Origin of the sequence: Bifidobacterium margollesii (assembly GCF_002860355.1) — a bacterium.
Taxonomy (GTDB): Bacteria; Actinomycetota; Actinomycetes; order Actinomycetales; family Bifidobacteriaceae; genus Galliscardovia; species Galliscardovia margollesii.
In genome coordinates this window covers 57,672-114,930 of record NZ_NMWU01000021.1, presented here as the reverse complement: position 1 = coordinate 114,930, position 57,259 = coordinate 57,672, and the positions used below count along the sequence as shown (strand labels likewise).

The window sequence follows — 57,259 nt, the reverse complement described above, 5'->3', positions numbered from 1 at the left end:
GAGGATCGGTGAATGCGTCCAATGCCACGCAGCTTATGCAGGAGGGGCTGGATATCGACGGATTCCTGGTGGGGGGAGCGTCGTTGGACGCCGACGAGTTCGCCACCATTGCCAGACTCACCGACAAGGCGGCTTCGGCGCGACGGTGAAGTCGCTCGGTTTTCCGGGCTATGAGGTAATCTTACTCAAGATCGATTTTCGGAGGTAACAAGTGACTATCGTCAAGATCATTCTTGAAATCATCGTGGTGATTGCCAGTGTGTTGCTCACACTGCTCATCCTGATGCACAAAGGCAAGGGTGGCGGTCTTTCCGACATGTTTGGCGGTGGTCTGACGGCGAATGCCGGCACCTCCGGCGTGGCGGAGAAGAACCTCAACCGGCTTACGGTGATCGTGGCGCTGATCTGGGTGGCCATCATCATCGCCCTCGGTCTGATGACCAAGTACGGCATTGGATGATTTTTCCCGTCGCCGTACGATATAGGATTTGAACCCGCGGATGTTCGCCACCCGCGGGTTTTGTTTTGCGAACGGAACAACTGTGAATCAGAAATCGGAGCATGTTCATGAATCATATGGCTGGTAGCGCCGCCGGTGCACTCGATCTGGTGGTCGTCGATCTTGACGGCACGCTGCTGCATGATGGCGAAACGTTCGAGCAACGCTACCTGACGCAGTATTCCATTGATGCGGCAAACCGGCTGCGTGATGCGGGCGTGCGTTTCGCGGTTTCCACTGCCCGACCGGTCAGCACGGCAAAACCTTTGATCGATCGTCTTCCGGTGGACGCCTGCGTTTATCTCAACGGCGCGCTCATAGATTTCGCTCCTCGAAAATCCGATTACGCGTTGCTGACCAGCGGCAGGGTGCCCGATGACGGTCACTTGCTGAGAATCGGGTTCTCCTCGCAGCGTGCATGTGAGATCTGCCGTCTGCTGCTGGACGAGTTCCCTGATCTACGGCTTGGCATAGTCATGAACGACGTTCGATACACCAATTTCGACGTCAGCGTGTTCTGGCGAACTCAGACATGGAGGATGACGGATTTCCATGATGTACCAATGGGCGTGGCTGACAAGATCATCATCTTTCCGGAGCCTGGACAATGTCGGCGGCTTCGTGAGCTGATTCCTCCGGATTTCGACGTCAGCATCAGCGAAGGTGTGATGTGGATGCTGATGAATCCTCTGGCCAACAAGGAACATGCGTTGAACCTGTTGGCTGAACACATGCGGATACCGTTGAATCGAACCGCGGCGTTCGGTGATGATCTCATCGACATTGCCATGTTGCAGGCGGCCGGTCGGGGAGTGGCCGTGGCAAATGCCAATCCGAAAGTCATCGATGTGGCCGATGAAATCTGTCCTGCCAACAACGATGATGGTGTGGCCAAATGGTTCAACGCGTATCTATCGTAGTTTGAATCCTCAAGGAATAAGGTTTTGAACCTCTGCTGATCCGGTGCTGGGGACTGGATCAGCAGAGGTCTTTTTATGCTGTATCGCAATATTCCGCAGCTTTGATGTAATCTAAAGCTATCATTTATTGATCACAACGCAACCAGTCAATTTTGGATAGGCTATCTGTTGTTGATCGGTGCTATGACGTCATTGTCGATCGGTTGGATTCGGTAAGAATTTCTATTCATCGAATGAGCTTAAGAAACAACGCTGAACTTCGTTCTTACGGAATTGAACTACGTATCAGGGTTTACTGTGAACTTTGTAGTATGATCTGTATCGGCTGTGAAATTGAACTCGGAAAAGTCAGGGGAGCCGACGATGAGTACGGAAATATTCGCTGCGAGATTGAACCAAGCCATGGCCCTTCGCCGCATGAAACAGGTCGATTTCGTTCACGCCGCCGCGGTTCATGGTGTGAAGCTCGGCAAAAGTCATATCAGTCAATACGTCAGTGGGAAGACGATGCCCAGAACCGATCTTCTGAACTTTCTGGCATCAACGTTGAACGTCGATCCTCAGTGGCTGATGGGCGAAGACGCTCCTATGAACGCTTCCGCAGACGTTTCCTCGACATCGTCGGAGGGCGGTCCCGCCTCCACATCCTCCAGCACTTCCATCCCCACCATGCCCCGTCAGAATCCAGCACAGAAACCGAAGGTAACCACAATGCGCACATTCGCGAAATCCACGAAACTCGACAATGTCCTCTACGATGTCAGGGGGCCGGTGGTCGACGAGGCTCTTCGTATGGAGGATGCCGGCATCCATGTTCTTAAACTGAACATCGGCAATCCAGCGCCGTTCGGATTCCGTACCCCGGACGAGGTCATCTACGATATGCGTCAGCAGCTCACCGATTGCGAGGGATATTCGCCATCCAAGGGCCTGTTCTCCGCGCGTAAGGCGATTATGCAGTACGCCCAGCTAAAGAACATCCCCAACGTCTCCATCGGAGACATCTACACCGGCAACGGTGTCAGCGAGCTGATCAATCTGAGCATGTCCGCCCTGCTTGACAACGGCGACGAGGTTCTGGTCCCCGCTCCCGACTACCCGCTGTGGACGGCCTGCGTGAATCTGGCCGGAGGCACCGCCGTACACTATCTGTGCGACGAGCAGTCCGACTGGTACCCGGATATGGACGACATCCGCAGCAAGATCACTGACCGCACCAAAGCCATCGTCATCATCAATCCGAACAACCCCACCGGTGCTCTTTACCCTCGAGAAGTGCTGGAACAGATCGTCGAGATTGCGCGCGAGCATCAGCTCATCATCTTCTCCGATGAGATCTACGATCGTCTGGTCATGGATGGCGAACAGCACATCTCCATCGCGTCCTTGGCGCCCGACCTGTTCTGCGTGACCTACAGCGGTCTGTCGAAATCCCATATGATCGCCGGATACCGCATCGGATGGATGGTGCTTAGCGGCAACAAAAGCATCGCCAAGGACTACATCGAGGGCATCAACATGCTGTCGAACATGCGTATGTGCTCGAACGTGCCGGGGCAGTCGGTCGTGCAGACGGCCCTTGGCGGTCATCAGAGCGTCAACGACTATATTGTTCCCGGTGGCCGCATCTACGAGCAGCGGGAGTTCATCTACAACGCGCTGAAGGACATTCCCGGTATCAGTGTGGTGAAGCCGAAAGCCGCGTTCTACATCTTCCCGAAGATTGATGTCAAGAAGTTCAACATCGAGGACGATGAGAAGTTCGCGCTGGACCTGCTGCACGACAAGAAGATCCTGATCGTGCGGGGCGGAGGGTTCAATTGGCCGTTCCCCGATCATTTCCGTGTCGTTTACCTACCCCGTATCGAGGTGCTTAAGGACGCGACGGCCAAGCTCACCGATTTCCTGAGCTACTATCACCAGAACTGATCGCGGACGTCGGCATCGATGCGAGGCTGCGTTCGATCTGTGATGGTTCGGATCGCTCAGAACGTAAGACGCATCTGATGCCAGACCGCATTGCCGTGCGTTGAGGAGGAGATGCCTTCATCCACGTATCCGAATCGGGAGTAGAATCCGACGAGCCTGTTCTTGCACGTAAGCACAAGTCCACGGCGTCCGGCTACTCGGGTGTCGTCGATCACCCGTCGCATCAGACGGCTTGCGTACCCTTGATGCTGGAAGTCGGGGGCCGTGTCGACGCCGAAGATCATCTGCCAGGCTCCGTGGGGATCATGCTGAGAGGCATCCTCGTACATGTCGTCGGTGAGATCGCGCCGATCGGTGGCGAATCCGTTGATGAACGCGGCGATGTCGTATCGGCCATCGTTCGTGATGTTGCCGTCGGTCAGAGTCGGCACGCAAAGCAGCCAGAAGCACTCCGGATAGGAGTCGATACGCTCTCTGATCGTCTCGACTCCCGCCGCTTCCGCCTTGGGGAAGCAAAGCCGCTCGATATCCGACAACTCTGCAACGTCCTCGATGGTCGCATGTCTGATCAATGGTTCGGTCATGATCACTCCTCCGTGACTTGGGTTCGTGGTTCGTCGGCTATCTGACGGCCGGCGTCCCCGTCGATCTACGTATCAGTGAATCGGCTACGCCGCAGACCATACCCATCATGGCTGGTGTCATCCATCCAAGCTGGTAGTTTTGCAACGGCAGCAGATTCAACAGTGCATCCAACCATGGTATCGATCCTCCGAACACGACGACTAGCGAGGAAATGCAGCCGGTAAACGACGGAATCGCCACAAGCGTTACCGTCCAAACATATATGCGGGAGAACCTTGAGCCGAGTATGCGGTGGGTGAGTGCGAGCAACACCAGCACGATCGCTATCGGATACAATGCCGACAGTACCGGTACCGACACCTTGATGATCAAGCTCAGCCCGGCATTCGACACGATGAAGCTGAACACGGTGAACAGCATCTGCCATGTACGATAACCGATCCTACGCCCCGCAACGACCGGGAATTTCATATGGAAATACGAGGCACAGGTGCAGATCAATCCGGTGCAGACGTTCAGGCATGCGATGACGAACACCAGACCGAGGAATATGGTGCCTTCCGTACCGAACATCGCCGTCGTCAGATTGGTGAGCACCGTGGCTCCGGTATCCGTCTTCGGATCTATCCGGCTGATCGAACCGGACACCATGCCCACGTAGCTTAAAGCACCGTAGATGACGATCAGCAGCACGCCGGTTCCCAGACCTGCATATGCGGTTTCCATTTGGACCTGACGTTCGTCATCGATGTTCTGCTCGCGGATGTTCGCGGAGATCACGATGCCGAAATACAGTGCGGCGAGCAGATCCATTGTCTGGTATCCGTCGAGAAAACCACGCGCCATTTGATCCGTTTCATAGTCTCCCATTGGAGTGGATGGTGTGCCGACACCATGAACGAGACACACGATGAACAGTACGGCGATGAATATGAGCAGCAGCGGACCCATGAACCGGCCCAGTACCTTCGAGAGCTTCTCGGGATGCTGGGCGAACAGAAACGACAGGGAGAAGAAGATCAGGGAATAGAGCAGCTGTGAGAATCGTACCGTATCCGTCGGTATCAGGGGGACGACCATCATTTCGAACGATGTGGTCGCCGTGCGGGGGATCGCGAAACAGGGACCGATGGTGAGGATGATGGCCATGCCCAACAGCAATGCGAATCCGGGGGAGACCCGTTTGGTGAGACCATCGAATCCGCCTGAAAAGGTGACCGCCATCACGCCCAGTATCGGTAGGCCCACCGCCGATACGATGAAGCCGATGGCCGCGGGCATGGTGCTACCGCCGGCCTGAGCTCCTACGAACGGTGGAAAGATCAGGTTGCCGGCGCCGAAGAACATCGAAAAGAATGTGAATGTCATGACCAGACGCTGACGTGCCTTGAATTTCCTCACTGGTGGACCTCTCTTCCGTGAATGACCTCCCTACTGTAGCAAGGCGGAGAGCCGGTCATCATCGTCATTGATCAGGTGTCGGGACCATAGCGTCATCATGGTTGGGTAAATCCGTGTCGTGAAAGGGTGGAACAATACCACACGGCACGCCGATAACAGAATCAGGCAGCTACATCGATATTCCCGGATTAGCGATTTTATTGGCTAACTGCTGTTGCGTTAGCCCACGCTTAAGCCTTAAATCCCTAAGACTCATAATTTTTCCCACCTCTCACTAAAAAATGTTCAGTGGGTCCGATTGTACTAACAAGGAGCGGCTGGACACCGAAGTGCCTAGCCGTGATGGTCAGCCTACGAACAGGCGGGGTTGTCCGTCGAACAGTACGACGACACGACGCCCAACGAGTCGTATCTCAAGAGTATGCACGTTGCCGCACGCACCCTTGAACTGGAGACCTATCAGTACATGTTGCCGCTTACGTGGTTTCATGATAATATCTCCCTGTAGTTGAATTGGAGCCGCAAGCAATCGCAAGAACGCTTGCGGCTTATTACTATCACTCATCGCCCATAGACAATTCCATGCCGGACATATGGGCACCTTGACGACTCGCCACGGCACGTACCAGTCGGATCATATGAGGTTGTATGCCGACCGATCTAAACCGTGGTCATCCGAAGGGGTTTCGGCTCGTTCCTCAAGAGAACCTACAATGATTGGCAACACTGTAATGCTGCCGATAATAAGGGGAAAACAGCATCGCATAATCCGTCTGCGGAGCGTGCGAGGAAGTTTGGGAAAGAGGTTTGTCATGCCATCTGTTTCGCATCGTGCCCTGAAGGCGCTGTATCCCAGTGTTCGGGAGATGTTCGAGCTTGCGGCGGGGGAGCCGGAGGCGATTTCATTCGCCATAGGAGAGCCTGGCTTCGACACTCCGCGTACGATGATCGACGCCGCATACCGGGCCGCCGTTCATGGAGACACCCATTACACGCCCAATCGCGGTACGTCGTCTCTTCGAAAGGCGTGGTGCGAATATCGTCTGGCGCAGGACGGAACCGACTATGATCCGGCAACCGAGATCATCATCACCACAGGCGGAATGGAAGCCATATATCTAGCGTTGATCGCCACGCTGGACATGGGGGATGACATTCTGGTTCCCGATCCGGGATATGCGAACTATTTCGGTCAGGCGCAGATGGTTCAGGCGAACGTGGTGCCGGTACCGTTGTTCGAAAGTCACGGATTCCGTATGCAGGCGAGGGATGTGGAGGCGGCGGTGACGCCGAAAACCCGTGCCCTGCTGCTGAACTCTCCATCGAATCCCACGGGAGCGATCATCGATCCCAATGAGCTGGCGGACATCGCGGAAGTCGCGGTGCGGCATGATCTATGGGTGATCAGCGACGAGGTGTATCGGGCATTCGTCTACGACGACGATGTCCGATGCCTGTCCATCGCATCGATGCCGGGCATGAGGAATCGAACCATCGTCGTGGACTCCTTCTCCAAGACCTTCGCCATGACCGGATGGCGCATAGGATGCGCGTTTGGCCCGAAACCAATCGTCGACCGTATGTCGGTGATGCAGGAAAACGTCGTTTCATGCGTGCCCGGCGCATTGCAGACCGGTGCTGTCACCGCTCTCGACGGGGCGTCGAACATCCTTGTCACGATGAAGAACGCTTACAGGAGAAATCGCGATATGGTGGTCCGGGCCGTGGCGGACATGCCGATGGTGACCTGCAATGTTCCGGATGGTGCGTTCTATATTCTCATCAATGTGTCCGCCACAGGGATGGACGATCATGAGTTTGCCGTACGACTGCTGCATGAGGCCAAGGTGGTGGTCACGCCGGCTTCAGGATTCGGCTCCCGCGGCAGGGGATATGTGAGACTGTCCTATGTCGGCACTCCGGAGGATACCGCCGAAGGACTCAGACGCATGAGGACATGGCTGAACCGATTGGCATGAAAAAGCCGTGGGATATCCTGGCCGGAAGACGGTCGGATACCCCACGGCTAACGCCGGAGAGGCGGATCCGCACACGGATCATGCACGAGGTATGCCGTTATAGTGCGGGATCATCCAATGGGGTGGTACCTCAGGCGTTCACGCGGTCGATGCCGGCCTGAACGTCGGACAGCACGGAATCCCAGGACTTGATGAAGGCGGCGACACCGTCAGCCTCAAGCTTGTCGGTGACGGCCTTGAAGTCGATACCCAGATCGGCGAGCTTGGCCATGATGGCGTGGCTCTCCTCGTAGGTGCCGGCGATGGTCGGAGCGCCGTTGCCGTGGTCGGCGAGAGCGTTCAGGGTCTTCTCCGGCATGGTGTTGACGATGTGCGGGGCGACCAGCTCATCGACGTACTTGCAATCGGAGTAGGCCGGGTTCTTGGTGCCGGTGGAGGCCCACAGCGGACGCTGCTTCTTGGCGCCCTTGGCTTCGAGGGCGGCCCAGCGGGGATCCTCGGCGAACTTCTTCTCGAACAGCTCGTAAGCCAGACGGGCGTTGGCCACGGCGGCCTTGCCTTCGAGAGCCTTGGCCTCGTCGGAGCCGTTGGCTTCCAGCAGCTTGTCGACGGCGGTGTCCACGCGGGACACGAAGAAGGAGCCGACGGAGCCGATATGCTTCAGGTCGTGGCCGTTCGCGTCGGCCTGGGCAATGCCCTCGATGAAGGCGTCGATGACCTGCTCGTAGCGCTCCAGCGAGAAGATCAGGGTAACGTTCACGGAGATGCCCTTGGCCAGCGTGGCGGTGATGGCCGGCAGACCTTCGAGGGTGGCCGGGATCTTGATCATGGCGTTGGGGCGGTTGACCTTCTCCCACAGCTCCACGGCCTGCTTCTCGGTGTTCTCGGTGTCATGGGCCAGACGGGGATCGACCTCGATGGAGACGCGACCATCAACGAAATCGGTCTTCTCGGCGACCTCGCGGAAGATATCGGTGGCGTTGCGCACGTCGGTGGTGGTGAGCTCGCGGATGGCGGTCTCCACATCGACCTTGCCGAGCTCCTTGAGCTGGGCGTCGTACGGACCGACCTGGCTGAGGGCCTTCTGGAAGATGGACGGGTTGGTGGTCACACCGACGACGTTCTTGTCGGCGATGAGCTCCTGCAGGTTGCCGGACTCGATACGGGTGCGGGACAGGTCGTCCAGCCAGATGGAAACGCCGGAATCGGACGTACGCTGAGTTGCAGCAGTCATATGTAATCTCCTTGTTGTTGTTATCCCCGGTTCTCCAAAACAATCGGAGAACCGGAAAATCCTACTGTTCGTTTGTCTGTTTGGGCTTGGAAACGAGAACCGGACTCAGGCCTGGGTCTCGGCGATCGAAGCCTTGGCGGCCTCGACAACGTGCTCGGCGGTGATGCCCAGATCGATCAGGTTCTGCGCACCGTTGCCCTGCAGGCCGAACTGCTCGATGGAGACGGGCTTGCCGTAGGAGCCGAGGTACTTGTACCACGGCATCGCCACACCGGCCTCGACGGAGACGCGGGCCTTGACGGCGGCCGGCAGCACGGCCTCCTTGTACTCGGCGTCCTGTTCCTCGAACCACTCGAAGGACGGCACGGAGACCACGCGGGCCTTGATGCCTTCCTCGGCCAGAGTCTTTGCCGCCTTGAGGGCGAGCTGGACCTCGGAGCCGGAGCCCATGAGGATCACATCCGGAGTGCCTTCGGCGTCGGCCAGCACATAGGCGCCCTTCTTCACGCCGTCCTTGGCCTTGGCCGCGGTTTCGGCGAGCACCGGAAGACCCTGACGGGACAGCACCATGGCGGTGGGCAGGGTGTTCTTCTTCTCGAAGAAGTAGCGATAGGCTTCGGCGGTTTCGAAGGCGTCGGCCGGGCGGACGACCTCGAGCTGGGGGATGGCGCGGAAGGAAGCGAGATGCTCGACCGGCTGGTGGGTCGGGCCGTCCTCGCCCACGGCCACGGAGTCGTGGGTCCACACATACAGGTTCGGGATCTCCATGAGGGCGGCCAGACGAACGGCGGAGCGCTCGTAGTCGGAGAACATGAAGAAGGTGCCTCCGAACGGACGGGTGTGGGAGCCGAGCAGGATGCCGTTGGTGATGCAGCCCATGGCGAATTCGCGCACGCCGAAGTGCAGCTGGCGGCCGAACTCGTTGCAGACGGGCCACTGAGCGGTGGCGCACTCCTCGGGGGCGAAGGTGGCCGCACCCTTGAGGTCGGTCTTGTTGGAGCCGCCGAGATCGGCGGAGCCGCCCCACAGTTCGGGCATGACTGCCGCGATGGCGTTGAGCACGGAGCCTGAGGCGCCACGGGTGGCGACGTTCTTGCCGACTTCGAAGGTGGCCTCGAGGTCGTCGAGGGCCTTGTCGAAGCCTTCGGGCAGTTCGCCGGCCTTCAGACGGTCGTACAGGGCCGCCTTGTCCGGGTTGGCCTTGCGCCAGGCTTCGTACTTCTCGTCCCATGCGGCGTGGGCGGCCAGACCGCGTTCGGCCACCTTGCGGGCGTGGGCGAGCGCCTCTTCGTCGACCTGGAAGCTCTGCTCGGGGTCGTATCCGAGCAGCTTCTTCAGGCCGGCGACGGCCTCGGCGCCCAGCTTGGAGCCGTGCGAGGAGGGGTCGTTGGTCTTGCCCGGGGTCGGCCAGGCGATCAGGGAGTGGACCTTGATGAGCTTCGGCTGATCGGGAGCGGCCTTCTCGGCCTTGGCGATGACGTCGGCCAGACCTTCGATGTCCTCCTTGTAGGAACCGTCGGGCTGGATGAAGCTGAATTCGTCGGTATACCAGCCGTAGGCCTGGAAGCGCTTGAGCACGTCCTCCGCCAGCACCAGGTTGGTGTCGCCTTCGATCTGGATGCGGTTGGCGTCGAAGATCACGGTCAGGTTGCCGAGCTTCTGGTTCGCGGCCAGGGCAGCGGCTTCGCCGGAGATGCCCTCTTCGATGTCGCCTTCGCCGCAGATGGCCCAGATCTTGTGATAGAAGGGGGAGTCTTCCTTCGGGGTCTCGGGATCGAGCAGACCGCGCTGGAAACGTTCGCCGTAAGCGAAGCCGATGGCGGAGGCGAAGCCCTGTCCCAGCGGACCGGTGGTCATTTCGATGCCGGGGGTCAGGCCGTATTCGGGGTGGCCCGGAGTGCGGGTGTCGGCGCCGCCGCGGAAGTGCTTGAGATCGTCCAGAGTCAGCCCATAGCCGGAGAAGTACAGCTGAACGTACTGCGTGAGGGAGGCGTGGCCGCCGGAAAGGATGAAGCGATCACGACCTTCCCAGTTGGGATCGTTCGGATCATGCTTGATGAAATGCTGGTACAGCGTGTAGGCGATGGGAGCCAACGAGACCGGGGAACCGGGGTGGCCGCTTCCGGCGTTCTCGACCGCATCGGCCGAAAGGACCTTGGCCATCTTGATGGCGCGCTCGTCCAGTTCAGTCTCCTTGAATTCGGTCATGAATCAACTTTCCTTCCAATCGGACGGATCCGATGCGCACGTTCTAGCCGAGAAGCGTTCCGCTTTGGCTAGAACGTGCGCATCGGCTTCATTTGCTCTTTCATGCTAACCCGGCACGAAGACTTCACGGCACATTTCCTTACGCTGTTTGTTTGAAAAGTGTTCACGCTTGTTTATTTTTGTTCGATTAAGCCTTGGGTTAGCACTCTTCTGTGTCGAGTGCTAAAAAAGAAGGAAGCATGATGATCATTGCGATGTCATCGATGTTAGGGCTTCGCAATGTAGTGGACATGTCGCGACACGCGGCAAGAGACATCCAAGGAGGCTGACGTGACGAACGAGCGACGCATGTTGGTGCTCCGCGCCGTCATCGAGGACTATATCCGTACTCAGGAACCGGTGGGGTCCGGCGCCCTGACACGGGGGCACCGGCTCGGAGTGAGCTCGGCGACGGTCCGCAACGATATGGCGGCGCTGGAGGATGAAGGGTATCTGATCCAGCCCCACACCTCCGCAGGACGCATACCCACTGAGAAGGGATACCGGTATTTCGTGGACAAGCTCGCTACGGTGGTGCCGCTTTCCAAGGCGCAGCGTCGCGGTATCAGGTCGTTTCTTTCCGGATCGGTGAGTCTGGACGACACGTTACGGCGATCCGCGCAACTGCTTGCACAGATCACTGGTCAGGTGGCGGTGGTGGCTTCTCCGTCTTTGGCCAGATCCGCTCTTCGTCACATCGAACTGGTACCGGTCTCCACTGTCAGCGTGCTGATGGTGGTCATCACCGACACCGGGCGGGTGGAACAGCGTACCATCATCGTGGCCGACAGGCCGTCCGATGTCGAAATCGCCGGCATCGGATCGCGTATCAATGCGAACAGCATGGGCAAATCGCTCAGAAGAGCGGCGTGTGACGTGCAGTCCTCGGCTCAGGATGAGCCTGCCGGCACATCCCGGGCGCTGATCGAGGCGGCGTCCCGTGTGCTTGACGAAATGGCCACTCAGGAGAGGACCAGCAACCTCTACATGGCGGGCACGGCCCAACTGGCGCACGGCCAATCGGCGGATATGAGCGTCATAGCCCCGCTGTTCGACGCGCTGGAGGAGCAGGTGGTGCTGATGAAGCTGATGACCACGTTGAGCGAGGTGACGCAATGCCACGGCGTAGGCATCGCCATCGGCTCCGAAACCCATACCCCCGGCCTGCTCAACGCTTCGGTCGTCACATCGGGATACGGCCAGTCAACCGCGGGCGATGACGGGGATCACGAGGGCGGTGCATCCGCTTCGGGAAGCGAACCGGTGGCATTCGTCGGTTCCATCGGCCCGACCCATATGGATTATGCGACCACGATATCCGCGGTAAGGGCCGTGGCCAGATACCTCACCGAAGTCATCGCCAACGAGGAGGATCCGCATGCCGATGATGAAGCCCAGTAGTGGTTGAGCAGCCTTGCGGTCGGTCCGGACCGTCTCTTATGGCACAATATTCGACTGGAGACGGCATGCATCCACGGCACCGCGGACACCGCGGGAATCGGGGATCGGACGGAACGCTACGACAACACATCGAACACGCAATACAGGAACACACACACGGGAAAGATTGATCAGTGGCTGATTATTACGAAGTATTGGGCGTCGACAGGAACGCCAGCGAAGAGGAGATCAAGAAGGCCTATCGCAAGATGAGCCGCAAATATCATCCCGATATCGCCGGTCCCGAATTCGAGGACAAGTTCAAGGAGGTGAATTCCGCCTACGAGGTGCTTTCCGATACGGAAAAACGTCGTATGTACGATCAGGGAGTGGATCCCAACAATCCCAATGCCGGAGGATTCTCCGGCTCGGCGGGATTCGATATGGGCGACATCTTCGGCCAGTTCTTCGGTCAGGGATTCGGTGCTTCCCAAGGACCGGTTCCGCGCACGCAGCCGGGACGGGATTCGCTCGCCAACGTTACCATTGATCTGAAGACGGCCATTTTCGGCGGAACCGCTCATGTGGACATTCGCACCATGGCGTTGTGCCCTGACTGCAAGGGCAGCGGCAGCGCGGGAGGAGCCCCGACCACTTGCCCCGATTGCCAGGGTCGAGGATTCGTGCAGAAAGTGGTGCGCACCATGATCGGCCAGATGATGTCGTCCGCGCCCTGCGAGCGATGCGAAGGTCACGGCACCATCATCGAGAACCCCTGCCCGAGCTGCATGGGACACGGCCGGGTGCGGAGCAAGCGCAACGTCGGCGTTTCGATTCCGGCAGGCATCCACGACGACACCCGTCTGCGACTGGCCTCACAGGGCGAAGTGGGGGAGTGCGGCGGCACGGCCGGCGACCTCTACATTGACGTTCGCGTCGAACCGGACAAGACATTCGTGCGTGACGGCGACGATCTGCACTGCTGGATCGAAGTGCCCATGAGCTGGGCCGTGCTCGGTCATGATTTCGAACTCGACACCTTCGACGGCAAGCGATCCATCGACATTCCCGCCGGCACCCAGCAGGACGACACCGTGACGGTCGACGGGCTCGGTGTCACCAAGCTTCGGTCCACCAAGGGAGAACGCGGCGACATCATCGCCCACATCGTGGTGCATATTCCGACCAAGCTTACCGATGATGAGCGTGACCTGATCGAGCGGTTCGCAGCCCAGCACGACAACGGGGCCGCGCATAAGGTCGCATCGCAGTCCCGGCCGGGGAAGTCCACTGGTAAGCCAAAGGGCTTCTTCGGCAAGCTCAAGGACGCACTGAGCTGATCGTGCGCTGAAGGTGGGTGTTTCCCGCTGCATGGGAAACACCCACCTGAGGTGGCGAGCAGAACTGTTCCCGACGAACATCACACAGTCCCACAGTCCGGACGGCGGCACCGGGATGACGGCTCCGGCCGTCATCCAAGCAGTGAACGACACATTGAACGGAATTCGTTTACGTAGCCGCCTCCGAAGAACACGCAATGGCCCGCGATCGGATACAGCTGCCACAGCGTATACCGTTCCTCGTATCCGCTTTTCAGCGGGTGCACCGATTGATAGCCGTCCATGATCTGGCCGAGATACGACATGCCGAACAGATGCAGCATCGCCAGATCCTCCTCGCGATGCCCTCCGTGCGCTGCGGGGTCGATCAGCACGGCTTCGGTGGATCCGGAATCGTTCGTCCACATCACATTGCCGCTCCAGAGATCGCCGTGAATGCGAGCTGGCTTGTCCTTGACCGCGCCTCCCAGCAATTCCGGAAGCGCGTCGACCACCTCACCGATCATTTCCAGGTCTCGATGATCCAGTTCGTGACGCTCGATTCCCAGACGCACCATAGGCAGCAGTCTGCCCTCAGTGAAATACGTGATCGGATCCGTCCACTCGCCGGTCGCCATCGGCACCGGGTCCTGAAGTGGGCCGAAATAGCATGTGCCGTGATATCCGTCCGGTGCGGAACCGAAATACGGCGCTCCGAAATCATGCATATGCGCCAATGCCGCGCCGAAGGCGTAGGCGGCTTTCGGCGTGGGGGAAGCGGAAGCGATCCGCTCAATATCCAGATAGTCGTTCGACCAGTCCATCACACCGGCCACACGGGGGCCTCCCGAGGCGTGCGCCTGAGCCAGCCATTGCAATCCGCGTCCCTCGCATTCGAAGAAACCCTCAGGCGCCCAACGACGACTTTTGCGATATACGGTCATGGTAAAACTCCTTCCATTGCAGTTCATTGTGGGCATTCTGCGAGACATCCACGCGTCTGAGCATCGAATTAGAGGGCTGACGGTATGGTTTTCCACGTACCTTTGATGATTGAAAGAGTGACAACGAGGGGACATGAATTTCTTCCAAGCTATTTTCCTGGGGCTGGTGCAGGCTTTGACCGAATATCTGCCGGTGTCGTCCAGCGCCCATATCCGTATCGTCGGTGATCTCATGATCGGTTCCGATCCCGGGGCCGCCTTCACCGCGATCATCCAGATCGGCACCGAGCTTGCGGTGCTGCTCTACTTCCGACGTGACATCATCCGAATTCTCGGAGCGTGGTTCGGATCCCTCTTCGGCAAGGAAGGCAAGGATCTCAAGAGCCGTCTCGGCGCGCACAATCCCGATACCCAGATGGGCTGGTATATCATCATCGGTACCATGCCGATCCTCATCGCCGGTGTGCTGCTGAAGAACGTGATCGAAACGACGCTGCGTAATCTGTGGATCACCGTGACGGTGCTGGCCCTGTTCGGCGTGCTGCTGTGGATCTTCGATGCCAAGAAGCCGCAGATCAAGACGATGAATCGCATGACCGCGAAGGACGCCATCATCTTCGGCATCGGTCAGATGCTCGCCTTGATTCCGGGCGTCTCGCGTTCCGGTGGCACCATCACCTTCGGACGAGCCATGGGCTACACTCGCGAGGCCGCCGTACGGGTCGCGTTTCTGATGGCCATCCCCGCCGTGTTCGGTGCGGGCATTCTTGAATCGGTTTCCGCGGTCAAGGACGTCAGCGCCTGCGCGGTCGCCAACGATCCCGCATCCGAAGCCTGCCTCGGTGCAGGCATGTTCCCCGGTTGGGGTCCGACGATCGCAGCCACGCTCGTATCCTTCTTCGTGGGCTATATCGTCATCATCGGCTTCCTGAAGTTCGTCTCCACATTTTCCTACAAGGCTTTCGCCATCTATCGAATCGGCCTGGCCGTGGTGGTGGCCATTCTGCTGCTCACCGGCGTGCTTCCGGCCATTGATCCCTCGGCCGTCGCAGGGGCATAGAACGTAGTAGGGGCATAGAACAACAGGCGAATACAGTCTCGCCCTCCAGGGAAGGACGCTATCGTATACGATAGCGTCCTTCCCTGGGCCGAAAATCGGGGGCTGTGACATCGGATCGATACGATGTCACAGCCCCCGATTTCATGTTCCGATGACTTGGTTCGGGCAGTCTGATCTGCCGTAGGCTCAGTCTTCCGGTGCGGCGGGATGATCGAAGGATCGAAGAAATTCCTCGGTCTCCTCTACCAGCTGTTTCGCATGCGGTGCTGAAACATCGGCATCGCTATCGCCGTGCTCGTCCATCAGATGCTCCAGATGATGGACGTAGTCGGAAAGATCGTCATTGCATCGGACCAGCATATCCGCCTGCAATCTCCACTTCTCGGTTGCCGCAGCGAGATCGCCTTCCTCCAGTGCCAGATCCATGATCGAGGAAAGCTCATTGAGCAAACGAAGCGTGCCCGCAGGGCATTCATCCCCTCCCAGATACTGCGGAATCGAAATCCACAGGGATTCCGCTTCGAACCCATCCTCTGCCGCCTGATAATTCAGCACCGTCGGAATACCGATCGGTCCGCAATAGGAGTCCTCGGCGGCGTCGTCGTCATCTCCGCAGGAATGGCTCAACGGCAGAGCTCGGGTATGCGTGCACTCGGCGAACATCGATCCCAACGTGATGACGTTCGTCACATCGCATTCATCGGCGAAGCGCAACGCCCTTTGACAGAAATCCGACCAATGGAAGTTCGGCTCGGGGCCCATCGCCACGTAGAACGTGTTGTCCGGGTCGGCCTTCACCTCGTAGAACGTGGTCTCGGGCCACACGATACGGCGATGCCCCTGGACGTTGCACAGCATGGGTCTTGACGACTGATAGTCATAATACGAATCGCAGCAGATATGACCGATCTCCCGTGACTCATACGTGTCCAGCAGATGGCGGATCGTGTCGGTGGCCGCCTGACAGGCGTCGTTCCATCCTCCGAACGCGACGATCATGAACCGCCTTTTGCTCATACTCTCTTTCATGGTTTCCACACTACCGGCTTGGTGATCACGGTAAGGGGCTGTTAGCCCAACGAGAACTCTGCGAGATCGGTGAATGGCCATCTGTACGACACGCCGATTTGCCAGACCTGTGTGCTCTCGCTATATTAGTTACTCGTGCTTGCCGCTCCGATGAAAATCGTTGCGAAACACATGCGGACATAGCTTAGTTGGTAAAGCGCGACCTTGCCAAGGTCGAGACCGCGGGTTCGAGTCCCGTTGTCCGCTCTAAGGTCCGAAGAGTTAATTTGAACCTTTACGGTGGGTTAGCCAAGCGGTTAGGCAGCGGCCTGCAAAGCCGTATAGACGAGTTCGACTCTCGTACCCACCTCGACTCATTACAGAGTATTCAACCGGGCGGTTGGCGCAGAGGTAGCGCACTTCCCTGACACGGAAGGGGTCACAAGTTCGAATCTTGTATCGCCCACGATCGCGGAGTCACCTTCGCCTTCGATAATTTGATATCCGAAGCAATTCGGGCGATTGGCGCAGCGGCTAGCGCACTTCGTTCACACCGAAGGGGTCGCAGGTTCGATTCCTGCATCGCCCACTTGATGGTTCCGATCATCATTGCGGACATAGCTTAGTTGGTAAAGCGCGACCTTGCCAAGGTCGAGACCGCGGGTTCGAGTCCCGTTGTCCGCTCCATATCGCAATATTCCAGATCATGGGATTCCAAATCACGAGACCTTGAATCGTTAAGCCGCCCGACAGATTCGGGCGTTTTTTTTTGTTATCGGATCCGTGCTCCCATGCGCTGTATCCTCCATGATTCATGATCCGGAAATGTTATTCGAATCACGTTTCCCGGTCCGGGCCCCGCCAATGGTCGATCTTGTCTTCGTCAACGCTTACTCTTGCTACGTCAAGTTCAGTCCAGGCCTGCACATTAGTAACGCGGACCCCCGATAGCAAAGGACAACACCATGGCGCAAGCTACCATCTCCATTACGGTCAACGACGAAACGAAGGAGGTGGAAGCAACCACCACCGGCGTCGAGCTGTTCGCCGACGACAGGAACATCATCGCCGTTCGTCTCAATGGCGAGCCCCGAGATCTGTACACGCCGCTTCATGATGGCGACAAGGTCGAGCCCATCGCTCTGGACAGCGAGGACGGTCTGGCCATCATGCGTCACTCCGCCACCCATGTGATGGCTCAGGCGGTGCAGCAGATTCGCCCTGATGCCAAGCTGGGCATCGGACCGGTGATCAAGAACGGCTTCTACTACGATTTCGATGTGGACGAACCGTTCACTCCGGCCGATCTCAAGGACATCGAGAAGCGCATGCAGCGCATCATCAAGTCCTCCCAGACCTTCCGCCGCCGTGTGGTCACCGAGCAGGAGGCCCTTGAGGAGGAGAAGGATCAGCCCTACAAGATCGAGCTGATCAAGGACAAGGAGGCCCACCTCGACCCGGAGGCGGCCACCGAGGTGAGCGAATCCGAGCTGAGCTTCTACGACAACGTGGACCGTGACGGCAACGTGGTGTGGAAGGACCTGTGCCGCGGACCGCACCTGCCCAACACCCGCTTCATCAAGGCGTTCAAGCTGGAGCGCAGCGCCGCCGCCTACTGGCGCGGCAGCGAGAAGAATCCGATGCTGCAGCGCATCTACGGCGTGGCGTTCTTCACCAAGGAGGACCTCAAGGAGTATCAGGCCAAGCTGGAGGAGGCCGCCAAGCGCGACCACCGCAAGCTCGGTCAGGAAATGGATCTCTTCTCCTTCCCCGATGAGATCGGTCCCGGTCTTGCCGTGTTCCATCCGAAGGGTGCGGCGATCATCAACGCCATGGAGGACTACTCCCGCGAACAGCACCGCAAGCATCACTACAGCTTCGTGCAGACCCCGCACATCACCAAGGGCGGACTGTACGAGACCTCCGGCCACCTGCAGTGGTACAAGGACGGCATGTACCCGCCGATGCGCCTCGACGAGGAACGTGACGAAAACGGCAACATCACCAAACAGGGATTCGACTACTATCTCAAGCCGATGAACTGCCCGATGCACAACCTGATCTTCAAGTCCCGCCAGCGTTCCTACAAGGAACTGCCGCTTCGTCTTTTCGAGTTCGGCACCGTATACCGCTACGAGAAGTCCGGCGAGGTTCACGGACTGACCCGCGTGCGCGGTCTGACCCAGGATGATTCCCACATCTACTGCACCCGTGAACAGATGAAGGATGAGCTCAAGAGCCTGCTGAACTTCGTCCTTGGACTCCTCAAGGACTTCGGTCTCAACGACTTCTACCTCGAGCTGTCCACCAAGGACGAGCACAAGTTCGTCGGTTCCGACGAGATCTGGGAGGAGGCCACCAACACGCTGGCCGAGGTCGCCAAGGAATCCGGTTTGGAACTGGTGGCCGATCCGGGCGGTGCGGCCTTCTACGGGCCGAAGATCTCCGTGCAGGCTCGGGACGCCATCGGTCGTACCTGGCAGGTCTCCACGATTCAGCTCGACTTCAACCTGCCCGAACGATTCAAGCTTGAATACATCGCGGCGGACGGCACGCATCAGCGTCCGGTGATGATCCACCGCGCGCTGTTCGGATCCATCGAACGGTTCTTCGCCATTCTGCTCGAGCACTATGCCGGCGCATTCCCGGCATGGCTCGCTCCCGTGCAGGTGACCGGCATTCCCGTGGCCGACGAGTTCGCCCCGCATCTGGAGCAGTTCATCCATGATCTCGAAGACAGCATGGTCCGCTGCGAGATCGACTCGTCGGACGACCGTTTCGGCAAGAAGATTCGCAACGCGTCCAAGTCGAAGGTTCCGTTCATCCTCATCGTCGGTGAGGAGGACATGAACAACGATGCCGTGAGCTTCCGCTTCCGGGACGGTAGCCAGCTCAACGGCATTCCGGTGGACGAGGCGAAGGCGAAGATCCTCAAGGCGATCAGCAGCCGTGCGCAGATCAACTCCGCGGACGATTTCAAGACCGCTACGGACTGATGTCGTCATACCTGCATAAAATCGCTATGTTTAACAATCCGATTCTTTAGGAGAGTCATGTCAGGACATTCCAAGTGGGCGACCACCAAGCACAAGAAGGCGGCCATTGACGCCAAGCGTGGCAAGCTCTTCGCCAAGCTCATCAAGAACATCGAGATCGCGGCCCGTCAGGGCGGCGGAGACCCGGATGGAAACCCGGCTCTGTACGATGCCATCTACAAGGCCAAGAAGAACTCGATGCCGGCCGATAACATCAAGCGTGCCGTCAAGCGCGGCTCCGGCGAGGAGGCTGGCGGTGCCAACTACGAGGACATCGTCTACGAAGGCTACGCTCCCGGTGGCGTCGGCCTGATCATCGAATGCCTCACCGACAACCGCAATCGCGCGGCCGCCGATGTGCGTTCCACCCTGTCCAAAGGCGGCGGTTCGCTCGCCGAGAACGGTTCCGTGAGCTTCAACTTCGAGCGTAAGGGCGTGATCGTTGTTCCGTCCGAAGGCATCGATTTCGATAACCTGTTCGAGGTCGCCGCCGAGAACGGCGCCGAAGACGTGGTCGAGGAGGGTGACGTCTTCACCGTCTACACCGGTTCCTCCGATCTGATCGCCGTTCGCAAGGCCCTGCAGGAAGCCAAGATCGATTACGATTCGGCCGAACTCGAAATGGTGCCGACCAACAAGATCGATCTGGATCTTGACGGTGCCCGCAAGGTGTCGAAGCTCATCGACAACCTCGACGATCTGGACGATGTGCAGAACATCTACAGCACATGGAACCAGACCCCGGAGATCATGGAGCAGTTGGACGCCGAGGAATAGTCCTCGCCTTCGACGAACGATTCCATGATTATTCTTGGAGTTGACCCCGGTTTGACCCGTTGCGGCGTCGGGGTCGTGGAAGCCGGCGCATTCCGCCGGCTTTCCTTTATTCATGTTGATGTGGTGCGTTCCGATCCGCACGAGTCGCAGGATCTGCGCCTGCTGAGAATCTACAACGGGCTGTGCGCCAAGTTGGATGAGTTCTCCCCGGACGCGGTCTCCATCGAACGTGTGTTCGCGCAGTCCAATCGCAATACCGTGCTCGGTACCGCGCAGGCGGCCGGACTTGCCATGCTCGCCGCCGCGCAGCGCACCATTCCCGTGGCATTGCATACGCCGACCGAAGCGAAGCTCGCCATCACCGGCAACGGTCAGGCCGAAAAGATTCAGGTGGAGCGCATGGTGACCAGAATCCTCAACCTCAACACGTTGCCAAAGCCAGCCGACGCCGCTGATGCTCTGGCACTGGCGATCTGCCATGCTCTGCGACCTTCCGGTGCATTGCAGGGCGGAGAGCGCGAGCAGCATCTCACGCCGGCGCAGCGTCAGTGGGCGGAAGCCACGCGTAAGGCCTCGCATGTTCGTGGTGTACGCCGGGGCATGTAAGATATCGAACACATGTTCGGATATGATTCCGAGCGTGATATCCATCGTATGGACGAATAATCGCTGAGGAGTCGACATGATCGCCAGTCTCAACGGCACGGTATCGGCCGTGACCAAGGATTCCGCCATCATCGACGTGCATGGTGTGGGGTATGAGGTACGTATGCCCGGCTCGGAGCTGGCCGATATGCATGTCGGTCAGCAAGCCATGGTGTTCACGAAGCTTAATGTGTCGCAGGATGCCATAGCGCTGTATGGGTTCAAAACGAAGACGGCCAAGGACCTCTTCCTCAGTCTGCAGAAGGTCAGTGGCATAGGTCCCAAGGTGGCGTTATCCGTCGTCTCCACATTGGGCACCACACAGCTGCTCAGCGCGGTGGCCAACGGCGATGCCGCGGCTCTCGCCAAATCTCCCGGTCTGGGCAGGAAAGGTGCGCAGAAGATCATTCTGGAGCTCAAGGGGAGTATCAACCTTGACGAGCTCGAAAACGCCGAGACGCCTGCCGTGCAGCAGGATGAGGGCGTCGACCAACTGGTGGAGGCACTCATCTCCCTGGGATGGCAGCAGCGGGATGCCCTGTATGCAGTAAAGCGTGTGCTCAAGGAACGTGATCATCAGGGATCCGTCACCGCGGATGAGGTGCCGGAGCTGTTGAAGGTCACGTTGGCTTCCATGGATAGGGGACGTTGATGAATCTGCATGAATCCGAAGGCGCCGTGCAGAATGGTGTCGTGCAAAGCAATGCGGACGCCAGGGAGGAATCCCTGCGCATGGTTTCCGCGTCGCCGATCAACGGAGAGCCTGTCAGTGACGAGGAACTCCGCCCTTCCGGCCTTGACGAGTTCATCGGCCAGCCTAGACTCAAGGCACAGATGAAGCTGTTCCTCAATGCGGCGATCAAACGCGGCGTGGCTCCTGACCACATTCTTCTGGCTGGTCCGCCTGGTCTGGGCAAGACCACGCTGGCCATGATCGTAGCCCACGAACTGGAAAGCCCCATTCGCATTACGTCCGGCCCCGCCATCCAGCATGCCGGGGATCTTGCCTCGATACTGAGCTCTCTGGAGGAGGGCGAGGTACTGTTCATCGATGAGATCCATCGACTGCCCAGGCCGGCCGAGGAACTGCTGTACATCGCCATGGAGGATTTCCGTGTGGATGTCGTGGTGGGCAAAGGTCCGGGAGCCTCCTCGATCCCTCTGACGTTGCCTCGGTTCACCGTGGTGGGCGCCACCACTCGCGAGGGGATGCTTCCCTCTCCTCTGCGTGCAAGATTCGGTTTCACTGCGCATCTGGATTTCTATCCACGCGACGAGATGCGACGGTTGATCATCAGATCCGCCAAGGTGCTGGCGGTGGGCATAGACGAGGACGCAGCGGATCAGCTGGCCCGTCGGTCCCGCGGTACACCCCGAATAGCCAATCGTCTGCTCAGGCGTGTAAGGGACTGGGCGGTGGTGCATGATCTCGATCATGTCGATATCGATGCCGTCACTCAGGCGTTGGATCTCTACCAGATCGATACGGAGGGTCTGGATCGTCTTGACATGGCAGTGCTCAAAGCCATCTGCGGCAGCTTCGGCGGAGGGCCGGTTGGATTGAACAATCTTTCCGCCATGGTGGGAGAGGAGTCCGAAACCGTGGAGACCGTATGCGAACCGTATCTGGTTCGGGAGGGCTTCATGGTCCGTACGCCGAAAGGCAGAGTCGCGACGCTCAAGGCGTGGCGTCATCTGAATATGCGGCCGCCGGAAGGAGCCGAACCGTCATTCTGATGGCTGGTATCGTCTGATGGTCGTCGGTGCTGGCTGATGGCTGATACCAGCCGTTAATGCAACGTCCTGATACCAGCCGATCGGAAGCCGACGATGGTGCGGAATATGGACTTTTGACGGGCTTTGTCATCACACTGTTCTAGCCTGAACTGGTCGGTTCCGTCGAGCGATACACGAGCGTTCGGAACGTAGCAAACTCGCTGTAAGGAGAATCTTCGCAACATGGATCAAAACATGATGTTTCTTGTCCTCATCGTCGTCGTGATGGTCGGCATGATGTGGTGGCAGTCCCGTAAGGCCAAGCAGCAGCAGGGCAAGACTCAGGACTTCCGTTCCAATCTGAAGCCCGGTGATCAGGTGGCGACGTTCTCCGGTCTCATCGGAACGGTGGAATCCGTGGATCTCGACATCGATCAGATCGTCATCAACTCCGAGGGCACGCTGAGCCGCTGGCGCATTCAGGCCGTCACCGAACCTCCGGTCGTGCCGAACTATGTGAGCGACGAGGAGTTCGCGAAGCAGCAGGAGGAGGAGAAGGACCAGGAGGAGCAGACCGCCGAACCGAACGACGTTACCGAAACGGTAAACGCCGAAACGGTGGAGACTGCCGGGAACGACGCCGATCAGACCCCGCGTGAGGAAGAGCAGTCCGAGGGGGAGAACCCTGAGAACAGCTCCGAGAACTCCGAAAACAAGGAATCCTCCGCCAAGTAACATTCAATGCAGGAACCTGCCGTATGGTGGTTCCTGCATTCTTATGTCGTATGCGTCGGGGCCGCAATGGCTTCGGCGCTGTTTATAGTCAATGTCAACGCATCAGCAGAGGTAATGAACATGGCTTCGGATATCTCCATCAACAGTCTTTCTCTCGTCGGTCAGGAAGATGCCGACTATCTGGTATCGCTGATCAGAACGACTCCCGGATTCCCCAAGGAAGGCATCAATTTCAGGGATTTCATGCCGGTACTCGCTGATCCACGTGGGCTTTCCATCCTCATCGATGCGTTGGTCAAGGCGCTGCCTGTATCCATCGACGAATTCGATGCCGTAGCCGGGATGGAATCCCGCGGGTTTTTGATCGGGGTCCCTCTGGCGCTGCGTTTGGGCAAAGGCTTCATCGCGGTGCGCAAAGCCGGTAAATTGCCGCCGCCCACCAAAAAAGTGGAATATGCCCTGGAATACGGAACCGCCGCCATCGAAGTCGAGGACGATGCGATCAAACCGGGTGCGCGAGTGCTGATCGTGGACGATCTGATCGCCACAGGTGGAACTGCGAGCGCGGCCAGAACGCTGATCGAGGAGCACGGCGCCACGGTGGCCGGCTACAGTTTCGTCATGGAGCTTACCGGTATTCCCACGCCTTCGGAGCTCTCCGCGTATAAGCGCTCCTCGCTGGTGACCATGCCGGCCTGACCGCGATCACCGGCTTGGCCGTGATTCAACAAACCGTAATAACCATCGAAAGGAAACAAGGGGAACAGTTCAGATGGATCTGTATGAATATCAGGCGCGCGAGCTTCTTGAGGAGGCCGGTATCCCGACTCCCCGCGCCATTTACGCGCAGAATTCCCATGATGTGGCGGAAGCCGCCAAGCGTATCGGCTTCCCATGCGTCATCAAGGCCCAGGTCAAGATCGGACATCGAGGACAGGCCGGTGGGGTGAAGATCGCGCGCAATCTCGACGAGGCCATTCTCATTTCAGAGCAGCTGTTCCCCATGACCATCCACGGTCATAAGGTCAACGGTGTCCTGGTCGCCGAAGCGAAGAACATCATCCATGAATACTATGTCTCCATTTCCGTGGACCGCACGTCCCGCGACTACGATGTATTGGCCACGGCCAATGGCGGCACCGAGGTGGAGGAGCTCGCCAAGTCTCATCCCGAATCGGTCAAGCGGCTTCACATCGGACCTCTCGACGATTTCGACATCGAAGCGGCTCGTGACATGGCGTCCCAGATCGGGTTCTACCATGCCGACGGAGAACAGGCCGCCGAGATCCTGCTGAAGATGTGGCAGGCCTTCCATACCAACGACGCCACACTGGTGGAGATCAATCCTCTGGCGAAGATCGGCGACCCGGACGACGAGGACAGCAAGTCGTTGTGCGCCCTGGATGCCAAGATCTCCCTTGACGGCAATGCCGCCTATCGGCACGACGGCTGGACTCGCTTCGTCGATCCCAATGAGGGCGATCCGCTGGAGAATCAGGCCAAGGCCCTCGGATTGCATTACGTGCATCTCGATGGCGAAGTCGGCATCATCGGCAATGGCGCCGGCCTGGTCATGAGCTCCCTTGACGCCGTTGCAGGAGCCGGCAAGCGGCTTGGCTCCGACGTCAAGCCGGCCAATTTCCTCGACATTGGCGGCGGCGCATCCGCGTCGGTCATGGCGGAGAGTCTGGAGATCGTTCTTTCCGACAGCAAGGTCCGATCGGTGTTCATCAACGTGTACGGTGGTATCACCTCCTGCGAGGAGGTCGCCAATGGCATCCTCGAGGCCATCGACAAGATGAACAACATCCGTCCGATCGTGGTGCGTTTCGACGGCAACAAGGCAGAGGAAGGGCTGCGGATTCTTTCACAGGCAGGCAATTCGCAGATTCAGGTCGCCGATACCATGGAGCAGGCTGCAGAGCAGGCGGCTCGTTTGGCGGACGACGCGAAGAACAGGGGAGAGGCACGATGACGCTTTTCGTACAGGATGGAACGCCGGTCATTGTTCAGGGCATGACCGGACATCAGGGCATGACCCATACCGAGCGAATGCTCAATGCGGGCACGAGGATCGTCGGCGGTGTCAATCCACGCAAGGCAGGCACCGAGGTTGCGTTTGCCCTGTCGGATGGTACCAACGCCAACATCCCGGTCTACGCCAACTGCTCCGAGGCCAGGGAAGCCACCGGGGCAAAGGCCAGCGTGGTGTTTGTGCCGCCGCGATTCGCCAAAAGCGCGATGGTCGAAGCCATCGAGGCGGGCATCGAACTCATCGTCGTCATCACCGAAGGCGTACCTGTTTCCGACACCGCCTATTGCGTGGCTCTTGCCCGCAGGAAAGGCGTTCGCATCATCGGGCCGAACTGCCCCGGATTGGCCACGTTCGGTGAACGCGAAGGGTCGAAGGGCGTCAATCTCGGCATCATTCCCGATGGCATCGTCAAGCGTGGTCCCCTGGGACTGGTTTCCAAGTCCGGTACGCTGACCTATCAGCTGATGGGCGAGCTTTCCGACATCGGTTTCACCGCTGCACTGGGTGCCGGCGGCGACCCGATCGTCGGCACCACGCTGCTGGAAGCCGTTCAGGCATACAACGACGATGACAACACCAAGGCCGTGGTGATGATCGGTGAGATCGGCGGTGGCGCCGAACAGGAAGTGGCCCAGTGGGCCAGCAAGCATATGTCCAAGCCGTTGGTGGCCTACATCGCCGGCTTCACCGCTCCCGAAGGCAAGCAGATGGGTCATGCAGGTGCCATCGTATCGGGAGGCAAGGGCACCGCCAAGGAGAAGAAGGAGGCGCTGGAAGCGGTCGGCATTCGTGTGGGACAGACTCCGGGGCAGACCGCGCAGATCGTGCGTGAGATTCTGACATCCAACGCTATCCGATGAATCCAAGGCTCAGACCATTCCTCGTCGGGATCGGTTCTTCTCTTCTCTCCATCGGACTGTACGGCATTGCCTTGAGCTGCTATAACGCGCTGATGCTGCTGCTCATTTCGATGGAGGAGGGAGGACAGGGCCTCACCGATTTCTCCATGCCGCTTACCAAGGCGGTGATGCTGTATTCACAGGGCGTTGGGTTGCAGTATCCGCCGTTGACGCTCACCGTGATTCCTCTTGGCCTCACCGTGCTGCTTATTGTGCTGATTCGCGCATGTTCGTTGAGGCTTGGCTGCTCATGGCAGGGGTACGTCGGTGGGCTTGCCGCATGGCTGGCGGTTCATGCATGGATTGCGTCGACATCGTCGGTGGGCACGCTTGATTCGATGGGCGTCATCGAACTGAAGACCTCGATCGTTTTCAGCATCGGCTATCTGCTGGCATTCCTTCCTGAAACCGGGCTGTCTGGGATGCGCAGGGATGCCGTGTCTCGCCTTGATCAGTCGTTCAGACGAACGTTGCGGCTGGGCGTCATCGCATTCGTACTGACGATCGCCTTCCTTGTTCTGGTCTCCCTGATCACTGTGGTCTCATGGGCTGTTCTGGGGTGGAACGACATGATCGACATGTTCCCGGCCATCGGCATGGGACATGGATCCGCCGTCATGACCACGATCGCCTACCTGATCTGGCTTCCGAATCTCATGCTGTGGGCGTTGTCCTGGGTATGCGGCGGCGCCTTCTCCATTGGCACCTCGGCCGTGTTCTCCCTATGGTCCGGAACAGGCTACGATCTGCCTTCGGTTCCTCTGTTCGCTTTGCTTCCCGCTCCCGTGGACGGGGAGGCCACGCGCATTTCGCTGATGCTGCTTCCCGGCGTACTTACGTTCATCATCGGAACGTGGATGATGCTTTCCGCCAAGCGCTTCGCCGTGCTGAGACGTGATGAGGACGAGGATCCGACCAGACTGGTTTCAAGCCGCATGCTCCATCGTTTCGCCCACCCGGCCATCGCCTTCTGCGCCGCGAGCGTGTTCATCGCCATCGTCATACCTCTGCTGATGTCGCTGTCCAACGGATCGCTCGGTACCGGAAGACTCTCCCATATCGGTGTGGACGTCGCTGCATCCACTCGTGCGATCGCCAGGCCATGCGCTTTGGGATTTCTTGCGGCATGGATGATTCCCCTCATCTTCGTGTGCGGCAGATGCGGTATCGCGGCGTTGCTTTCACGTCGGACCGGAGGAAACACCGACAGTGTCGGAAACAGCAGCCTACGACCCGCCGTCGATGACATGGATAACCGTGATGACATAGACCACGCTGCGGAGACCGATTCATCCTCGGCGATGAACGATCCCGCCTCTGAACACAACAGGATCGGTGCATCGAACGATGCCGACCTGCCATCTCGATCACCGCGTGTCCCCCGTACCGCGCAATCCTCTGCACCCTTTACAGTAGACAACAGATCTCTTCGCACCGAAAAGCCGAAACGCGCCCGCATGGTGGCTTCGGGAGGAAGTGCCGAGAATCCGACAACCAAGGAGGACAAGTAATGTCAAACACCACACGTCCCATCAAACGTGCGCTGGTGTCCGTGTACCACAAGGAAGGCATCGAAGTGCTGGCCAAGGCGTTCGTCGCCGCTGGCACCGAAGTCGTCTCCACCGGATCCACCGCCGCCAGACTGGCCGAGCTGGGCGTCAACGTCATCGAGGTCCAGAAGGTCACCGGCTTTCCGGAAAGCCTCGACGGACGTGTGAAGACCCTTGATCCTCACATCCACGCAGGCATTCTGGCTGATATGACCAATCCCGATCATGTTGAGCAGCTCAGGGAGCTGGGCATCAAGCCGTTCGATCTCGTGGTCGTGAACCTGTACCCCTTTGCGGATACTGTGCGCTCCGGCGCCAATGAGGCCGACGCCATCGAGAAAATCGACATCGGCGGTCCCTCCATGGTACGTGGAGCGGCCAAGAACAGTGCGACGGTGGCCATCATCACCGATCCCAAGGATTACGAGCTGGTCGCCCGACGTGTACAGGATGGTACGGGATTCACGCTTGAGGAGCGTCGCTATCTGGCCGCCAAGGCCTTTGCTCATACCGCGGCCTACGATGCCACCATCATCGAGTGGGCGAGTCGTCAGTGGCCCAAGCCCGCAAGCCTGACCGCGGAACCCGATGCCGATGACGCTGAAAGCGTGATCGACGAGAAGCTATTCCCCGCCACGCTTACCGAAACCTGGGATCGCACTCATGTGCTGCGTTACGGCGAGAATCCCCATCAGCAGGCGGCACTCTATCTGGATCCGCTGAATCGGAACGGATTCGCCCACGCCGAGCAGCTGGGTGGCAAGCCGATGAGCTACAACAACTATGTTGACGCCGATGCAGCGTGGCGCGCCGTATGGGATTTCGCTCCGCAGATCGCCGTGGCCGTCGTCAAGCACAATAATCCCTGCGGACTGGCACTGGGCTCGACCGTGGCTGAAGCCCACAGGAAGGCTCATGCCTGCGATCCGATGAGCGCCTACGGTGGTGTGATTGCCGCCAATTCCACGGTGACTTTGGAAATGGCGGAAGGAGTGCGACCGATCTTCACCGAGGTCATCGTGGCACCCGATTACGAACCTGAGGCGTTGGAGCTTCTGAAGACCAAGAAGAAGAATCTGCGCATCCTCAAAGTGTCCGAACCGCCGAAGAACGCTCGTCAGATCCGTCAGATCGATGGCGGTCTGCTGGTGCAGTCCACTGATCTGATCAACGCCGTCGGCGACGATCCTGATGCATGGAAGCTTGTTTCCGGTGAGCCCGCCGATGAGGAGACGATCAAGGATCTTGTCTTCGCGTGGCGAGCCATCCGCTGCGTGAAGTCCAACGCCATCCTCGTCGCTCACGACCGGGCCACGGTGGGCATCGGCATGGGACAGGTCAACCGCGTGGATTCCTGTAATCTCGCCGTGGAAAGGGCCAACACGCTGGCCGATGGGGCAAATCGTACGAAGGGCGCGGTCGCGGCTTCCGACGCATTCTTCCCGTTTGCCGACGGTGCCCAGATCCTGATCGATGCCGGTGTGAAGGCGATCGTGCAGCCTGGAGGATCCATCCGTGACGGTGAAGTGTTCGAAGCCGCGAAGAAGGCCGGTGTCACGATGTATGTGACCGGCACCCGTCACTTCTTCCACTGATCGTCGGCCGCATCGATTTCAGGACTGAAGTGGGAATGTCGACAACGCACCAAACGCATCGTAGGCCACACCGCACCTCACGACACCCTTATGTGTCGGAGGCTCACGAAGGTCAGCCCGCCTTCGAGTGGGGCGTGGCCTGCGCGGTCGTCATCAGCGGGGTTCTGGCGGTTATCGGTCAGATGCTTTGGGCGGTGTTGCTGTTGGCGCTGACCGCTCTGGTCACGGCCTCGTTGCGACTCGTACTGAAGACGAAGAGTCCGTGGAAGATCCGCTCGGTGGGTTTCGACTGCTTTTTCGGGTTTTCCCTCGGAATCGGGTTGATCGCCGCATATCTGGTACTCATACTGTTCTGAAGCTGAATATGCTTGGGGCCCGTACCGTTCAGGTTACGGGCCCCAAGCATTATCCGTCGCATTCGGACTCGACGGTCGGTCAATCCTTCACCGTCGTTCCCTCCGGTGCAGACTCGCCATTGGTTCCGTTGCTGTTTTCGAAATCGGCGTCCACATAGGTTTCTTCCTGCTCGGTTCGGATGGCTTCCGCAGTCGTACCATTGCCGTCCGCGTCAACGGATTCGGCTTTCTGCCGCATGGTGTCGGACAACAGCATGACCAACGCCACAACCGCGCCGGCCAGCAATGGGCAGACCCAGAACACCCATAGCTGCTGCAACGGTTCCACGGTCAGACCCTTGCCCTGGGCGAACAGTGCGATGCCGGTGGACCGTACCGGATTCAAACCGGCCCCGGTGATGGGGAAAGTGATGGCGGAGGCTACACCGTAAGCCATACCGGTGACCGCGGCATGATGATCGGTTGCGGAACCATCCTTGTTCAGAGTGGACATGGCGGCCGCCACTACCAGCAGGCCCATGGCGACCTCCATGACGATGGCCATCGTCATGCTGAAGCTGACGCCCGCCTGACTAAGCATGCTGTTGGACGGCGATCCCTCGCCGAATCCATTGACGGCCGAAGCCAGCCACACCTTGACTTCCACGTTTTCGGAGGTAGGCAGAATTGCGGTGAGCAGGGCTCCCGCGACAATGCCGCCCAGCAGTTGGGCGACCAGATACGCCAAGGCGTCGATCCAACCGATCCGTGAAGTCAATGCCGCGGCAAGTGTGACGGCGGGATTGAAGTGGCCTCCGGAGAAGCGTGCGAACACTGCGGTTGCCGTTCCATAGGCGAGTGCAGCGACGACGGCCACGAATACCGCATTGGCTCCGTACAGCACGGTACCGTAGGTACTCGCGGCGAACAATGCGAAGCAAACGAAGAAGCTTCCGGCGAATTCGGCGCCAGCGCGTCTCACCGTCTCCGTGACGTTCGTTCCGGTGAATGCCTTCGAATCGACGGCGGACCCGTTGTTGGCGGGCGATGCAGCGTTCCCATCGTTCTGATCGGCCTTCACCTCGGCATTCACGACCTCGGCATTCACGGTGTCGGTTCCGTCTACGCCGGACTTTGCGGCAGACTGGGCGGGAATATTCGGTTCGGACATGATTTCCCTTCTGGTTGATCTGACAAACGCCTCACATAGTACCAGTGGTACATACCCCGCGTTATAGTGGAAAATCGTGGTTTCCTTTGAATTCGCTTGGAAACCTCATTAGATATGCAAAACATTCCGGCCACGTTGGGAGAACGATGCCAAATCAGAATGCCACATCTCACAAGTCCGACTCCTTCGATTCCTCCAATGAGGGGATCCGTCTTCAGAAGGTGCTTGCGCAGGCGGGATTCGGGTCCCGTCGAAAGTGCGAGCAGATCATCACCGAAGGTCGAGTCGAAGTCGACGGCGAACTGACCACCGAACTGGGTACCCGTGTGGATCCCAAGCGACAGAAGATCATGGTGGATGGTTCCCGTATTCATTTCAACGATCATCACATCACCCTGGCGTTGAACAAGCCCCGCAGGGTGCTTTCCGCCATGGATGATCCGAAGGGGCGCTGGACGCTTCGCGACATCATCGGCGATAAATACGAGCGAGTCTTCCACATGGGCCGACTCGACTATGATTCCGAGGGCCTGATCCTCATGACGAACGACGGAGAGCTTTCCCAGCACGTCATGCACCCGAAGTACGAGGTGGAGAAGACCTATATCGCCACCGTCGAGGGCAAGATGGGCGGAGGCGTGTGCCGACGTCTTGTGAGGACAGGCGTGAAGCTCGATGACGGATGGGTGAAGCTCGACCGTTGCTCCATTCTTGACCAGAATCGCGAATACACGATGGTGAAGGTCGTGCTGCATTCCGGCCGCAATCGCATCGTGCGTCGCATCTTCGGTTCGATCGGTTTCCCGGTCAAGCGTCTCGTCCGCACGCAGATCGGTCCGATCAAACTCGGCGAGCTCAAGCCGGGCTCATACCGCGTGCTTTCCTCGGTCGAACTCAAGTCCTTGGAGAAGGAGGTCGGACTGTGATTCGCGTCGCCATCGACGGTCCTGCCGGGGTGGGCAAATCAACTACCTCGAAGGCGTTGGCCGGTTATTTCGGTTACGCCTACCTCGACACCGGTGCCATGTATCGCGCCTGCACCTGGTGGTGTCTGAACCGGGGGGTCGATCTGGATGCCGAGCATCCCGACGCCGATCTCATCACCGCCGCGGTGGGGGAGTTCTTCACGGAGGATCATTTCGACATCTCGGTTGATCCGGAACACCCCGATGTGCTGTCGGATGGTGTGAGCATTGCGGATCAGATCCGTTCCGCTGAGGTGTCGTCGCATGTTTCCGTCGTATCGTCCATCATGCCGGTCCGACATCTGCTGATCGCCGCACAGCGTGCGTTCATCGCTCGCGAGTCCGATGCGGACTCGTTCTCGAAGGGCGCCGGGATCGTGGCGGAGGGTCGCGACATCACTACGGTGGTGGCTCCCGACGCCGAAGTTCGAGTGCTGCTGACCGCTCGGGAGGAGGTTCGCGCGGCAAGACGCGCCGGCCAGACCTCCCTCGTCACGGCGAATGGAACCGTGGGAAAGGTCGGTGCGGATGACGTGGCGGCCAGGGACAAGGCTGATTCCAAGGTGACCAGCTTCCTCACCGCGGCCGAGGGCGTGACCACCGTCGATAATTCGGATATGGATTTCGAGCAGACCCTCGACACGCTTATCGCTCTGGTAGAACAAGCCGAAGAGGAGCAGACGTATCGGGAGTACGTCGCGAATCTGAGCGAATACGAGCTGGACGATGAGGACGAGAATCTGCTGCATGGAGCCTTCGATGATCGTTCCAAGGCCTCCGCCAGCCGTGAGGTGGGCGTGCTGGCGGTGGTCGGGCGGCCGAACGTGGGTAAATCCACGTTGGTCAACCGTATTCTCGGCCGCCGGGCGGCCGTCGTCGAGAACACGCCTGGTGTGACGCGGGATCGTGTGAGCTACGACGCCGAATGGGCGGGCACTGATTTCAAGCTTGTGGATACGGGCGGCTGGGAGGCCGACGTCGAAGGAATCGAATCCTCGATCGCCAATCAGGCCGAAATCGCGGTTCGTCTCGCCGACGCGGTGATCCTGGTGGTGGACGGAACGGTCGGGCTTACCGCCAGCGACGAACGCATCGTGCGAATGCTCAGAGCGTCCGGCAAGCCGGTCACCCTTGCGGTGAACAAGGTGGATTCACAGGCCGACGAGTACCTCACCGCCGAATTCTGGAAGCTTGGCATGGGAGAGCCGTTCGGCGTTTCCGCCATGCACGGTCGTGGCGTGGGCGATCTGCTCGACGAGGCGCTGGACAAGCTGAAGCGTACCGAGAAGACGTCCGGTCTGCTTACGCCCTCCGATCTGCGCCGTGTGGCGCTGGTGGGGCGGCCGAACGTGGGCAAGTCGTCGTTGCTGAACCGCTTGGCTGGTGAGGAACGTGCCGTGGTCAATGATCTGGCCGGCACGACTCGTGATCCGGTGGATGAGGTCGTGTCGGTGGATGGGGAGGATTGGCTGTTCATCGACACGGCGGGCATCAAGCGACGCCTGCACAAGCTTTCCGGCGCGGAATACTATTCCTCGCTGCGTACGCAGGCGGCCTTGGAACGTTCCGAGCTGGCGCTGGTGCTGTTCGATGTGTCCCAGCCGATCTCCGATCAGGATCTCAAGGTGATGAGTCAGGCCGTGGACGCCGGACGAGCCATCGTACTGGTGTTCAACAAGTGGGATCTGCTCGACGATTTCGGACGTCAGCGTCTTGAGCGTCTCTGGATCACGGAATTCGACCGCGTCACCTGGGCGCAGCGCGTGAACCTTTCCGCAAAAACCGGTTGGCATACCAACCGGCTTTCCAAGGCCATGCATACGGCACTGGAATCTTGGGACAAGCGTATTCCCACCGGTAAGCTCAACTCTTTCCTCGGGCAGCTGCAGGCCGCGCATCCCCACCCGCTGCGCGGTGGCAAGCAGCCGCGTATCCTGTTCGCCACGCAGGCGTCGAACCGTCCTCCGCGCTTCGTGGTCTTCGCCACGGGCTTTCTGGAGCACGGATATCGTCGTTACATCGAGCGAAGCCTGCGCGAGGAGTTCGGATTCGAAGGATCCCCGATCCAGATCTCCGTCAAGGTTCGGGAGAAGAAGCGTCGCAAGTAGTGGAGCCTCCCTTCTGGCCGACGGTTTGAAGGCAGAGAGAGGATGATCGGGCGCACGCATCAGGTGGTGGAAGAGTTCGCATACGCTTCCGCCACCTGTTTTCATTGCATTAACCCGGAAAGGACATGAATTCCTCATCCGACGGTTCGCCATCATTTCGGGTGAACGATCTGAAGACAAAGAAGCGGTTGCCGATGGACGAACAACAGGTAAAACACCGAAAAAGAACGTTCCAATTGAATGGTTGGTGGCCTTACCCCCTTATTTCTTATACAATGATTTTTCGTTGTTGCATCCGTACATAAGCAAGGGGAGCCACCTGTGTCCAAGGATCCGTTCGAACAGTCCGCGGTCAAAATGCGCGAACACGGTATGAGCGAAATCGCGATTTCCCAATTTGAGCGTCTGTATCGAACCTGGCAGGCCGATCAGTCGGAATGGATCAGGGAGGATGATGTGGAACCTCTCACCGACATTCCCGCCGTACGGGACATCTACCACACCATCGATCACGACAAGGCTATGGATGCCTTCGGCAAGACAGCGTTTCTCAAGCTCAACGGAGGGCTGGGCACTTCGATGGGCCTCGCCGGCCCCAAGTCCCTGCTGCCCGTGCGCCGCCACAAGGCCAAGCGCATGCGCTTCCTCGACATCATTCTCGGTCAGGTGATCACCGCCCGCGTGCGTGAGCAGGTTCCGTTGCCGCTGACACTGATGAACTCCTTCCGCACGTCGAAGGAATCCATGTCCGTGCTCAGGCATAATCGTCGGTTCCATCAGGAGGACATTCCCACCGAGATCATCCAGCACGTCGAGCCCAAGATCGACATGGAGACCGGCCTGCCGGTCTCGTTCCCCACCGATACCGAGCTGGAATGGTGCCCTCCGGGACATGGTGACGTATTCGCCACCCTATGGGAATCCGGATTGCTTGATCATCTGCTGGAGCACGGCATCGAATATCTGTTCATTTCGAATTCGGACAATCTCGGTGCACGTCCTTCGACCACGCTGGCCGGAGCATTCGCCCAGTCGGGTTCCTCGTTCATGGTGGAGGTGGCGCGTCGTACCCCGGCCGATCGCAAGGGTGGCCACATCGTGCGTGACCGGCACACCGGTCATCTCACCCTTCGCGAGATGACACAGGTGCATCCCGACGACAAGGCGTCCGCCACCGACATCGCCAAACATCCCTATTTCAATACCAACAACATCTGGGTGAGGGTGCGCGATCTTCGTGACAGGCTTTCCGAAACCAACGGTGTGCTTGATCTGCCGGTGATCCGCAATCGAAAGACCGTGGACCCCACCGATCCCTCCACCGAGAAGGTCATTCAGCTGGAAACCGCCATGGGCGCCGCGATCTCCTTGTTCGACGGCGCATCCTGCATCGAAGTGGATCGTCCTCGATTCCTGCCGGTGAAGACCACCAACGATCTGTTCATCATGCGGTCCGACCGTTTCCATCTCACCGATTCATATGAGATGGAGGATGGCAACTACATCTTCCCGCAGGTCGAGCTTGATCCGCGCTACTACAAGTACATCGCTGATTTCGATGAACGATTCCCCTACGGGGTGCCGTCTCTGGCCGCGGCGAATTCGTTTACGGTCAAGGGGGATTGGACCTTCGGACAGAACGTGAAGTGCTTCGCGGACGCCGTCTTGGAAGACAACGGCGAGCCTTCGTATGTGCCGAACGGCGAATTCGTCGGTCCTGCCGGAGTCGAACCGGATGACTGGCTGTGAGATGAATGATCCGGGGACGAAAAATCGTCCCCTAGGGAAATTTTTTATGAAAACACTGTTTTCTTGAAGATTTACCCGTAAAATGACTAGAGGCTGAAAAAGCCAACAATCAAAAGCAAGTTTACTGAGACGTGAGGACAAATGGCTGAGGGAGCTTCAAACGGTAGGCGCCGTTTCTCCGATAAATGGGGCAAGCACGAACTGGATGTTTTGGCTGTTCTTTCTTCGGCGTTCCCTCAATGGCTTACCTCACGTCAAATCGCCCAGCGAGTGAAGGCATACGCCGATTCTTATGGGGAGCTGGCTGATCAGGCGGCAAAGGCGGCCTTCGCCAAACAGTTCCAAAGGGATCGTGCCAAGTTGGCGGCCATGGGCATAGCCATCGAATCCCGGCAACCGGAGTACTCTTCGAAGTCCGAAGGACAGGATTTCGCTTCGTACCGACTGCAGCTGGGTGACGAGCCCCGCATCCGCATGCGGTTCGAGCAGGAGGATCTCCCCGTATTGGCCGCCGCCAATTACCTTGCCCAGTCCATTTCGATCTCATCGGCCTCCCAACGGCTTGAGCAGGAGAACACCAAGGTCTCCCGTACCGCGCCGCGAGTCCCGCAGATGCCCGTTCCGGGACTTGGCCTCGATTCCATCGCGCCGGGGTTGGGTACGCAGACCATTCCCGATGCATTGGTGAAGGTGATCGATTCTCGTCGGTTCGCCGCTACCGTCGACGTGGACGGCGAACATATCAATGTGGCTTATACCGATTCGGATGATCTGGCGATGTTCGTGTTGGAGCATCCCGGTTCGTCGATCATCAGCCCGCAGGAGGCAGCCGACGCCTTCAATCGTCGTCTTAACGCGGCAACGCATTTCGGCTCGGCCGATCATCCCGAGGAGGCATTCAAGGCCCATCGCGAATACATCGCAGCCACAGAACATGCCGCCGACGTGGAGGACTCCAAAGGCAAGTCCAAAGCACGCAAGGCATTGAGTGCATCCTTCCAGACCGGCTCCGAAGTGGATCGCCGTCTGCGTCTGATGCTGTTCCTCTCCGCGCACATCGGCGAGGAATTTCCCATGACCGATCTTGCCGAACGATTCATCGGTCACAGTGAGACCGATGATGAATTGCGCAAGTCCGTGGCCGTCATCCGCAAGGACATCGGCACACTCACCACGGTTTCCGACGATGGTGAGATGGCGGGTAGCCAGTTCTTCGACATCGATTGGTCGCTGCTGGAATCCGAAGGCATCATCAGCGCCACCAATTCGCTTGGACTGGAGCGTCTCGCCGGCATATCCCCGCAGTATCTGAGTCTGCTCACCGCATCGGTGAGCTATCTGGCGCACTCCCCGTTGCTGCCTGCCGAATCGCGCAAGCAGGCGCAATCGCTGTATGGTCGGCTTCGCGAGCATACGGAACCGGGGGAGACCCCGTGGCTGAGTCTGACCGGCTACGAGCTTGAGCCTCCGTGCTTTCAGGCGGTCACCGATGCGATCCACTCCAAGTCGCTTCTGGACATCGAATACACCGACGGTGCCGGTCGCACCCGCGAGAAGGTGGTCGCTCCGGCCAAGATCTTCGTGGATGAAGGTGTGTACTATGCCGCCGTATGGAACGGCATCGATGACCCTGCAATCTGTTCGGGGCGTTCGAAAACCGACGTCCGGCGTCGGCATGGTGACTGGCAGATGCTTCGTCTGGCCCGCATCGGCCGTGCCGAGATCGTCAAACCTCAGGAATCGTTCACCATTCCCGATGTGCCGATCTCGGAATTGCGTCAATGGAGCTTCGATAACGGTACACTGGCCGCTTTCATCACCGACAGGCCGGGACTGTCCTTCATCGATTCGTTGCCGGATGCACGGGTGGAACCGTCCGGGGAAGGGGAGATCGTCCATCTCACCGTCTCTTCGGATTCATGGTTCGTGGCGTTCTGCATCGCCCACGCTCGTCACATCGTGGCGGTGTCTCCTGGGACTCTGCGCACGATGATCGTAGCCCGCGCCAAGCGGGAGCTCAGCCTCGGAGACGGGGGAACCCATACTGGTCGGAGCCGGTAGGGTAGAAGGCGGGATCGATTCATCCGAACGTAATCCCGCTCGAAACCAATGCATAAACGAACGATATGCCGCACACGCACAGCGAGGAGGATGCAATGCCGGGATGGATATGGATCGTACTGGTGGCGTTCCTCCTCGTGACGCTGATCGTCGGCGGCGTCTACGTGATCAGACATGCGATCTCGGCGATGCATGTCATCGGGAGAACCGGGGATGACGTTTCCAGTCGGCTTTCACGTCTCGAAGCGGATGATCATCGGCAACGGAACGAACCGCCGATGTTCACACGCCCGCTGGCGGAAGCCGCCGATAGATATGCACGGACGCAGGCGCATATCATGGAGCACCGGGATCACGTCCGTAACCGTCATGTGGCCATATGGAAGCGATGGAAGACCTTCAATGACCTTGATCGATAGACGACACGTCATCGCGGTCGTCACCAATCCCTCATCCGACAACGGCAAGGGACGTTCCTCCGGCCGTGAAGCTGTGGAACGTTTGCGTGACCGCGGTGTGGGACTGGGATTTTCGGTGGCCGACCTCACCGGAACGAACCGTGAGCATTCGCTGTCGAATATCCGCGGGGCACTGGACCGGATCGATGCGCTGGTGGTCGTCGGCGGAGACGGCATGGTATCGCTGGGAGTCAATGCGGTGGCGGACTGCGATGTTCCACTCGGCATTGTCGCTTGTGGCTCCGGCAATGATTTCGCCCGGAGTCTTGGTCTGCCCATAGGCAGGATACGAACGAGCACGGAATCCATACTCGCGGCGTTGACGTACGATTCCTCTATCGGACTCGATCTGGGGCATGTGCGATCCAGCGATGACGACGGTGTTCGCATCAACACCTTCTTCGCAGGCATGCTCAATTGTTCCATCGATGCGGCGATCAACGACCGTGCCAATCATTCACGACTGCCGTTCGGCATGCTTCGGTATCTGGAGGCCGGAATATGGGAGGCCTCCCACGTTCGGGACTACGGATACCACGTCGATGTCCGTACCGATCTGGGTACGGACATCTCCTTCGATCTTGTTACTCCGCTGATCGCGATCGCGAACGCACGATATATCGGCAGCGGTATCGAGGCGTCTCCGGATTCGGATCTTTCCGACGGTCTGCTGGAGATGATATGGGCTAAATGGCATCCTGGTTCGTTACAGGCGTTGAGCATCCTTTCCAAGGCGTATTTCGGCAGACATACCACCGCACCGCTGATCGGATACCAGCGCATTCGCGATATCACATTGGCCTTCGGCGCTTACGGAGAGGAACCGCCCGTACTGATGGCGGACGGCGAGAAGATCGGTCGACTGCCGGTGCATGTCGAAGCCCATCACAAGGCGTTGAGACTGCTGGTCCCACCACGGATCGGTGGACGGCTTCGTGAACGTCAGAGGCATGCTCGGAACGAAACGCTCGATATCCGTTAGGGAGGAAGACACATGGCCAGACATCATCGTCGTAAAGCGTCGGTGGACCCCCGACAGTCGCCGTCATCCGATCCGTCGAGTCCCGCGGCTCGGTATCGGGCGTTCCGCGATCGTCAGCGCAAGGCGACAAGCGCGGCAGGACGGTTCGCCGAGACACTGGATTTTCCTCTGGATGACTTTCAGATGCGAGCCATCGAGGCTTTGGAGGCCGACAACAATGTTCTTGTGGCCGCACCGACGGGTGCGGGCAAGACGGTGATCGCCGACTTCGCCGTTTTTCTGGCGCAGGAGCGTAACGTCAAGGCGTTCTATACCACGCCCATCAAGGCGCTGAGCAACCAGAAGTATCATGATCTGGTTGACGTCTACGGTTCCGAACGCGTCGGGCTGCTCACCGGAGACACCTCGATCAATGCCGAGGCCGACATCGTGGTGATGACCACCGAGGTCCTTCGCAACATGCTGTACGAGGACTCCTCGACCTTGACCGCACTGCGGTACGTGGTGCTCGACGAGGTCCATTATCTCGCCGATCGTTTTCGAGGGCCGGTGTGGGAGGAGGTGATCATCCACCTTTCCAAGCGGGTGAAGATCGTCGGGCTGTCGGCCACCGTGTCCAATGTGGAGGATTTTTCCGCGTGGATGGAGTCGGCTCATGGTCGTACGTCCTTGGTGGTTTCCGAACGGCGTCCGGTGCCGCTTGAACAGCATGTGCTGCTTCAGGAGGATGAGCATCACGAACCGGAGATCTACGATCTGTATCGATCCGCGGAAAGCACTCAGCTCAATCCGACGCTCACGACGCGAATCCGGGAACTGGATCATAGAGCGGCCAGAAGGGTCAAAGGACGTCATGACGATGGTCGTGGCCATTCAGGCAAAGGCAGGGGAGACCGACGCGACGAGCATGCGAATCGGTATCTTCCGCGACGATGGGCCGTGGTCGACGAGCTCAATTATCTCGACATGCTGCCCGGAATCTTCTTCATCTTCTCCCGCAACGGATGCGACATGGCAGTGCAGCAATGCATCAATGCCGGACTGGAACTCACCACGATGGAGGAATCCCAGCGGATCCGGACCATCGTGGATGAGATGGTGGAGGGGCAGCTTACCAAGGACGAGCTCAGGACCCTGCAGTTTTCGAAGTTCCGGTTTGCGCTCGAAGAGGGATTCGCGCCGCATCATGCCGGCATGATCGCACTGTTCCGTCAGATTGTCGAACGGCTATTCGAGGAGAGTCTGGTCAAGATGGTGTTCGCCACCGAAACCTTGGCGCTCGGCATCAACATGCCGGCTCGATGCGTGGTGGTGGAAAAACTGGAGAAGTATGACGGCACCGGTCATGTGCCGCTCACGCCGGGGGAATTCACCCAGCTCACTGGTCGTGCCGGACGTCGAGGCATCGACACCATTGGCCATGCCGTGGTGGTGGATCATCGTGGTTTCGAGCCTCAGACGGTGGCGGCCCTATCGTCCAAGCGAGTGTATCCGCTGCATTCCAGCTTCCGGCCGACCTTCAACATGGCCGTGAACCTGCTCAACACCAGCGACTATCGCACGTCGCGCGTCACCCTCGACCATTCGTTCGCCCAATGGGAGGCGAACGAGTCCGCTGAAACATTGGAGTCTCGTATCGACACGCTGACTCAAGCCATTGAAGGATACGAGCAGGCCTTCGAATGTGATCAGGGCGATTTTCGGGAGTTCATGACCATCCGCATGCAGTTGACGGATCTGGAACGGGGTGCGAGACGCGAGCTCAAGCATCGCAACTTCCCTTCGGGACAGGCTCGCAAGCAGGCGTTCCTTGACCTTGATCGGCGTATCGCTCAGCTGCGCGAAGCCGATCGGGAGCATCCGTGCCGCCAATGCGCCGATCTTGCCCAGCATATGCGGTGGGGTCATCGGTGGATGCGCGAGACCCGCGAATTGGAACGGGTCCGTGGTCGATATGCTTCGCGTACGGGCTCCGTCGCCCGACGGTTCGACACCATCTGCTCGATTCTGGAAAACATGGGGTATCTCAATGCCGTGGTCGATGGCAGTGAGTCGAAACGGCCTCGCGACTACACGTTGACGACACGGGGTCAGTTGCTTCGACGGCTGTACAGCGAACAGGATCTGGTATTGGCGCAGTGTCTGCTTGAGGGTGTCGCCGACGATCTCAAACCCGCCGAGATGGCGGGACTGCTCAGCGCCTTCGTCTATGAGTCGAGGCGGGGTAATTCCGGTGAGCCACGACGATATCCCGGCGGTCCTGAGGGATCGGTGGCCAAGGCGGCGATGGCTATTCGGCAGGTATGGTCCCGCATCAACGCCACCTGCGAGGATCTCGGCCTGGATCCACTGCCGCAGCTGGATTTCGGGATGGTGGACATCGCTTATGAGTGGGCTAGGGGAGGGTCGCTTTCCGATGTGTTGCGTGATACTGAAATGACGGGTGGCGATTTCGTCCGCACCTGCAAGCGGCTGACCGATGTGCTCGGTCAGGTTGCGCAGACAGGTCCGTATCTGCCTGTGGATGGGGAGGACGTGGCCGCAACGGCGAGTCTGGCCGCGGCACGGATCAACCGTGGCATCGTCGCCTATTCCGGGGTCGACTGATCTGTCCTCTACTGGACTATCTGAGGAATAAACGTCAGGTCAAAGCTGTTCTGTACCGTAGATACGGTTTGAATGCATAATCGAGGAGGAATCATATGGCTGAACGCAGTCTTCGCGGCATGAGCATCGGAGCGAAGTCTCTGGAGTCGGATGACAACGTGGATTTTGCGGCGCGAACCGATGTGGCCTATGTCTGCCCCAAGGGTCATCGCACGATTCTTCCTCTTGCCGAGGGTGCGGAAATTCCTGAGGAGTGGGAATGCCGCTGTGGACAGACCGCGCATCGTGAAGGCTCCGATGACAGTGAAGCCAATGAGATCACCAAGCCTACTCGCACGCATTGGGACATGCTGCTTGAGCGTCGTAGTGAGGAGGAGCTCAAGGAGCTGCTCGACAAGCGTCTCAAGATGCATCGTGAAGGCTGGATTCCCGACTACGAGTGATTCAGATGAACAATATGTGAACCGTGCGTGCCCGGCCTGCGTGGCCGGGCATAATTGTTATTCGGTATCGCGCATGAACGTGTATGAACAGGGCGGTAGCCTGCAGATCGCACATTATACAAGGGGAGAGGAGCACAGCGTTGGCACAGCATCCGAAGAAGGTCGTACTGCTTGATCTTGATGGAACGCTCACCAAGTCGGATCCGGGCATCATCGCCTCCGTCACCATGGCTTTCAAGGAACTCGGGCATCCCGTGCCGGACGATGAGGAGCTTCATCGGTTCATCGGTCCCGCCATTCAGGAGTCCATGGAGCGTAACGGTCTGCACGGCAAGGAGCTTGAAGAGGGTATTCGCATCTATCGTCGATACTATTCCGATATCGATTACTTCGACGACCCGAACCATCCTGGCAACAAGGTTCCCGGCAGACTGTACAACACCGTGTATCCCGGTATTCCCGAACAGATGCAGCGGTTGACGAGCGCCGGTTACTTCCTTGCCGTGGCCACCTGCAAGCCGGAACCTCAGGCGAAGGTGATATGCGAGCATTTCCACATCACCGATATGGTCAATGGCGTGTGGGGTGCCAGCATGGATGACTCCCGTCTGCACAAGGATGAGGTGATCCGGTACTGCTTCGACGAGATCGGCTATGACGAGGCTCAGGGCGACCGCGCCGTGATGGTCGGTGATCGTTGGACCGACATGGATGGCGGCAAGGCCGTCGGCATCGGCACCATCGGATGCCGTTGGGGCTATGCCGAACCGCATGAGCTGGAGGATCACAATGCCACGCTGATCATCGATTCCGTCGATCAGCTGTTCGACGGTGTGGAGCGGTATTTCGACGGCAACTGAAGTGATCCCAACTGATGGCATTCCTTCACCGATAGTTGGTCGTCAGGCGAAGAGAAGCTTCAGTACATTGATCCGGTCGGAGTGATTGATATTCGATCGGATCTTTTTTAGTATCCTAATCTGACATAACGTACATTATCGGATCGGTTTGCGAGGGAAATCGTGGAAACCGTTGGAATCCCAATGGTTCCAAGGGCTGCGGCGTTTTCAGCAGGATTCGGGCGCACGGCCATTTCCGGCCATTTTCGGCTATTTTCGGCTGAAGATGGCACATATTTGGCACACGCCCGACAGGCCGGGGTCCGACGTATACGGCATACGTCAACCCCCTTTCGACAAGGAGCGACCATGACGAGACGACCACGATCAAAACGCCGGGACAACGGCACTGGCACCCTGATCCGACTGGACAACGGCCGATGGCGGGCCTTCGTGAACATGGAACCCGATCCGGACGGAAACCGCCGACGGGTCAGCGCCACCGGAGCCACCCGGAGCGAGGCCCTGAACCGGGCGCGCGCCAAAGCCGACGACCAACGCCGACTGGACGGCGCGACGACGGCCGACATGCCCACGGTCGGCGAATGGTGCCGGACATGGGTGGAGACCATCGTCCGACCCCGCAAGTCCCCCAACACCTACCGGGTCTACGAACAGCGCATCCGCTGCGGCATCATCCCCGCCATCGGCACCATCCGGCTCGACCGGCTGCGCCCCTCCCACGCCCTCGACCTGGAACGCCGGGAGCTACGCCGACACGCCGCCGCCACCGCGCGGCTGACCCACGTCGTCCTCAAGGAGGCGTGCGACGCGGCCGTACGCGAACGGCTCATCGACGTCAACCCCCTGTACGCCATGGAGCCCGTCGCCCAGGACGTCGTCAGCCGGCCGATCCTCGACCCCGAACAGGCCGCACGGGTGATCCGCATGGAGCCGGACGCGCAATGGCGGCTCATCTGGCGGCTCCTCCTGACCTGCGGGATGCGCGTGGGCGAACTCGGTGCCATCACCCCCGAAAGCGTCGTCGAACAGAGGGGCGTGATCTGTCTGGAGATCACCTGGCAGCTGAAGAACTTCCCCCACGTCGCCGACCGGTCGGACCTCCCCCGCGGCTTCGAGGCGCGGCATGTGGTCGGCCACTACTGGCTGACCCGGCCGAAGACCCGCGCCGGATTCCGGCTCATCGGATCAGTGCGCCCATCCACGACACCCGACCCGGATCGAACGCCAGCATCGTGAGATCGTGGGTCATCTCGTGGAACGTGGAGTCCGGGTGGCGCGGATCCACGGCAAGGGCGCGGTCGACGGGATTGTAGACGCCGGTGGCGCGGTGACGGCCGGTGAGGCGGAACCGGAAGGCGTTGTCGGGACCGATAGCGGGGAGCATGGCCCGAATGGTGTCGTACTCGTCGCACTGCTTCTTGTCGGCGAACACCGTGGCGATCCTCCGCTCCCCCAGCCAGCGGCGCTGGCATTCCGTGCGCTGTTCCACGGGCCAGCGGGAGGAGGCGCCCATCAGCACCGCAAGTCGGGTGTTGCGATGGTCAAGCCATTCGGAGGTTATATTGCGCAGCATCTCCCTGCGTATCCTGCCGATGCTATGAGGGTTGTCGATGACCGTCCGGCCGGCCAGACGCAGGGGCGCGTTGGAGGCCGACCAGTCGAGATCATCGGTCCCCGACGGCCCGCGTCCGGTGGAGGCGAATCGTCCGTTGGGGTCGCGTGGCTATCCGTCGTCCATAATGCCTCCCGTCGTCGATGCGGGAGGCTATGCGCTCAGTAGAACATGATGAGCTGGGCGAGTCCGCCGACCAGACAGCGGTCGATCTGTTCGAGCGCGTCCGTCTCGTCGTCGGCCAGGGCGACGACGATGCGCATCCCCTCCCGTCGTTCGGCTTCGTCGAGCGTGTCCGGCCCGTAGGGGCTGACGGCCTCGAGTTCCTTCAGACGGCGTTCGATGGCGTCGGCAAGCGTGGGGGTGATGGTCATGATGGGTCCTTTCGATCGGTGCGGTTCATCCATAGGCCGGCGGTTTCGGCCAGCAGTCGGGTCAGCCGGTCGGCATCTTCATGCCCAAGATAGACGTCCTTGCGGATCTCGATCATCAGCGGGGCCAGCGTAGGGTATCGTCTCTCGTCGAGCGGTTCGGGCCGGATGGCCCCATGGAACGTGGTGTTGACGCCCACCGTATACCCTGCCTCGGCCAGCCGGTCGGCGAACAGGACGGCGGCGTCCCGTCCGGCCGCATCCCCGTTATGGCCCAGGCAGACCTGCGGGCGCGGCTCTTCGGCGTGCAGCTCGTACGGCAGGGGCCGGGTGGCGTAGGAGTGCAGGTCGACCAGCAGACACCGGCCCAGCCGCTCGCAGCGCCAACGGCACATGTCGGCCAGACGGGCGTGATACGGCCGGTAGAGCAGATCCAGCCGCCGTTCGCGCTCGCTCGGGTCGATGGGCCGTCACGCAGTGGATCGAGGTCGGCGTCCACGTCGTAGAGGACGCCCATGCCGACCCGGTTCATCTCCTCACGGGCGTCCGGGTAGCGTTCCACGTCGCACCATAGGCGGCTCATCCGGTTGGACGGCACTCCCGCGCCCAGGTCCTTCAGCGGCTCGGCCAGCCGATCCACGTTCAGGTCGGCGATCCGCCGGGCCTCACGCTGTGGGTCGGCCAGCCGCGGCGCGATGCCGACGGGCATGGTCAGTCCCGCATGCGGGATGCTCACCGCGATGGGTACGGCCGGGTCGCCGCCGATGAAGGTCATGCACTCGTTCATGCCCGGCTCATGCGTCCCCGCGGACGGTCCGGGACGCATAGGGAAGGTGCCGCGAACCGACCGGCTCGCGGACGAACGGTGCGACCCCGTGGTGAGGGTGAGAAAGGTGGTCGACATGGCCGACAAGAAGCGCAAGTTCTCAGGCGACCCGGTGATGGTGGAGAACGTCATGCTCAACTGGGCCGACACGCTCTTCAAGATCGATGAGGGCGAGAACGGGAACAAGAAGTTCGGATGCGATCTGCTGATCGACAAGAAGGACACGGCGACCGTCAGGGCACTCCAGCAGACCCTGCTGCCGGTCTACAAGAAGGGGTGTGCCGAGGGGAACCTCGACAAGGAGATCGTCAAGGAGTTCTACGGCAAGGACGTGCACGGCGAGTCGATCGACTGCCGGAAGCCATCCGAGAAGATACTCGAACTCATCAACGCCGCTGATACAATCACACCATTCCAAGACCGCCATCAAGAGCGGCAAAATATGTAGGTGTTGCAACCACCACTAAAATCAGCCCCTCGACGGGATTCTGAGCCAGCTCGGCTTCACGGCGACTCGCGACAACAACACCGGCGACATCATCGATCTTGACTGGGACTACCGGAAGAGCGGCGACGAAGACGTGTTCCTCAACGCCTTGGCTCCCGTCGATGATGGCTTCCACCTTGACTTCATGGGCGAGGACGGACCGCAGTGGCGCTACGCATTCGAGAACGGCCGCATGCTCCGCCTGCAGGGATTGGTCGTGTTCGGCTGACCGACCATAGTGGCGATTTCGAGCATAAGCATCGTGGCGTGAAAGGATAGAAAAGGATATACAAGGATAGAAAAGGATATACAAGGATATGAAAAGATATAACGAAACGTATCGATAAAACCAGCGAGGCATGGCATGGTCAATCCATTCAGACCGTCGGCGGGGGCGAATCCGCCGTATCTTATCGGCAGGGATGCACTGTTGGACGAATTCGACGATTCCCTTGAGGCCGGTCCCGGAGCCCCGTATCGACTGATGCGCATCACCGGCAGTCGCGGGTCGGGCAAGACGGTACTGCTTAACGCACTGGGCAAGCGCGCCCGTGCGCGACGATGGACGGTCATCGACGAAACGGCCACCCACGGGTTCGTCGGCAATCTCATACTCGCATTGCGTGCCCAATATGAACGACGTGACGTGAAGTCCGTCGAACTACCCAGTCTTGGCGTCGATGGACTGGGTAGCGTCGGTCTGGGCAAAGTGGAGTTCGATCGGACCGCATTGCCGATGACATTGCGCACGGCCCTGACCAATGCGGTGAATCATATCGGCGGACGACATGCGGACCGGGGACTGCTCATCACCATCGACGAAACGCAGGGTGCCGATGTTGCCGATCTTCGTGCGCTGGCCACGGCGGTCCAGCACCTGATCCGCGAGGAACGGAACATCGCAGTCGCGTTCGCCGGACTACCGGGCATGACCTCATCACTGCTGCATGATAACGTCATCACGTTCCTACGCAGGGCAACGCCCGTGGAACTGGGCGATATCTCGCTCGATCTCGTCAGTGATGCCTTCGAGGACGTCATTCACGAACATGGATATGACATCACACCGGATGCCCTGCGCATCGCCACCGAGGCGACGCATGGATACCCGTTCATGGTGCAGCTTGTCGGCTACAACATCTGGAGAAAAGCCCTGGGGGCGACCATTGATGAGAATTCCGCGCGAAACGGTGTCGAGGCTGCGAGACTCAGACTCGGTGGAACCGTGCATGAACCGGCCATCGAGGATCTGTCCAGCGTGGACCGCACGTACCTGCTCGCCATGGCACAGGATGAGGGGCCGTCACGCACCGGAGACATCGCCAGACGGATCGGCAAGGACACGCAGTATGCGGGGCGATACCGCGAACGTCTCATTCAGGCCGGAATCATCCATTCATCCTCGTATGGGTATGTGGATTTCACCATCCCCTACCTGCGGCAATGGCTGCAGGAGCACGCCGCAACCCTCATCATGCGCAGCGAATAGACGACGCATGATTTCGGTCATGCCTGACATCACCGTATTGTGCGCCGACTCGTTCGACGTGACCGATGCGCTGGTTGATCCGCACCTACACGCAGCCCGGAGATCCGGTGGTCGACCCGTTCGCCGGGTCCGGTTCCACCGCCGTGGCCGCGGCATTGGAGGGTCGTCGGTGTCTGGCCGTCGAACGGGATCCACAGTGGGCCGCCGTCGGGTCCGGGACGTTCTGGAGAATCCGGGTCTGGACGTCGGATTGGAGGACGAGATGGATTTGGGATGGCGAATCTGGGGTCGGTGGGTCGCCGTCCGGTCAACCCGGTAGCCTTCCGGGTCGTCATCATCGATGGTCGAAAAATAGTGACTAAATGTGTGTTTCATTCGATTCCGACGATCAAAGAGGTCTGGAGTGGATGAGAGGTCGGAGACGAACCGCGTCTGCAAGCCTACGCGCTCTGCAGTGTGCTGACGCGCTGGGGCTGACGCCGGTGACGACGGCGACGTCGCGTACGGTCAGTCCTTCCCCTCGCAGTGCGGCGACGGTGTTGCGACAAGCCTCGAGGACTCGTCCAGCCGCGGCTTGACGGTGACCGCGCCGACCTGCACGTCGAGCATGCCGGCCGCGTCGCGTACCATGTCCTCGACCTGATCGAGATGGCGGGCCTGCGTGAACAGGCCGGGGATCTCGGGGACCTCGACGGCCCACCAGCCGCCGCTGCGGGTGCACACGGCGGTGGCGCTCGCTGTTTCGCTCGTTTTCATCATGCGGTGATGAGTGGCCGGATGTCACCGAGACCGGTCGGGTCGAACGTGAGCAGATCGTAATCGCTCTGGAGATTGCTCCAGAACTCCGGGGTGGTGCCGAGTGCCTTGGATAGTCGCCATGCCATCGCGATGCTGATGCGACGCTTGCCGTTGACGATCTCGCCGATGGCGGTCTCGCTCACGCCGATCGCCTTGGCGAGCCGGTAGCGGCTGATGCCGAGCGGCTGCAGGAATTCCTCGTCGAGGATCTGGCCCGGTGTGCTGTAGTAGTTAGCCGTGGTAGTCGTCGAAGTAGACATCGGCTGCCTCCTTATTATCGGTCTCATTCCATCGGAATACGAGTCGCCATTGCTGGTTGACGCGTATGCTCCAGCGGCCTTGCAGATCGCCTCTGGGCGGTTCGAGCGTCTCGCCCCGGTCAGGGCTGTCCTTGACGGCGATTCGGACGGCGTGGACGTCTATTCCGTCGAACTCAAGGGCGTGATCAATGACCCATCCTTCGACGAACCGTGGGTCGACTCCTCCGCATGGCGCGCATGGTGCGCCGACTGGCCCCCTGCCCATCATCGACGTTGGCGCATCTTGATCATATCATCATGGTGAAAACGTTGGAATCGCAACGTTTCCCCGAACCCATCCGACATGTACATCATCGGATAAATGTGGACGAAGCAAACGTCGTCATTGAAGTCGCCCGGGCGGGACTCGTTCTGGCGTCTCGACGCTTGTTAGGGAATCATTCGCGATTACCGTGCCGGATGCTCATGGACGCGATCAGCGCGCATAGCGCCATCAGACAGGCCGTTCCGATCAGCGGAGCGACGAGACCTGCCGTATAGAAGAATTCGATGCGCGCAGAATGCAGCCACCCGGCGAACCATGCGGTTGCCATGCAATAGGCCCACCCATAGGCCGCGATCGTCCAGGCTGCGAATGCCAGCATAACCGGAAGCCATCCTGTGCGTCTTCTACGGGCCACCGCGACCACGGGGGCTGCCAGCAGTACGATCAACATGATCAAAGCGACGGGAGTCCATATGCGGTTCAGCGCCATCGACCAGTCGCGAGCTCGATCATGGGTCAACCAAGGCAGTGGCTGAGGCAACGGGTTTCCTGGATCGATGCCCAGATACTCCATTCCATAAAACCGACCAAGCGGCATGGGCCTCAACTGGAAATAGCCGTCCGTTGCCGGCTTCGACGGCGTAAACAGGTCTCCCGGCATCCAGGCGTGCAGCCAATCAAGACTGGCGCGCCGAACCAGGTCAGGCACTTCCCCCGCATCGATCGCAGGCAACGAGGGAATCGGCTTGAATCCCGCGGCTCGCTTCAAACTACCTGCTTCGAAGGCATGGTCGATTTGATCGTTCGCATGATCGAACAGATCGGACACCCCGGCCGGATTGCTCCAGCCGAGACCACTGTTGCTGATGGCATTGAACAGTTGCCATCCTACGAAGTCCCCCTTCAATGGCTGGCCGTACCCATGATCCGACAGCATCCACCGCTCGATCTCGGGATACTGATCCAGTGCATCGGCGGCATCGAACGCCTGCCTGATGGCCTGAGGCGGCGCCCACACATCATCGGTACGTCCCGGTGCATCGATGACGGTCATTCGTTTGATGAATCCAGCCACCGGTCCTTCGGTTCGCATATTGAGATATGCTACCCCGTATCGGCTTTGCATGTACTGCTTTGCCGTGACCATGCCCAGTGCACCAACCGATACGGATAGTATGCACATCACGGCCACTGCCAGCCGTATTGATTTCGCCAGGCCATGTCGTGCGGCTGCCAGTCCAGTCGCCATCAATACGACCAGCAGGCCCGGAATCAGCCAGATCATATCCTCCTTCAACGTTTGAAGCCATGCCGCCAGTCCCCCTGCCGCAATGGCCGACAGGGCGGCTCCGACGGTCCAACCCGCATGCAGTCGTTCCTTGTCGGAGCCCAGACGCCAGGTGCAGACGATCAACAGAGCGCATAGGGCGATCAAAGCAATCATGGCCGGGAAGAACACCGTGTTGCGATATACACGTAGCCCCAGCCAGTCATCCATTGAAGCTGGCCAGCACAGTACTCCGATCCAGGCCAGCGAAGCGGGCCATAGGCGTCGAGAGGCCGCCCACGCCGCCAATGCCGCAAGTCCTGCCGCCGTTATCAAAGTCAGCAGGTTAAGTGTTACCACGTCGATTCTCAAAACGTGCGCGGTTCTCAGGAGCATGGCATATCCCTGATTCTTGGCGAGCGTATAGCCGTAGCCCAGTCCGGCGGCTCCACTTGCCTGATCGACCAGCAGACGGTCATCGGCCCCCTGATCGAATGCATACCATGGGCGAAGCGTTATCCCCAAGGCAACGCGGAACCCCAGAACAACCAGACACGCTGACAATTGCGTCAGAGGAATCAGTATGGAATGAGAAGTGATCGTTCTGGTGGTCATAACGCCTCTGTGTTCAACGAAGTACGATTCGGTACGCATATAGGTTCATGAGCTGTATCGGCGGATGGCGCATGAACCTGCATACGAACGCTAATGAATGCTCCCGCCTGATCTCAGTGTACTCATCGTCAAATTCGACCGCGATCCTTTTATCAAGAAAAGACCGGCCTCGATTTCTGTTGTAGGATGACTCTCCGAAAAACAGAAAGGGTTGTTGATATGTCACTCAAGCGTACGCTGGCGGCGTTGCTGACCTCGCTGGCCTTGTTGGTTCCATTGTCGGCATGCACGGTGCAGATCTCCGACGATGAGCATGCCGATGCGTCATCTTCGATTTCGACAGGACGGACTGATGGTAGCACGGCTTCGGACATGGCCGATTGGGATTCCGACGAGGCGCCCAACTACTATCTGGTGACCGGCAAGGCGAACTTCTCGGCCGCAGGCTCCATGCCTTCCACAGGCACGATTCGATACGCCTCCCCCGACTCGCTGAACCGCTCCGGCACTGCGGTCGGCGTGATCGACCATCGGATGATGAAATCCGGTTCGGCCCGGGAACGCCACATGCCCGAAACGATCACCGGATGGCCGAAGCATAACCCCAAGGTTGCGATCCGGATGGCTTCGGGCCGCACCTACCACGGCTACCTGTTCAACAAATCGCACCTGATCGCCAAATCATTGGGTGGCGAGGATTCGGCACGCAACATGGTCACCGGTACCAGGACCCAGAACGTGGGCGATAACGACGCCACGCCCGGTGGCATGGCCTATACGGAGACCCTGGCCCGCGACTGGCTGAAAACCCATCCGAACGGCACGATCGACTACATGGCAGCCCCGCACTACTCCGGGTCCGAACTGCTGCCCCGCACGGTAAGCGTGGACATCCGATCCTCCGACCGTTCCATCGACCAGCATGTCATCGTCTACAACACGGCCGAAGGCTACGATATCGACTACATGAACGGCGGCACGCGCTGACCGGTTCCGGTGATCCGGCAAAGGCTCCAGAACCTCGAGAATAAGCTCGTCGGATCTCCTCCCTGTTTTTGTCCGGTTGTATCCATTGAGAACGAAAGGATGCTGGGAATCCAAAAACCAGCCCCCCCGTTCTCTGATGGATATAATCGGATATAGGGGGGGGGTATTATCCTCCTTGAAGAGAGGATGGAGTCATTATGAAGATTTGCCGGAAATGCTTAACGGAGAACAAAGATCGGGCCAGATTCTGCCGATCTTGCGGCACGCCACTCGGCGCGCCGATTCCGCAGAATCCCCCTACTGCAACCCATCGCACAGCTGCGTTATCCGATGCGGCTCTTGGATCCGTCTCCGCGCCCCCTGCAGGGGGCGCTGCCGTTCCGACATCTGCCGATACGCAGACGACGATGTCTACCATACAGAATCCCGCATCTGCCACAAATGGGCTGGGAACGTGGCTGAAGTCGTCGTTCATACGGCCTTCGGGGGAATATAAAACTCAGTCATGGTGGCCGATTGTCCCCCTTTCCTGCAATGCCGCCGTCGTCGGGCTGATTCAATATGTATGGGCTTGGCACTGGTTCAACGACGCGAATGGCGTACTTGCGAACATCAGATACTGGATGACGGGTTACTCCTATGGCGGCAATCCCTTCGATGACACGCCTTCCGTAACCGTGCCGCTGTTCCATTGGGTGTACTGCTCTCTGGTCGTACTCGCACTGCTGTACCTGACCGTGGTGCTCTGCTGCATCGGCGGATACACCCATGGTGTATCCGTTCCGTTCCGGGAAACACATGTTCGGGTCTCGCAGCATCTGATGCCATTGACGCTGATCAATCTCGCATCGCTGCTGTTCGCAGCATTGGGCAACGGAACATTCATCCCATCCCTGGTTCTTCTGGCCATCGGAGGACTGATGGTGTTCGTTACGCCTCTCGCCTATGCCGCCCGATGCGACAGCAGGCATGGTCTCGACCGCGTGTGGGTATGGAGCGCCGACCTGCTGATCTGTCTGCTGTCACATGCGACGTTCTGGTTTGTCGCATGGGCCATCCTGCAAGGCATTGTCAGAATCGTCGTCGCTTCGATGTAGGAGGAAGCCATGTTCACCTGCCCCAAATGCCATGCTTCCCGTTCCTTCAACGATCGTTTCTGCACCCAATGCGGAGCCGACCTGCCGAAGATCTCCCTTTCGAATCAGGCAAGGACGATATTCCTCGCTCACTCCAAAGCGTTCATCACAGGATTCGTGCTCTGCGCAGTATTCATGCTGGGAGCGATCGGCATCGTCATACTCAACCATACGGTGTTTTCTCCGCGGCGAACGGTGGATGCCTATGTGACGGCCGTCTCCGAGGGACGTTTCTCAAGCGCAACCGCAATGGTAGATCCCAAAGTCGATGTCAAAGAGAGGGTACTGCTCTCCGATGGCATGGCCGCGGGGGATCATCTGATCAAGGATGTTTCCGTCTCCGAACAGGATTCCACCCGTGATTCGAAGACCTATAGAATCGCCTATACCGTGAATGGTCTTCATGCCGACAGGATCCTGACTGTCGAGAGGACGGGAAGAACCTGGCTGCTGTTTGACCGATGGACCATTACCACTCCGATGCTGACGAAAGCCTCGCTGACCGTACCCAGGTACGTCGATTCCATCACCGTCAACGGCAAGACCGTGGATCTTACGCAAATATCCACTTCGTTGCAGGGGGAATCCGATTCCTCCACTGGAGATTCCTCCGATGGCTCATCCAAGTCCGCACACTCGTACGCTCTGTACCTGTATCCCGGTAGCTACGATGTCGCCACGAAGGATTCGAAATATCTCACAGCCGCTACGAATCGCATCGACGATTATGCTCCGAGCATCATACTGAAGCCGCAGGCAAAGGATACGTTGAAAACCGAAATCAATGATCAGATCAAGCAGCATGTCGACGAATGCCTAACCTCGCACGAGACGTCCGATGCCGGATGCGGCTTCATCAACGGTGGCCTCGAAACCGATTATACGGACTACGGGTATGACACAAAGAAATACAGCAATATCAACCGCAAGCTGACTGCCGGCTCCCCCACCTTGAACGAATTGAACCCGCTCGACAGCACGTTCCGAACCGATGACATGCAGGTTCACATCACCTATCAATACCAGTGGGCCTCACTCGAAGGATTCATGGGCCCAACATCCGGGGAGAACGATGTGACAGGGGCTGTTTCCGGCTCCTTCTCCGTGAAGAACGGACAGCTCAAGGTTCTGCTCGACGATTCGGACAGCGACGAATAGCGAACCGACTAGAGTTCACGGGCGACACGGCGACGTTCCTGGGACTGAAGTTCCAGCTTCTTTCTCAGACGTCGCGCCGTGAGCTCGTCGATGGGACGTCCGGGATTACGAGTGATGTTGCGATTCGTGAGATCCACGAAATCCTCGTGGCTCAATGCGTCCCTGACGTGATGCCACAGTGCGCCGACGGACACGCCGAACACAGCCTTGCCGCCACGGACCAGAGCGATCACCTGTTCGTCGGTGGTGCATTCGTATACGGTTTCGCCGTCGCACATGATGGTGATGTCCTCAAGCTCGTCGGCGGTGTGCCTCATCAGCACGCCGAGCGCTCCGGTCACGTTCTGCAGATTCACCCCGGCATCCAGAAGTCTCTTGGAAACCGCCAGTATCACCACATCCTTGAAGGAATACAGACGGCGTGAACCGGAACCATGAGAGGGATTGATGGAAGGCTCGACGATCTGCTTGCGAGCCCAATAGTCAAGCTGACGATAGGTGATACCGGCGACCCGTGAAGCCACGGTGCCCCGGTATCCCCTCGTCTCATGCACAGTATTCGCGGTTTCGAACAGACTCCCCTGCACAGCATTATCCGAGCCGAGATCAAACCGCGAAGTTCCCGAAGTCCCCTGACCGTCCATCACCGTACATCCCTTCGCAAGCACATCACCTCGTAATCGACATGCCCTGATGCCAGTCTAGACCGCGGGAAATCGATCAGCGGGCAACGACCGCCGATTTCGTGAAGAACACCAAACGGAACTTGCCGATCATGATCTCATCGCCGTTATGCAGCACCGCTTCCTCAACCCGCTGACGGTTCACATACGTACCGTTGAGAGAACCGGCGTCCTGCACGGTGAACTGATTGCCGTTGCGACGGAAGATCGCGTGGGCGCGGGAGACCGTGGAATCGTCAAGCAGGATGTCCGCCTTCGGATCTCGCCCTACATTGATGACGTCCTCATCAAGCAGATAGCGGGAACCGGATACGGCACCACGCGTGGAAATCAGCAACGCCGAATTGTCGTTCAGGCGTGCGATCGTATCCAGATCCTGCTGGGTAAGGGGCCTGTCCCCCGCTGTGGTAATCGGAATATGAATGGCCGGGATACCAATGATCGTGGTCTCACCGGCGGTAGGAATCGGATCAGTCATAACGATCATTGTACAATGCCTCTCGCGCAATGGGTGTGACGGACACCCGATGCCCGTCACACTTGACTGCGCTATCGCATCGCTTCCACGTACTTATTTCTTTGAAGGCATGATGAGGCGCAGTCACTACGGTCGGATCGTCGGGTTAAGTCCATTGCCGCCACACGGTTGAAAGAATTGGCTGCATGCCCTGGAACTCGCGCCCCGTGACAACAGCACGATCGTGCCTATTCGCAGCATCGTCACATATCGTCATAGATGGTTACAATGTCGTGCTGCAATGCGTTTAGGATGATGTTCCTATATTCGTGACGAAATACGCGGTGGAGTGCATCATCCACCGAGTATCGAGGCCACGATAGCATATTGATCAATCGTGCGGATGCTAGGTTGGCAGGCGGAACAGTATCGATAATGAGTAGACAGTGATGGTTGTCCAACGATTTGATTTGAGCCTGAGGAATATCATCATCGGCATCGGCGTTATTACCGACCCATAGCCTAGGACTCGCATCCGGTATTTGACGGGATACCGCCGCGGTCAATCCTGAAAACGGCAACTGCCGTCTATTGTCTGCTGTGATTCTCTCCGATTCCGTTGGATCCACCAATCCGGACAGCATCTCACAATCCTCGGTGATTCGCTCGGTATGAGCGATAACGCAACGATACATGCCTTCATCCGTGACCATCAGATTTCGTGAAGTAACCATCAGAGACAATATGCGCCGCACGATATGTCGATCGTTGTTCCCGAACCATTGCCGGATAGTTGGATACGGGCTCGACAGCGTTTCCAGCCACGCCGTTGACTTGCGTTCTACGGTCCGCCTATCAATGCCGTAGATGCCGCCGTAACCGTCATCCAGACAGAACGCCTGCATCCAGAACCTCAACGCAGAGTACACCGTCCGAGCAGCAAACTTTTCGTCCGACTCATCACGGATTTGGACAAGACCGAGATCCGTGGCCATGTCATCCAGTATCCTACCGACCATTACGATTCCAGACACGCGTCAGCAAGGTGTTACATGAATAGAAATCCTTGCAGCCATTAGCGAATGATTTTGCATGGTCCAGTCCCCGATAGAGCGATAGCTGCAGCGTAAGATGTGGCGAGATCCACTGACCGGTTCCCTTGATTTTCAGCAGATCTCCCGCAACGACTACGGTAGCCGGTAACACCAATGTCGTTGGAGGAAGCCCACCACCGATGTGCTTTCCAAGAGTCTCGACCTTGGCGAGAATGGTTTTTCCACTCACGGTAGGATTCAATCCCGAACCATGCGCGAATACAGGCGTCGATCCTGAATGAGGGAGTACCGTATACCGTTCGGTCGGCACGTAGAATACCCTATTCCAGACCTCTCTGGCCACCAGACGGAGATTGCCGTATGCACCCACCGGCAGTATGGTGATGGTCTTCGATTGCGTGCGGGAGATTTGGAATAGCGTATTTTCGTTGACAGTGTCGAACAAACCATCCAGTACAAGCACGTGTTGATGCTCATCGTTCATCAGATCATCCAACGTCGAGGAATCAGCCCAATCCATTGGCACACTGACATGAGCCGCCGGAACACCCTGCATCGA

Annotated in this window: 53 protein-coding genes, 5 tRNA genes and 3 pseudogenes (2 of these 61 only partly in view); 42 read left to right on the top strand and 19 right to left on the bottom strand. The window is 58.9% G+C overall.

The window, feature by feature from the left end:
• The 4 genes from tpiA to Uis1B_RS06430 form a co-directional block, all read left to right on the top strand.
• Positions 1-149 carry the end of a triose-phosphate isomerase gene (gene tpiA / locus Uis1B_RS06445; RefSeq protein ID WP_101616634.1) on the top strand. 658 nt of this gene lie to the left of the window's left edge, so only the last 149 of its 807 coding nucleotides appear in the window; its start codon lies off the left edge, out of view; its stop codon occupies positions 147-149.
• 62 nt (positions 150-211) lie between these two features.
• Positions 212-460, top strand: a complete 249-nt coding sequence (secG, locus tag Uis1B_RS06440; RefSeq protein ID WP_101616632.1) for a preprotein translocase subunit SecG — start codon at positions 212-214, stop codon at positions 458-460.
• A 116-nt stretch (positions 461-576) separates the two neighbouring features.
• Positions 577-1,419, top strand: a complete 843-nt coding sequence (locus Uis1B_RS06435) for an HAD family hydrolase (protein ID WP_101616727.1) — start codon at positions 577-579, stop codon at positions 1,417-1,419.
• A gap of 363 nt (positions 1,420-1,782) precedes the next feature.
• Positions 1,783-3,348 carry an aminotransferase class I/II-fold pyridoxal phosphate-dependent enzyme gene (locus Uis1B_RS06430; protein WP_101616630.1) on the top strand — a complete coding sequence of 522 codons (1,566 nt, stop codon included), beginning with the start codon at positions 1,783-1,785 and terminating at the stop codon, positions 3,346-3,348.
• A gap of 56 nt (positions 3,349-3,404) precedes the next feature.
• On the opposite strand, the gene Uis1B_RS06425 is transcribed toward Uis1B_RS06430, so the two are convergent.
• Both Uis1B_RS06425 and brnQ read right to left on the bottom strand, forming a co-directional pair.
• Positions 3,405-3,932, bottom strand: a complete 528-nt coding sequence (locus Uis1B_RS06425) for a GNAT family N-acetyltransferase (RefSeq protein ID WP_101616628.1) — start codon at positions 3,930-3,932, stop codon at positions 3,405-3,407.
• Between the two features lie 37 nt (positions 3,933-3,969).
• Complete coding sequence (gene brnQ / locus Uis1B_RS06420; protein WP_101616626.1) at positions 3,970-5,334, bottom strand: branched-chain amino acid transport system II carrier protein; 1,365 nt, start codon at positions 5,332-5,334, stop codon at positions 3,970-3,972.
• An 812-nt stretch (positions 5,335-6,146) separates the two neighbouring features.
• On the opposite strand from brnQ, the gene Uis1B_RS06415 reads away from it, so the two are divergent.
• Positions 6,147-7,313, top strand: coding sequence for a pyridoxal phosphate-dependent aminotransferase (locus tag Uis1B_RS06415; protein WP_165782767.1), 1,167 nt, complete (start codon positions 6,147-6,149; stop codon positions 7,311-7,313).
• Between the two features lie 130 nt (positions 7,314-7,443).
• Here the strand turns inward: Uis1B_RS06415 and tal are convergent, their stop codons facing one another.
• Together tal and tkt are read right to left on the bottom strand one after the other, a co-directional pair.
• Positions 7,444-8,547, bottom strand: coding sequence for a transaldolase (tal, locus tag Uis1B_RS06410; RefSeq protein ID WP_101616621.1), 1,104 nt, complete (start codon positions 8,545-8,547; stop codon positions 7,444-7,446).
• Between the two features lie 105 nt (positions 8,548-8,652).
• A complete protein-coding gene (gene tkt, locus Uis1B_RS06405) occupies positions 8,653-10,755 on the bottom strand; it encodes a transketolase (protein WP_101616619.1) in 2,103 nt (700 codons plus the stop codon).
• Between the two features lie 348 nt (positions 10,756-11,103).
• On the opposite strand from tkt, the gene hrcA reads away from it, so the two are divergent.
• Positions 11,104-12,195, top strand: coding sequence for a heat-inducible transcriptional repressor HrcA (hrcA, locus tag Uis1B_RS06400; protein ID WP_101616724.1), 1,092 nt, complete (start codon positions 11,104-11,106; stop codon positions 12,193-12,195).
• A 173-nt stretch (positions 12,196-12,368) separates the two neighbouring features.
• A complete protein-coding gene (gene dnaJ, locus Uis1B_RS06395) occupies positions 12,369-13,514 on the top strand; it encodes a molecular chaperone DnaJ (protein ID WP_101616617.1) in 1,146 nt (381 codons plus the stop codon).
• A gap of 131 nt (positions 13,515-13,645) precedes the next feature.
• Here dnaJ and Uis1B_RS06390 read toward each other — a convergent pair whose 3' ends face one another.
• Positions 13,646-14,437: a fructosamine kinase family protein gene (locus Uis1B_RS06390; RefSeq protein WP_101616615.1), complete on the bottom strand. Its 792-nt coding sequence runs from the start codon at positions 14,435-14,437 to the stop codon at positions 13,646-13,648.
• Between the two features lie 133 nt (positions 14,438-14,570).
• Between Uis1B_RS06390 and Uis1B_RS06385 the strand changes: the two genes are divergently transcribed.
• A complete protein-coding gene (locus Uis1B_RS06385; protein WP_101616613.1) occupies positions 14,571-15,497 on the top strand; it encodes an undecaprenyl-diphosphate phosphatase in 927 nt (308 codons plus the stop codon).
• A 186-nt stretch (positions 15,498-15,683) separates the two neighbouring features.
• On the opposite strand, the gene Uis1B_RS06380 is transcribed toward Uis1B_RS06385, so the two are convergent.
• Positions 15,684-16,514, bottom strand: a complete 831-nt coding sequence (locus Uis1B_RS06380; protein ID WP_243390282.1) for a PAC2 family protein — start codon at positions 16,512-16,514, stop codon at positions 15,684-15,686.
• Positions 16,515-16,699: 185 nt separating this feature from the next.
• On the opposite strand from Uis1B_RS06380, the gene Uis1B_RS06375 reads away from it, so the two are divergent.
• From Uis1B_RS06375 to purH, 16 genes are all read left to right on the top strand, one after another.
• Positions 16,700-16,772 (top strand) — tRNA-Gly (locus Uis1B_RS06375).
• Positions 16,773-16,804: 32 nt separating this feature from the next.
• Positions 16,805-16,875 (top strand) — tRNA-Cys (locus Uis1B_RS06370).
• A gap of 24 nt (positions 16,876-16,899) precedes the next feature.
• Positions 16,900-16,971: transfer RNA gene (locus Uis1B_RS06365), tRNA-Val, on the top strand.
• Between the two features lie 50 nt (positions 16,972-17,021).
• A tRNA-Val gene (locus tag Uis1B_RS06360) sits at positions 17,022-17,094 on the top strand.
• A 22-nt stretch (positions 17,095-17,116) separates the two neighbouring features.
• Positions 17,117-17,192 (top strand) — tRNA-Gly (locus tag Uis1B_RS06355).
• Between the two features lie 278 nt (positions 17,193-17,470).
• The gene (gene thrS / locus Uis1B_RS06350) at positions 17,471-19,501 is read left to right on the top strand and encodes a threonine--tRNA ligase (RefSeq protein ID WP_101616611.1); all 2,031 of its coding nucleotides are present in this window, start codon (positions 17,471-17,473) and stop codon (positions 19,499-19,501) included.
• A gap of 57 nt (positions 19,502-19,558) precedes the next feature.
• The gene (locus Uis1B_RS06345; protein WP_101616609.1) at positions 19,559-20,317 is read left to right on the top strand and encodes a YebC/PmpR family DNA-binding transcriptional regulator; all 759 of its coding nucleotides are present in this window, start codon (positions 19,559-19,561) and stop codon (positions 20,315-20,317) included.
• A gap of 24 nt (positions 20,318-20,341) precedes the next feature.
• Complete coding sequence (gene ruvC, locus Uis1B_RS06340; protein WP_101616607.1) at positions 20,342-20,923, top strand: crossover junction endodeoxyribonuclease RuvC; 582 nt, start codon at positions 20,342-20,344, stop codon at positions 20,921-20,923.
• Positions 20,924-20,999: 76 nt separating this feature from the next.
• Positions 21,000-21,614, top strand: a complete 615-nt coding sequence (gene ruvA / locus Uis1B_RS06335) for a Holliday junction branch migration protein RuvA (RefSeq protein WP_101616605.1) — start codon at positions 21,000-21,002, stop codon at positions 21,612-21,614.
• A gap of 80 nt (positions 21,615-21,694) precedes the next feature.
• Positions 21,695-22,699 (top strand): Holliday junction branch migration DNA helicase RuvB, encoded by a 1,005-nt coding sequence (gene ruvB, locus Uis1B_RS06330; protein ID WP_423734869.1) that lies wholly within the window; start codon positions 21,695-21,697, stop codon positions 22,697-22,699.
• Positions 22,700-22,933: 234 nt separating this feature from the next.
• Positions 22,934-23,413: a preprotein translocase subunit YajC gene (locus Uis1B_RS06325; RefSeq protein ID WP_243390281.1), complete on the top strand. Its 480-nt coding sequence runs from the start codon at positions 22,934-22,936 to the stop codon at positions 23,411-23,413.
• 120 nt (positions 23,414-23,533) lie between these two features.
• Positions 23,534-24,112 carry an adenine phosphoribosyltransferase gene (locus Uis1B_RS06320; protein WP_101616721.1) on the top strand — a complete coding sequence of 193 codons (579 nt, stop codon included), beginning with the start codon at positions 23,534-23,536 and terminating at the stop codon, positions 24,110-24,112.
• 73 nt (positions 24,113-24,185) lie between these two features.
• Positions 24,186-25,388, top strand: coding sequence for an ADP-forming succinate--CoA ligase subunit beta (gene sucC / locus Uis1B_RS06315; RefSeq protein ID WP_101616598.1), 1,203 nt, complete (start codon positions 24,186-24,188; stop codon positions 25,386-25,388).
• Complete coding sequence (sucD, locus tag Uis1B_RS06310) at positions 25,385-26,308, top strand: succinate--CoA ligase subunit alpha (RefSeq protein ID WP_101616596.1); 924 nt, start codon at positions 25,385-25,387, stop codon at positions 26,306-26,308. The genes sucC and sucD overlap by 4 nt, the downstream gene beginning before the upstream one ends.
• Positions 26,309-26,379: 71 nt before the next feature.
• A complete protein-coding gene (locus tag Uis1B_RS06305; RefSeq protein ID WP_133124867.1) occupies positions 26,380-27,858 on the top strand; it encodes a cell division protein PerM in 1,479 nt (492 codons plus the stop codon).
• Entirely contained in the window at positions 27,858-29,492 is a 1,635-nt protein-coding gene (gene purH / locus Uis1B_RS06300) for a bifunctional phosphoribosylaminoimidazolecarboxamide formyltransferase/IMP cyclohydrolase (RefSeq protein WP_101616592.1), read from the top strand. Before Uis1B_RS06305 ends, purH begins: the two co-directional genes overlap by 1 nt.
• Positions 29,493-29,670: 178 nt before the next feature.
• On the opposite strand, the gene Uis1B_RS12485 is transcribed toward purH, so the two are convergent.
• Positions 29,671-29,838 carry a hypothetical protein gene (locus Uis1B_RS12485; protein WP_165782766.1) on the bottom strand — a complete coding sequence of 56 codons (168 nt, stop codon included), beginning with the start codon at positions 29,836-29,838 and terminating at the stop codon, positions 29,671-29,673.
• Between the two features lie 89 nt (positions 29,839-29,927).
• The gene (locus tag Uis1B_RS06290; protein WP_101616588.1) at positions 29,928-30,998 is read right to left on the bottom strand and encodes an MIP/aquaporin family protein; all 1,071 of its coding nucleotides are present in this window, start codon (positions 30,996-30,998) and stop codon (positions 29,928-29,930) included.
• Positions 30,999-31,144: 146 nt separating this feature from the next.
• On the opposite strand from Uis1B_RS06290, the gene Uis1B_RS06285 reads away from it, so the two are divergent.
• The 11 genes and pseudogenes from Uis1B_RS06285 (at position 31,145) to Uis1B_RS06240 (ending at position 44,470) form a co-directional block, all read left to right on the top strand.
• Positions 31,145-31,924, top strand: coding sequence for a pseudouridine synthase (locus Uis1B_RS06285; protein WP_101616586.1), 780 nt, complete (start codon positions 31,145-31,147; stop codon positions 31,922-31,924).
• Positions 31,921-34,071, top strand: coding sequence for a bifunctional cytidylate kinase/GTPase Der (der, locus tag Uis1B_RS06280; protein ID WP_101616584.1), 2,151 nt, complete (start codon positions 31,921-31,923; stop codon positions 34,069-34,071). The genes Uis1B_RS06285 and der overlap by 4 nt, the downstream gene beginning before the upstream one ends.
• A gap of 357 nt (positions 34,072-34,428) precedes the next feature.
• Positions 34,429-35,820, top strand: a complete 1,392-nt coding sequence (locus Uis1B_RS06275; protein ID WP_101616719.1) for a UTP--glucose-1-phosphate uridylyltransferase — start codon at positions 34,429-34,431, stop codon at positions 35,818-35,820.
• Positions 35,821-35,961: 141 nt separating this feature from the next.
• A pseudogene (locus Uis1B_RS12555) lies at positions 35,962-36,694 on the top strand (helix-turn-helix transcriptional regulator); the annotation flags it as partial.
• Between the two features lie 113 nt (positions 36,695-36,807).
• Positions 36,808-37,881: pseudogene (locus Uis1B_RS12550) on the top strand (helix-turn-helix transcriptional regulator); the annotation flags it as partial.
• A gap of 95 nt (positions 37,882-37,976) precedes the next feature.
• Positions 37,977-38,300 (top strand): hypothetical protein, encoded by a 324-nt coding sequence (locus Uis1B_RS06265; protein WP_133124866.1) that lies wholly within the window; start codon positions 37,977-37,979, stop codon positions 38,298-38,300.
• Entirely contained in the window at positions 38,284-39,321 is a 1,038-nt protein-coding gene (locus tag Uis1B_RS06260) for a diacylglycerol/lipid kinase family protein (protein WP_101616578.1), read from the top strand. Before Uis1B_RS06265 ends, Uis1B_RS06260 begins: the two co-directional genes overlap by 17 nt.
• Before the next feature lie 12 nt (positions 39,322-39,333).
• Positions 39,334-41,928 carry a DEAD/DEAH box helicase gene (locus Uis1B_RS06255; protein ID WP_101616577.1) on the top strand — a complete coding sequence of 865 codons (2,595 nt, stop codon included), beginning with the start codon at positions 39,334-39,336 and terminating at the stop codon, positions 41,926-41,928.
• Positions 41,929-42,023: 95 nt separating this feature from the next.
• The gene (locus tag Uis1B_RS06250; protein WP_101616575.1) at positions 42,024-42,371 is read left to right on the top strand and encodes an RNA polymerase-binding protein RbpA; all 348 of its coding nucleotides are present in this window, start codon (positions 42,024-42,026) and stop codon (positions 42,369-42,371) included.
• Positions 42,372-42,511: 140 nt separating this feature from the next.
• Complete coding sequence (locus Uis1B_RS06245) at positions 42,512-43,231, top strand: HAD hydrolase-like protein (protein WP_165782765.1); 720 nt, start codon at positions 42,512-42,514, stop codon at positions 43,229-43,231.
• Between the two features lie 348 nt (positions 43,232-43,579).
• Positions 43,580-44,470, top strand: a complete 891-nt coding sequence (locus Uis1B_RS06240; RefSeq protein WP_165782764.1) for a site-specific integrase — start codon at positions 43,580-43,582, stop codon at positions 44,468-44,470.
• On the opposite strand, the gene Uis1B_RS06235 is transcribed toward Uis1B_RS06240, so the two are convergent.
• The 3 genes and pseudogenes from Uis1B_RS06235 to Uis1B_RS06225 all read right to left on the bottom strand — a co-directional run bounded on the left by Uis1B_RS06235 (position 44,412) and on the right by Uis1B_RS06225 (position 45,926).
• Positions 44,412-44,807 carry a hypothetical protein gene (locus Uis1B_RS06235; RefSeq protein ID WP_101616570.1) on the bottom strand — a complete coding sequence of 132 codons (396 nt, stop codon included), beginning with the start codon at positions 44,805-44,807 and terminating at the stop codon, positions 44,412-44,414. The two genes, Uis1B_RS06240 and Uis1B_RS06235, sit on opposite strands and share 59 nt — an antisense overlap.
• 200 nt (positions 44,808-45,007) lie before the next feature.
• Positions 45,008-45,220 carry a hypothetical protein gene (locus tag Uis1B_RS06230; protein ID WP_101616568.1) on the bottom strand — a complete coding sequence of 71 codons (213 nt, stop codon included), beginning with the start codon at positions 45,218-45,220 and terminating at the stop codon, positions 45,008-45,010.
• Positions 45,217-45,926: pseudogene (locus tag Uis1B_RS06225) on the bottom strand (N-formylglutamate amidohydrolase). The gene Uis1B_RS06230 and the pseudogene Uis1B_RS06225 overlap by 4 nt, the downstream one beginning before the upstream one ends.
• Between Uis1B_RS06225 and Uis1B_RS11885 the strand changes: the two are divergent.
• From Uis1B_RS11885 to Uis1B_RS06210, 4 genes are all read left to right on the top strand, one after another.
• On the top strand, positions 45,925-46,491 hold the full coding sequence (locus tag Uis1B_RS11885) for an ssDNA-binding protein (RefSeq protein WP_165782751.1): 567 nt from the start codon (positions 45,925-45,927) through the stop codon (positions 46,489-46,491). The pseudogene Uis1B_RS06225 and the gene Uis1B_RS11885 sit on opposite strands and share 2 nt — an antisense overlap.
• A gap of 133 nt (positions 46,492-46,624) precedes the next feature.
• Positions 46,625-46,759, top strand: a complete 135-nt coding sequence (locus Uis1B_RS12460; protein WP_279324940.1) for a hypothetical protein — start codon at positions 46,625-46,627, stop codon at positions 46,757-46,759.
• A gap of 135 nt (positions 46,760-46,894) precedes the next feature.
• Positions 46,895-48,019, top strand: a complete 1,125-nt coding sequence (locus Uis1B_RS06215) for an ATP-binding protein (RefSeq protein WP_101616563.1) — start codon at positions 46,895-46,897, stop codon at positions 48,017-48,019.
• Between the two features lie 65 nt (positions 48,020-48,084).
• Positions 48,085-48,381 (top strand): DNA methyltransferase, encoded by a 297-nt coding sequence (locus tag Uis1B_RS06210; RefSeq protein WP_101616561.1) that lies wholly within the window; start codon positions 48,085-48,087, stop codon positions 48,379-48,381.
• Positions 48,382-48,526: 145 nt separating this feature from the next.
• On the opposite strand, the gene Uis1B_RS12235 is transcribed toward Uis1B_RS06210, so the two are convergent.
• From Uis1B_RS12235 to Uis1B_RS06190, 4 genes are all read right to left on the bottom strand, one after another.
• Positions 48,527-48,778, bottom strand: a complete 252-nt coding sequence (locus Uis1B_RS12235; RefSeq protein WP_423734868.1) for a type II toxin-antitoxin system HicB family antitoxin — start codon at positions 48,776-48,778, stop codon at positions 48,527-48,529.
• The gene (locus tag Uis1B_RS06200) at positions 48,775-49,077 is read right to left on the bottom strand and encodes a HigA family addiction module antitoxin (protein ID WP_101616560.1); all 303 of its coding nucleotides are present in this window, start codon (positions 49,075-49,077) and stop codon (positions 48,775-48,777) included. The genes Uis1B_RS12235 and Uis1B_RS06200 overlap by 4 nt, the downstream gene beginning before the upstream one ends.
• Positions 49,049-49,342 (bottom strand): type II toxin-antitoxin system RelE/ParE family toxin, encoded by a 294-nt coding sequence (locus Uis1B_RS06195; protein WP_101616717.1) that lies wholly within the window; start codon positions 49,340-49,342, stop codon positions 49,049-49,051. The genes Uis1B_RS06200 and Uis1B_RS06195 overlap by 29 nt, the downstream gene beginning before the upstream one ends.
• 172 nt (positions 49,343-49,514) lie before the next feature.
• Positions 49,515-51,224 (bottom strand): hypothetical protein, encoded by a 1,710-nt coding sequence (locus tag Uis1B_RS06190; RefSeq protein WP_101616558.1) that lies wholly within the window; start codon positions 51,222-51,224, stop codon positions 49,515-49,517.
• 219 nt (positions 51,225-51,443) lie between these two features.
• Between Uis1B_RS06190 and Uis1B_RS06185 the strand changes: the two genes are divergently transcribed.
• The 3 genes from Uis1B_RS06185 (at position 51,444) to Uis1B_RS06175 (ending at position 54,505) form a co-directional block, all read left to right on the top strand.
• A complete protein-coding gene (locus tag Uis1B_RS06185; RefSeq protein ID WP_165782761.1) occupies positions 51,444-52,211 on the top strand; it encodes a DNA/RNA non-specific endonuclease in 768 nt (255 codons plus the stop codon).
• Between the two features lie 407 nt (positions 52,212-52,618).
• Positions 52,619-53,308 carry a hypothetical protein gene (locus Uis1B_RS06180; protein WP_133124864.1) on the top strand — a complete coding sequence of 230 codons (690 nt, stop codon included), beginning with the start codon at positions 52,619-52,621 and terminating at the stop codon, positions 53,306-53,308.
• Between the two features lie 288 nt (positions 53,309-53,596).
• Positions 53,597-54,505, top strand: a complete 909-nt coding sequence (locus Uis1B_RS06175) for a hypothetical protein (protein ID WP_165782760.1) — start codon at positions 53,597-53,599, stop codon at positions 54,503-54,505.
• An 8-nt stretch (positions 54,506-54,513) separates the two neighbouring features.
• On the opposite strand, the gene Uis1B_RS06170 is transcribed toward Uis1B_RS06175, so the two are convergent.
• The 4 genes from Uis1B_RS06170 to Uis1B_RS06155 all read right to left on the bottom strand — a co-directional run.
• On the bottom strand, positions 54,514-55,149 hold the full coding sequence (locus tag Uis1B_RS06170) for a MerR family transcriptional regulator (RefSeq protein ID WP_101616549.1): 636 nt from the start codon (positions 55,147-55,149) through the stop codon (positions 54,514-54,516).
• Between the two features lie 76 nt (positions 55,150-55,225).
• Positions 55,226-55,666 (bottom strand): FHA domain-containing protein, encoded by a 441-nt coding sequence (locus tag Uis1B_RS06165; protein ID WP_101616546.1) that lies wholly within the window; start codon positions 55,664-55,666, stop codon positions 55,226-55,228.
• 242 nt (positions 55,667-55,908) lie between these two features.
• Positions 55,909-56,640: a hypothetical protein gene (locus Uis1B_RS06160; RefSeq protein ID WP_133124862.1), complete on the bottom strand. Its 732-nt coding sequence runs from the start codon at positions 56,638-56,640 to the stop codon at positions 55,909-55,911.
• Between the two features lie 13 nt (positions 56,641-56,653).
• Positions 56,654-57,259: the 3' end of a hypothetical protein gene (locus Uis1B_RS06155; RefSeq protein WP_101616542.1), read on the bottom strand. Its footprint extends 1,494 nt past the window's final position; 606 of the gene's 2,100 nt are visible here — the last part of the coding sequence; the start codon falls outside the window, past its right edge; it ends in the stop codon at positions 56,654-56,656.

Bases quoted from the DNA above. Each gene is read 5' to 3' on its own strand.
- Uis1B_RS06435 (WP_101616727.1), top strand. From the start codon at position 577: ATGGCTGGTAGCGCCGCCGGTGCACTCGATCTGGTGGTCGTCGATCTT.
- Uis1B_RS06430 (WP_101616630.1), top strand. From the start codon at position 1,783: ATGAGTACGGAAATATTCGCTGCGAGATTGAACCAAGCCATGGCCCTT.
- Uis1B_RS06425 (WP_101616628.1), bottom strand. From the start codon at position 3,932: ATGACCGAACCATTGATCAGACATGCGACCATCGAGGACGTTGCAGAG.
- Uis1B_RS06415 (WP_165782767.1), top strand. From the start codon at position 6,147: ATGCCATCTGTTTCGCATCGTGCCCTGAAGGCGCTGTATCCCAGTGTT.
- tal (WP_101616621.1), bottom strand. From the start codon at position 8,547: ATGACTGCTGCAACTCAGCGTACGTCCGATTCCGGCGTTTCCATCTGG.
- tkt (WP_101616619.1), bottom strand. From the start codon at position 10,755: ATGACCGAATTCAAGGAGACTGAACTGGACGAGCGCGCCATCAAGATG.
- hrcA (WP_101616724.1), top strand. From the start codon at position 11,104: ATGTTGGTGCTCCGCGCCGTCATCGAGGACTATATCCGTACTCAGGAA.
- Uis1B_RS06390 (WP_101616615.1), bottom strand. From the start codon at position 14,437: ATGACCGTATATCGCAAAAGTCGTCGTTGGGCGCCTGAGGGTTTCTTC.
- Uis1B_RS06385 (WP_101616613.1), top strand. From the start codon at position 14,571: ATGAATTTCTTCCAAGCTATTTTCCTGGGGCTGGTGCAGGCTTTGACC.
- Uis1B_RS06380 (WP_243390282.1), bottom strand. From the start codon at position 16,514: ATGAGCAAAAGGCGGTTCATGATCGTCGCGTTCGGAGGATGGAACGAC.
- thrS (WP_101616611.1), top strand. From the start codon at position 17,471: ATGGCGCAAGCTACCATCTCCATTACGGTCAACGACGAAACGAAGGAG.
- Uis1B_RS06345 (WP_101616609.1), top strand. From the start codon at position 19,559: ATGTCAGGACATTCCAAGTGGGCGACCACCAAGCACAAGAAGGCGGCC.
- ruvC (WP_101616607.1), top strand. From the start codon at position 20,342: ATGATTATTCTTGGAGTTGACCCCGGTTTGACCCGTTGCGGCGTCGGG.
- ruvA (WP_101616605.1), top strand. From the start codon at position 21,000: ATGATCGCCAGTCTCAACGGCACGGTATCGGCCGTGACCAAGGATTCC.
- ruvB (WP_423734869.1), top strand. From the start codon at position 21,695: ATGGTTTCCGCGTCGCCGATCAACGGAGAGCCTGTCAGTGACGAGGAA.
- Uis1B_RS06325 (WP_243390281.1), top strand. From the start codon at position 22,934: ATGATGTTTCTTGTCCTCATCGTCGTCGTGATGGTCGGCATGATGTGG.
- Uis1B_RS06320 (WP_101616721.1), top strand. From the start codon at position 23,534: ATGGCTTCGGATATCTCCATCAACAGTCTTTCTCTCGTCGGTCAGGAA.
- sucC (WP_101616598.1), top strand. From the start codon at position 24,186: ATGGATCTGTATGAATATCAGGCGCGCGAGCTTCTTGAGGAGGCCGGT.
- sucD (WP_101616596.1), top strand. From the start codon at position 25,385: ATGACGCTTTTCGTACAGGATGGAACGCCGGTCATTGTTCAGGGCATG.
- purH (WP_101616592.1), top strand. From the start codon at position 27,858: ATGTCAAACACCACACGTCCCATCAAACGTGCGCTGGTGTCCGTGTAC.
- Uis1B_RS12485 (WP_165782766.1), bottom strand. From the start codon at position 29,838: ATGAGTACCAGATATGCGGCGATCAACCCGATTCCGAGGGAAAACCCG.
- Uis1B_RS06290 (WP_101616588.1), bottom strand. From the start codon at position 30,998: ATGTCCGAACCGAATATTCCCGCCCAGTCTGCCGCAAAGTCCGGCGTA.
- Uis1B_RS06285 (WP_101616586.1), top strand. From the start codon at position 31,145: ATGCCAAATCAGAATGCCACATCTCACAAGTCCGACTCCTTCGATTCC.
- Uis1B_RS06275 (WP_101616719.1), top strand. From the start codon at position 34,429: ATGCGCGAACACGGTATGAGCGAAATCGCGATTTCCCAATTTGAGCGT.
- Uis1B_RS06265 (WP_133124866.1), top strand. From the start codon at position 37,977: ATGCCGGGATGGATATGGATCGTACTGGTGGCGTTCCTCCTCGTGACG.
- Uis1B_RS06260 (WP_101616578.1), top strand. From the start codon at position 38,284: ATGACCTTGATCGATAGACGACACGTCATCGCGGTCGTCACCAATCCC.
- Uis1B_RS06255 (WP_101616577.1), top strand. From the start codon at position 39,334: ATGGCCAGACATCATCGTCGTAAAGCGTCGGTGGACCCCCGACAGTCG.
- Uis1B_RS06250 (WP_101616575.1), top strand. From the start codon at position 42,024: ATGGCTGAACGCAGTCTTCGCGGCATGAGCATCGGAGCGAAGTCTCTG.
- Uis1B_RS06240 (WP_165782764.1), top strand. From the start codon at position 43,580: ATGACGAGACGACCACGATCAAAACGCCGGGACAACGGCACTGGCACC.
- Uis1B_RS06235 (WP_101616570.1), bottom strand. From the start codon at position 44,807: ATGCTGCGCAATATAACCTCCGAATGGCTTGACCATCGCAACACCCGA.
- Uis1B_RS06230 (WP_101616568.1), bottom strand. From the start codon at position 45,220: ATGACCATCACCCCCACGCTTGCCGACGCCATCGAACGCCGTCTGAAG.
- Uis1B_RS11885 (WP_165782751.1), top strand. From the start codon at position 45,925: ATGGTCAGTCCCGCATGCGGGATGCTCACCGCGATGGGTACGGCCGGG.
- Uis1B_RS06215 (WP_101616563.1), top strand. From the start codon at position 46,895: ATGGTCAATCCATTCAGACCGTCGGCGGGGGCGAATCCGCCGTATCTT.
- Uis1B_RS06210 (WP_101616561.1), top strand. From the start codon at position 48,085: ATGCGCTGGTTGATCCGCACCTACACGCAGCCCGGAGATCCGGTGGTC.
- Uis1B_RS12235 (WP_423734868.1), bottom strand. From the start codon at position 48,778: ATGATGAAAACGAGCGAAACAGCGAGCGCCACCGCCGTGTGCACCCGC.
- Uis1B_RS06200 (WP_101616560.1), bottom strand. From the start codon at position 49,077: ATGTCTACTTCGACGACTACCACGGCTAACTACTACAGCACACCGGGC.
- Uis1B_RS06195 (WP_101616717.1), bottom strand. From the start codon at position 49,342: ATGGGCAGGGGGCCAGTCGGCGCACCATGCGCGCCATGCGGAGGAGTC.
- Uis1B_RS06190 (WP_101616558.1), bottom strand. From the start codon at position 51,224: ATGACCACCAGAACGATCACTTCTCATTCCATACTGATTCCTCTGACG.
- Uis1B_RS06185 (WP_165782761.1), top strand. From the start codon at position 51,444: ATGTCACTCAAGCGTACGCTGGCGGCGTTGCTGACCTCGCTGGCCTTG.
- Uis1B_RS06180 (WP_133124864.1), top strand. From the start codon at position 52,619: ATGTCTACCATACAGAATCCCGCATCTGCCACAAATGGGCTGGGAACG.
- Uis1B_RS06175 (WP_165782760.1), top strand. From the start codon at position 53,597: ATGGTAGATCCCAAAGTCGATGTCAAAGAGAGGGTACTGCTCTCCGAT.
- Uis1B_RS06170 (WP_101616549.1), bottom strand. From the start codon at position 55,149: ATGGACGGTCAGGGGACTTCGGGAACTTCGCGGTTTGATCTCGGCTCG.
- Uis1B_RS06165 (WP_101616546.1), bottom strand. From the start codon at position 55,666: ATGACTGATCCGATTCCTACCGCCGGTGAGACCACGATCATTGGTATC.
- Uis1B_RS06160 (WP_133124862.1), bottom strand. From the start codon at position 56,640: ATGGCCACGGATCTCGGTCTTGTCCAAATCCGTGATGAGTCGGACGAA.